General features: G+C 60.8%; 55 protein-coding genes and 1 tRNA gene (1 of these 56 cut by a window edge). 33 read left to right on the top strand and 23 right to left on the bottom strand.

Annotation, left to right across the window (positions count from 1 at the left end; translation table 11 throughout):
• The 4 genes in view from RA25_RS07385 to RA25_RS07400 are tightly spaced (each overlapping or abutting the next) and all read left to right on the top strand, a layout consistent with a single transcriptional unit that may run on beyond the window.
• A protein-coding gene (locus tag RA25_RS07385; RefSeq protein WP_039171091.1) for a SufB/SufD family protein crosses the window boundary here: on the top strand, positions 1–931 show its 3' portion. Its footprint begins 350 nt before the window's first position; 931 of the gene's 1,281 nt are visible here — the last part of the coding sequence; its start codon lies off the left edge, out of view; the stop codon is at positions 929–931.
• Entirely contained in the window at positions 931–1,416 is a 486-nt protein-coding gene (locus RA25_RS07390) for a YIP1 family protein (protein ID WP_039171093.1), read from the top strand. Before RA25_RS07385 ends, RA25_RS07390 begins: the two co-directional genes overlap by 1 nt.
• The gene (locus RA25_RS07395; RefSeq protein WP_039171095.1) at positions 1,413–1,997 is read left to right on the top strand and encodes a YIP1 family protein; all 585 of its coding nucleotides are present in this window, start codon (positions 1,413–1,415) and stop codon (positions 1,995–1,997) included. The genes RA25_RS07390 and RA25_RS07395 overlap by 4 nt, the downstream gene beginning before the upstream one ends.
• A complete protein-coding gene (locus RA25_RS07400) occupies positions 1,990–3,210 on the top strand; it encodes a cysteine desulfurase (protein ID WP_039171097.1) in 1,221 nt (406 codons plus the stop codon). Before RA25_RS07395 ends, RA25_RS07400 begins: the two co-directional genes overlap by 8 nt.
• Positions 3,211–3,272: 62 nt before the next feature.
• Here RA25_RS07400 and RA25_RS07405 read toward each other — a convergent pair whose 3' ends face one another.
• The 3 genes from RA25_RS07405 to tmpA are packed head-to-tail and all read right to left on the bottom strand — an operon-like array spanning position 3,273 to position 5,679.
• A complete protein-coding gene (locus RA25_RS07405; RefSeq protein ID WP_039171099.1) occupies positions 3,273–3,938 on the bottom strand; it encodes an ureidoglycolate lyase in 666 nt (221 codons plus the stop codon).
• Complete coding sequence (gene tmpB, locus RA25_RS07410) at positions 3,935–4,540, bottom strand: (R)-1-hydroxy-2-trimethylaminoethylphosphonate oxygenase (protein WP_019296290.1); 606 nt, start codon at positions 4,538–4,540, stop codon at positions 3,935–3,937. The genes RA25_RS07405 and tmpB overlap by 4 nt, the downstream gene beginning before the upstream one ends.
• Positions 4,541–4,545: 5 nt before the next feature.
• Entirely contained in the window at positions 4,546–5,679 is a 1,134-nt protein-coding gene (gene tmpA, locus RA25_RS07415; RefSeq protein ID WP_039171102.1) for a 2-trimethylaminoethylphosphonate dioxygenase, read from the bottom strand.
• A 99-nt stretch (positions 5,680–5,778) separates the two neighbouring features.
• Between tmpA and RA25_RS07420 the strand changes: the two genes are divergently transcribed.
• Positions 5,779–6,657: a LysR family transcriptional regulator gene (locus RA25_RS07420; RefSeq protein WP_039171105.1), complete on the top strand. Its 879-nt coding sequence runs from the start codon at positions 5,779–5,781 to the stop codon at positions 6,655–6,657.
• A 14-nt stretch (positions 6,658–6,671) separates the two neighbouring features.
• On the opposite strand, the gene RA25_RS07425 is transcribed toward RA25_RS07420, so the two are convergent.
• From RA25_RS07425 to RA25_RS07435, 3 genes are all read right to left on the bottom strand, one after another.
• Complete coding sequence (locus RA25_RS07425) at positions 6,672–7,004, bottom strand: PilZ domain-containing protein (protein ID WP_082020377.1); 333 nt, start codon at positions 7,002–7,004, stop codon at positions 6,672–6,674.
• A gap of 102 nt (positions 7,005–7,106) precedes the next feature.
• Positions 7,107–7,183: transfer RNA gene (locus tag RA25_RS07430), tRNA-Arg, on the bottom strand.
• Positions 7,184–7,350: 167 nt separating this feature from the next.
• The gene (locus RA25_RS07435; RefSeq protein ID WP_029204823.1) at positions 7,351–7,920 is read right to left on the bottom strand and encodes a YcbK family protein; all 570 of its coding nucleotides are present in this window, start codon (positions 7,918–7,920) and stop codon (positions 7,351–7,353) included.
• A 348-nt stretch (positions 7,921–8,268) separates the two neighbouring features.
• Between RA25_RS07435 and RA25_RS07440 the strand changes: the two genes are divergently transcribed.
• Genes RA25_RS07440 through RA25_RS07455 form a run of 4 tightly spaced genes read left to right on the top strand, consistent with a single transcriptional unit; the run spans position 8,269 to position 12,531 of the window.
• Positions 8,269–9,897: a L,D-transpeptidase family protein gene (locus RA25_RS07440; protein ID WP_019296295.1), complete on the top strand. Its 1,629-nt coding sequence runs from the start codon at positions 8,269–8,271 to the stop codon at positions 9,895–9,897.
• Between the two features lie 39 nt (positions 9,898–9,936).
• Complete coding sequence (gene lpxD, locus RA25_RS07445) at positions 9,937–11,010, top strand: UDP-3-O-(3-hydroxymyristoyl)glucosamine N-acyltransferase (protein WP_039171111.1); 1,074 nt, start codon at positions 9,937–9,939, stop codon at positions 11,008–11,010.
• A gap of 48 nt (positions 11,011–11,058) precedes the next feature.
• Positions 11,059–11,316, top strand: coding sequence for an acyl carrier protein (locus RA25_RS07450; protein WP_019296297.1), 258 nt, complete (start codon positions 11,059–11,061; stop codon positions 11,314–11,316).
• A 6-nt stretch (positions 11,317–11,322) separates the two neighbouring features.
• Positions 11,323–12,531 (top strand): beta-ketoacyl-[acyl-carrier-protein] synthase family protein, encoded by a 1,209-nt coding sequence (locus RA25_RS07455; protein ID WP_039171114.1) that lies wholly within the window; start codon positions 11,323–11,325, stop codon positions 12,529–12,531.
• Between the two features lie 68 nt (positions 12,532–12,599).
• On the opposite strand, the gene RA25_RS07460 is transcribed toward RA25_RS07455, so the two are convergent.
• Positions 12,600–13,256 (bottom strand): invasion associated locus B family protein, encoded by a 657-nt coding sequence (locus RA25_RS07460; RefSeq protein WP_019296299.1) that lies wholly within the window; start codon positions 13,254–13,256, stop codon positions 12,600–12,602.
• A 498-nt stretch (positions 13,257–13,754) separates the two neighbouring features.
• Here RA25_RS07460 and RA25_RS07465 point away from each other — a divergent pair, with 498 nt between their 5' ends.
• Complete coding sequence (locus tag RA25_RS07465; RefSeq protein ID WP_039171117.1) at positions 13,755–15,299, top strand: helicase HerA-like domain-containing protein; 1,545 nt, start codon at positions 13,755–13,757, stop codon at positions 15,297–15,299.
• A 31-nt stretch (positions 15,300–15,330) separates the two neighbouring features.
• On the opposite strand, the gene RA25_RS07470 is transcribed toward RA25_RS07465, so the two are convergent.
• The 6 genes from RA25_RS07470 to RA25_RS07495 all read right to left on the bottom strand — a co-directional run bounded on the left by RA25_RS07470 (position 15,331) and on the right by RA25_RS07495 (position 20,998).
• Entirely contained in the window at positions 15,331–15,579 is a 249-nt protein-coding gene (locus RA25_RS07470) for a hypothetical protein (protein ID WP_019296301.1), read from the bottom strand.
• A gap of 180 nt (positions 15,580–15,759) precedes the next feature.
• The gene (locus RA25_RS07475) at positions 15,760–17,082 is read right to left on the bottom strand and encodes a branched-chain amino acid ABC transporter permease (protein WP_019296302.1); all 1,323 of its coding nucleotides are present in this window, start codon (positions 17,080–17,082) and stop codon (positions 15,760–15,762) included.
• The gene (locus RA25_RS07480; protein WP_039171120.1) at positions 17,079–18,089 is read right to left on the bottom strand and encodes a branched-chain amino acid ABC transporter permease; all 1,011 of its coding nucleotides are present in this window, start codon (positions 18,087–18,089) and stop codon (positions 17,079–17,081) included. The genes RA25_RS07475 and RA25_RS07480 overlap by 4 nt, the downstream gene beginning before the upstream one ends.
• Positions 18,090–18,091: 2 nt before the next feature.
• Positions 18,092–18,922, bottom strand: coding sequence for an ABC transporter ATP-binding protein (locus tag RA25_RS07485; protein WP_019296304.1), 831 nt, complete (start codon positions 18,920–18,922; stop codon positions 18,092–18,094).
• Positions 18,919–19,707 (bottom strand): ABC transporter ATP-binding protein, encoded by a 789-nt coding sequence (locus RA25_RS07490; protein ID WP_027237606.1) that lies wholly within the window; start codon positions 19,705–19,707, stop codon positions 18,919–18,921. The genes RA25_RS07485 and RA25_RS07490 overlap by 4 nt, the downstream gene beginning before the upstream one ends.
• A gap of 97 nt (positions 19,708–19,804) precedes the next feature.
• Complete coding sequence (locus RA25_RS07495) at positions 19,805–20,998, bottom strand: ABC transporter substrate-binding protein (RefSeq protein WP_019296306.1); 1,194 nt, start codon at positions 20,996–20,998, stop codon at positions 19,805–19,807.
• A gap of 186 nt (positions 20,999–21,184) precedes the next feature.
• Here RA25_RS07495 and RA25_RS07500 point away from each other — a divergent pair, with 186 nt between their 5' ends.
• On the top strand, positions 21,185–22,288 hold the full coding sequence (locus tag RA25_RS07500) for a PQQ-dependent sugar dehydrogenase (RefSeq protein ID WP_039171124.1): 1,104 nt from the start codon (positions 21,185–21,187) through the stop codon (positions 22,286–22,288).
• A gap of 57 nt (positions 22,289–22,345) precedes the next feature.
• On the top strand, positions 22,346–22,762 hold the full coding sequence (locus RA25_RS07505) for a hypothetical protein (RefSeq protein ID WP_019296308.1): 417 nt from the start codon (positions 22,346–22,348) through the stop codon (positions 22,760–22,762).
• Between the two features lie 29 nt (positions 22,763–22,791).
• Here the strand turns inward: RA25_RS07505 and RA25_RS07510 are convergent, their stop codons facing one another.
• A complete protein-coding gene (locus RA25_RS07510; RefSeq protein ID WP_039171127.1) occupies positions 22,792–23,796 on the bottom strand; it encodes a GlxA family transcriptional regulator in 1,005 nt (334 codons plus the stop codon).
• Between the two features lie 181 nt (positions 23,797–23,977).
• Here RA25_RS07510 and RA25_RS07515 point away from each other — a divergent pair, with 181 nt between their 5' ends.
• Entirely contained in the window at positions 23,978–25,348 is a 1,371-nt protein-coding gene (locus RA25_RS07515) for a class II 3-deoxy-7-phosphoheptulonate synthase (protein WP_019296310.1), read from the top strand.
• A 124-nt stretch (positions 25,349–25,472) separates the two neighbouring features.
• Here RA25_RS07515 and RA25_RS07520 read toward each other — a convergent pair whose 3' ends face one another.
• Positions 25,473–26,288: a PAS domain-containing protein gene (locus RA25_RS07520; protein ID WP_029204826.1), complete on the bottom strand. Its 816-nt coding sequence runs from the start codon at positions 26,286–26,288 to the stop codon at positions 25,473–25,475.
• Between the two features lie 239 nt (positions 26,289–26,527).
• Between RA25_RS07520 and RA25_RS07525 the strand changes: the two genes are divergently transcribed.
• The 10 genes from RA25_RS07525 (at position 26,528) to phoB (ending at position 36,183) form a co-directional block, all read left to right on the top strand.
• Positions 26,528–27,424 carry a YicC/YloC family endoribonuclease gene (locus RA25_RS07525; RefSeq protein WP_019296312.1) on the top strand — a complete coding sequence of 299 codons (897 nt, stop codon included), beginning with the start codon at positions 26,528–26,530 and terminating at the stop codon, positions 27,422–27,424.
• A 16-nt stretch (positions 27,425–27,440) separates the two neighbouring features.
• Positions 27,441–28,082, top strand: a complete 642-nt coding sequence (gmk, locus tag RA25_RS07530) for a guanylate kinase (protein ID WP_019296313.1) — start codon at positions 27,441–27,443, stop codon at positions 28,080–28,082.
• A complete protein-coding gene (locus RA25_RS07535) occupies positions 28,079–28,600 on the top strand; it encodes a gamma carbonic anhydrase family protein (RefSeq protein ID WP_019296314.1) in 522 nt (173 codons plus the stop codon). The genes gmk and RA25_RS07535 overlap by 4 nt, the downstream gene beginning before the upstream one ends.
• A gap of 102 nt (positions 28,601–28,702) precedes the next feature.
• Entirely contained in the window at positions 28,703–29,743 is a 1,041-nt protein-coding gene (locus tag RA25_RS07540) for a sensor histidine kinase (protein WP_039171129.1), read from the top strand.
• 206 nt (positions 29,744–29,949) lie between these two features.
• The gene (locus RA25_RS07545; RefSeq protein ID WP_019296316.1) at positions 29,950–31,005 is read left to right on the top strand and encodes a substrate-binding domain-containing protein; all 1,056 of its coding nucleotides are present in this window, start codon (positions 29,950–29,952) and stop codon (positions 31,003–31,005) included.
• Positions 31,006–31,119: 114 nt separating this feature from the next.
• Entirely contained in the window at positions 31,120–32,592 is a 1,473-nt protein-coding gene (pstC, locus tag RA25_RS07550) for a phosphate ABC transporter permease subunit PstC (protein ID WP_039171132.1), read from the top strand.
• Positions 32,592–33,950, top strand: a complete 1,359-nt coding sequence (gene pstA / locus RA25_RS07555; RefSeq protein WP_039171134.1) for a phosphate ABC transporter permease PstA — start codon at positions 32,592–32,594, stop codon at positions 33,948–33,950. The genes pstC and pstA overlap by 1 nt, the downstream gene beginning before the upstream one ends.
• A gap of 15 nt (positions 33,951–33,965) precedes the next feature.
• Positions 33,966–34,763 carry a phosphate ABC transporter ATP-binding protein PstB gene (pstB, locus tag RA25_RS07560; RefSeq protein ID WP_039171136.1) on the top strand — a complete coding sequence of 266 codons (798 nt, stop codon included), beginning with the start codon at positions 33,966–33,968 and terminating at the stop codon, positions 34,761–34,763.
• A gap of 16 nt (positions 34,764–34,779) precedes the next feature.
• The gene (gene phoU / locus RA25_RS07565; protein ID WP_039171139.1) at positions 34,780–35,490 is read left to right on the top strand and encodes a phosphate signaling complex protein PhoU; all 711 of its coding nucleotides are present in this window, start codon (positions 34,780–34,782) and stop codon (positions 35,488–35,490) included.
• 3 nt (positions 35,491–35,493) lie between these two features.
• The gene (gene phoB / locus RA25_RS07570; RefSeq protein WP_019296321.1) at positions 35,494–36,183 is read left to right on the top strand and encodes a phosphate regulon transcriptional regulator PhoB; all 690 of its coding nucleotides are present in this window, start codon (positions 35,494–35,496) and stop codon (positions 36,181–36,183) included.
• A 72-nt stretch (positions 36,184–36,255) separates the two neighbouring features.
• On the opposite strand, the gene RA25_RS07575 is transcribed toward phoB, so the two are convergent.
• The gene (locus RA25_RS07575) at positions 36,256–37,167 is read right to left on the bottom strand and encodes a LysR family transcriptional regulator (protein WP_039171142.1); all 912 of its coding nucleotides are present in this window, start codon (positions 37,165–37,167) and stop codon (positions 36,256–36,258) included.
• A 99-nt stretch (positions 37,168–37,266) separates the two neighbouring features.
• Here RA25_RS07575 and RA25_RS07580 point away from each other — a divergent pair, with 99 nt between their 5' ends.
• Together RA25_RS07580 and RA25_RS22630 are read left to right on the top strand one after the other, a co-directional pair.
• The gene (locus RA25_RS07580; RefSeq protein ID WP_039145942.1) at positions 37,267–38,487 is read left to right on the top strand and encodes an acyl-CoA dehydrogenase; all 1,221 of its coding nucleotides are present in this window, start codon (positions 37,267–37,269) and stop codon (positions 38,485–38,487) included.
• A gap of 221 nt (positions 38,488–38,708) precedes the next feature.
• Complete coding sequence (locus RA25_RS22630; RefSeq protein ID WP_152612171.1) at positions 38,709–38,966, top strand: hypothetical protein; 258 nt, start codon at positions 38,709–38,711, stop codon at positions 38,964–38,966.
• Between the two features lie 146 nt (positions 38,967–39,112).
• Here RA25_RS22630 and RA25_RS07585 read toward each other — a convergent pair whose 3' ends face one another.
• A complete protein-coding gene (locus tag RA25_RS07585) occupies positions 39,113–40,663 on the bottom strand; it encodes a trimethylamine methyltransferase family protein (RefSeq protein WP_039145944.1) in 1,551 nt (516 codons plus the stop codon).
• A 436-nt stretch (positions 40,664–41,099) separates the two neighbouring features.
• On the opposite strand from RA25_RS07585, the gene RA25_RS07590 reads away from it, so the two are divergent.
• From RA25_RS07590 to RA25_RS07610, 5 genes are all read left to right on the top strand, one after another.
• Positions 41,100–41,609, top strand: a complete 510-nt coding sequence (locus RA25_RS07590) for a hypothetical protein (protein WP_241477379.1) — start codon at positions 41,100–41,102, stop codon at positions 41,607–41,609.
• Between the two features lie 238 nt (positions 41,610–41,847).
• Positions 41,848–42,426, top strand: coding sequence for an outer membrane protein (locus tag RA25_RS07595; protein ID WP_039145947.1), 579 nt, complete (start codon positions 41,848–41,850; stop codon positions 42,424–42,426).
• 302 nt (positions 42,427–42,728) lie between these two features.
• Positions 42,729–44,111, top strand: a complete 1,383-nt coding sequence (gene cysS / locus RA25_RS07600; RefSeq protein WP_039171144.1) for a cysteine--tRNA ligase — start codon at positions 42,729–42,731, stop codon at positions 44,109–44,111.
• Complete coding sequence (gene cimA / locus RA25_RS07605; RefSeq protein ID WP_039171147.1) at positions 44,111–45,745, top strand: citramalate synthase; 1,635 nt, start codon at positions 44,111–44,113, stop codon at positions 45,743–45,745. Before cysS ends, cimA begins: the two co-directional genes overlap by 1 nt.
• The gene (locus RA25_RS07610) at positions 45,735–46,511 is read left to right on the top strand and encodes a squalene/phytoene synthase family protein (RefSeq protein ID WP_039171150.1); all 777 of its coding nucleotides are present in this window, start codon (positions 45,735–45,737) and stop codon (positions 46,509–46,511) included. Before cimA ends, RA25_RS07610 begins: the two co-directional genes overlap by 11 nt.
• A 70-nt stretch (positions 46,512–46,581) precedes the next feature.
• Here the strand turns inward: RA25_RS07610 and RA25_RS07615 are convergent, their stop codons facing one another.
• Positions 46,582–47,799, bottom strand: coding sequence for an MFS transporter (locus tag RA25_RS07615; protein WP_039171153.1), 1,218 nt, complete (start codon positions 47,797–47,799; stop codon positions 46,582–46,584).
• Here RA25_RS07615 and RA25_RS07620 point away from each other — a divergent pair, their 5' ends adjacent.
• Together RA25_RS07620 and RA25_RS07625 are read left to right on the top strand one after the other, a co-directional pair.
• Complete coding sequence (locus RA25_RS07620; protein ID WP_241477380.1) at positions 47,800–48,546, top strand: DNA-3-methyladenine glycosylase family protein; 747 nt, start codon at positions 47,800–47,802, stop codon at positions 48,544–48,546.
• Positions 48,543–49,208 (top strand): alpha/beta hydrolase, encoded by a 666-nt coding sequence (locus RA25_RS07625; RefSeq protein ID WP_039171155.1) that lies wholly within the window; start codon positions 48,543–48,545, stop codon positions 49,206–49,208. The genes RA25_RS07620 and RA25_RS07625 overlap by 4 nt, the downstream gene beginning before the upstream one ends.
• Positions 49,209–49,246: 38 nt before the next feature.
• Here the strand turns inward: RA25_RS07625 and RA25_RS07630 are convergent, their stop codons facing one another.
• A complete protein-coding gene (locus RA25_RS07630) occupies positions 49,247–49,669 on the bottom strand; it encodes a VOC family protein (RefSeq protein WP_019297840.1) in 423 nt (140 codons plus the stop codon).
• 12 nt (positions 49,670–49,681) lie between these two features.
• Positions 49,682–50,335 carry a pseudouridine synthase gene (locus tag RA25_RS07635; RefSeq protein WP_039145955.1) on the bottom strand — a complete coding sequence of 218 codons (654 nt, stop codon included), beginning with the start codon at positions 50,333–50,335 and terminating at the stop codon, positions 49,682–49,684.
• A 230-nt stretch (positions 50,336–50,565) separates the two neighbouring features.
• Between RA25_RS07635 and RA25_RS07640 the strand changes: the two genes are divergently transcribed.
• Entirely contained in the window at positions 50,566–51,150 is a 585-nt protein-coding gene (locus RA25_RS07640; RefSeq protein WP_019297838.1) for an HNH endonuclease, read from the top strand.
• Positions 51,151–51,341: 191 nt separating this feature from the next.
• Here the strand turns inward: RA25_RS07640 and RA25_RS07645 are convergent, their stop codons facing one another.
• From RA25_RS07645 to rocF, 3 genes are read right to left on the bottom strand one after another with little or no spacing between them, the layout of a single operon-like run.
• Complete coding sequence (locus RA25_RS07645) at positions 51,342–52,388, bottom strand: ornithine cyclodeaminase (protein WP_039171158.1); 1,047 nt, start codon at positions 52,386–52,388, stop codon at positions 51,342–51,344.
• A complete protein-coding gene (gene ctlX, locus RA25_RS07650; protein WP_019297836.1) occupies positions 52,385–53,314 on the bottom strand; it encodes a citrulline utilization hydrolase CtlX in 930 nt (309 codons plus the stop codon). The genes RA25_RS07645 and ctlX overlap by 4 nt, the downstream gene beginning before the upstream one ends.
• Positions 53,311–54,237, bottom strand: coding sequence for an arginase (rocF, locus tag RA25_RS07655; protein WP_019297835.1), 927 nt, complete (start codon positions 54,235–54,237; stop codon positions 53,311–53,313). The genes ctlX and rocF overlap by 4 nt, the downstream gene beginning before the upstream one ends.
• Positions 54,238–54,280 lie beyond the last annotated feature (43 nt).

A 54,280-nucleotide genomic window follows, 5' to 3' on the forward strand; every position in this document is an offset into this window, starting at 1 on the left:
TATCCATTGGGCCAAGGACCTGTACGGCGTTCTTGAGGCGCGCGGCCAGACCCCGGTGGAACGTCCGCTGGCGGCTTTGAACACCGCCTTTGCCAGTGATGGCGTGGCGATCCGGGTGACCGGCAAGGTCTCCAAGCCCTTGAACTTCACCTATGTGCATTCGGACGAAAACTCTGACGCGATCCTGCACCATGTGATCCGCGTGGAAAGCGGTGCCGAGGTGACTGTTCTGGAGAACGGCCCGGCTGCGTCGCGCTTCAACAAATGCATGGAGATCGACATCGCTGACGGCGGCACGATGCATCTGGTGCGGGCCCAGGGCCGAGACCACGAGCGCCGTGCGGCGACCCATCTGTTTGCGCGTCTCGGCACGGAGTCGGTTTTCAAGTCCTTCACCCTGACCGTGAACGGCGTGCTGACCCGCAACGAGGCGGTGATTGAGCTGACCGGCGACGACGCTGTGGCCCATATCGCAGGCGCCTGCGTGGGCGACGGCGACTTCCACCACGACGACACCGTCTTTATCACCCATGACGCGGTGAACTGCGAAAGCCGCCAGGTGTTCAAGAAAGTGCTTCGCAACGGTGCCACCGGTGTGTTCCAGGGCAAGATCCTGGTGAAGGAAGGCGCGCAAAAGACCGACGGGTATCAGATTTCCCAGTCGCTGCTGCTGGATGAAGACAGCCAGTTCCTGGCAAAGCCCGAGCTGGAGATCTATGCCGACGACGTGGCTTGCTCGCACGGGTCCACCTCTGGTGCGATTGATGAGGAAGGCCTGTTCTACCTGCGCTCCCGCGGTGTCCCGCATGCGGAGGCAACCGACCTGATGACACTGGCCTTCCTGGCTGAAGCGGTGGATGAGATCGAGGACGCGGAGATCGCCGCCGATATCGTCTCCCGCCTCGAAGGCTGGCTGGCCCGGCGCCGCTGATGTCCGTCACAACGGATATCCCGGCAACCTACAAGGGGCCGCGCAAGGTATTTGCGCGGCTTCTGAGCATGGGGGCCCGCGAGGATCGCCTGCTGGTGTTCCTGCTTGCGGGATGCGTGCTGACCTTTGTCGCGCAGATGCCGAAACTGGCGCGCGAGGCGCATCTGACCGGCCAGGAGCTGAACATGCTGCTGGGCGGATCGCTGCTGGCGCTGGTCTTTATCGCGCCGCTGCTGCTGTATGTTCTGGCGCTGGTAGCCCATTGGATCGCCCGCGCCATGGGCGGGCAGGGCGATGCCTACCGTGCGCGGCTGGCGTTGTTCTGGGCCTTTCTGGCGGCCAGTCCGCTGATGCTGTTGAACGGGCTGGTGGCCGGATTCATCGGCCCGGGTCCGGCCCTGACCCTGGTGGGCATCCTGTGGTGCGCCGTGTTCTTTTGGTTCTGGTTGTCCGGCATGATCCAGGGCTATTGGGCCAAACCATGAATGCGCTGGCCTCCTTTGCCCTCTTGACGCTCAAGTCACCGCGCGATGCTGCGCATCAGATCCTGGCGCGGGATTGGCCGCGGGAGGCACTGTGGACCGCCTTCCTGCTGTCGGTGGTGCTGAACACCTGCGTCTACACGGTTCAGAAAATCCTGTTCCCGCTGCCGCCGGAGGTTCTGCTGCCGCGTTTCACGCCAGGTGTTTACTTCGCCATGGTGCTGATCCTGCAGCTCTGCTTTATCGCCATGCTGTCCTCGACCGGCCGCTGGCTGGGCGGGCAGGGCAATCTACCCGCGCTGCTGGCCCTAGTTACCTGGCTGCAGTTGCTGCAGGCGGGGCTGAACGGTGCCATCGTGGTTGTGTTTCTGGTGATGCCTTCCCTGGCCGCACTGCTGAATATTGCGGCCAACATTGTTGTGTTCTTCATCCTCCTGCATTTCGTAAACGCGGCGCACCGTTTTGGTTCCGTGTGGCGCTCGCTGGGGGTGGTTTTGATGGCCAGCATGATCCTGGTCTTTGCTCTTCTCTTTATCGTGGGTCTGATCGGCCCAGCCAATCTGGGACTTCCCGAAAATGTATGACCTGGAAAAAATCCGTGCCGACTTTCCGATCCTGTCGCGGGAGGTGAACGGCAAACCGCTGACTTATCTCGACAACGGTGCTTCGGCCCAGAAACCACAGGTGGTGATCGACGCTGTCACCAAAGCCTATGCGGAGGAATATTCCAACGTTCACCGCGGCTTGCACTTTCTTTCCAACCTCGCAACTGAGAAATACGAAGCTGTCCGCGGTATCATAGCGCGGTTCCTGAATGCCGGCGACGAGAACACCATTGTACTGAACTCCGGTACCACCGAGGGCATCAATCTGGTTGCCTACGGCTGGGCGATGCCACGATTTGAAGCAGGCGACGAGATCGTCCTGTCGGTGATGGAACACCACGCGAATATCGTGCCCTGGCACTTCCTGCGCGAACGTCAGGGCGTGGTGCTGAAATGGGTGGACACCGCTGCGGATGGCAGTCTCGACCCGCAGAAGGTCGTTGATGCGATTGGCCCCAAGACCAAGCTGGTGGCCGTCACCCAGTGCTCCAACGTGCTGGGCACCGTTGTGGATGTAAAGGCGATCACCCAGGGCGCCCATGCCAAGGGGGTGCCGGTTCTTGTCGATGGCTCGCAGGGCGCTGTGCATATGCCGGTCGATGTGCAGGATATCGGCTGCGATTTCTACGCGATCACCGGGCACAAGCTCTATGGCCCCTCCGGGTCCGGTGCGATCTATATCAAGCCGGAGCGCATGGCGGAGATGCGCCCCTTCATCGGCGGCGGCGATATGATCAAGGAAGTCTCCAAGGAGCAGATCATCTACAACGATCCGCCGATGAAGTTCGAGGCCGGCACGCCGGGCATCGTGCAGACCATCGGCCTGGGTGTGGCGCTGGAGTACATGATGGATCTTGGCATGGAAAATATTGCCAAGCATGAGGGCGGCCTGCGCGACTATGCGATGCAGCGGTTGACCGGCTTGAACTGGATCAACGTGCAGGGGCAAGCATCTGGCAAGGCTGCAATTTTCAGCTTCACAATGGAAGGTGCGGCACACGCCCACGATATCTCCACCATCCTCGACAAGAAGGGGGTCGCAGTGCGCGCCGGCCATCACTGTGCCGGGCCGCTGATGGACCATCTTGGGGTATCTGCCACCTGCCGTGCGTCCTTTGGCCTCTATAACACCAAGGAGGAGGTCGACACACTGGTCGACGCGCTGGAACTGGCGCACGAGCTGTTTGCTTAAGCTTTTCACCTGACAATCAAAAAACGGCACCCGTGGAGGTGCCGTTTTTTTTCTTTCAGGCTTTAGCCCTGGATCTTGTCTTCTCGCAGCGGGCAGGACAGGTAAACGCCGAACTCCTTGCCCACATCGCAGCTGACCCGGGCGTGCACCTTGCCTTGCCGGTCGAGGAACCGTTGGCTGTCTTGCACCGGAAAGATCCCCTCGTGCCAGATATTGGGGTGGATATAGAGCCCCTTGGACCCGTCACACCAGAACGCCACGACTTTCTCCGGTTTCAGATCATCCCCGGGCAGCGCCGCGGGAATGATGAAGGGTTTGTTGTCCAGCGGATAAAACAACTGGCCGCCGTCGGGGTGATAGTTCATGTGCCATAGCAGAACCTGATCCCGTGCTGCGGTCTGAGCTTCAACCTGTGCCGTCTGCGGGTCGGTGGACCAGCCTAGCACATAGTTGCCGTTGACCGCTTCGTTCTCGCCATAGAGCACGTCGCCGCGCCAATCACCGCGGAAAGTGCCCTCGACCCAGCCGGCCTCGTCGCCCGTGCCTTCGTCAATCGGCCGCCAGCCTTGCGCGGGCCACTGCACGATTTCGATCTCAAAACTTTCCGGATCGTCCACCAGGCAGCCATACCCCTTGACGCTTTCCTCGGTGGCCCGGATCAGCGGAACCTCATGCCAGGGCAGCGAAGGTTTGGTGCTGGCCTCGAAGATATACTCGGGCGCGCTCATTTTGCGGAACCTCCCGTTCCCATGTGCTTGTCCACCATCCGCTGGACCATCGGCGCAAAGTGCCAGTAATCCGGAGTGTCCATGTCGTCCCGCTTTCCAGCCTCGTCCAGATAGCGCACCGCGATGATCTGCTTCAGGTTCGGGTTCTTCTCAAACTCGGCAACTTCCTCTGCATTCATCGGTCCGCCCTGCAGGTTCAGGGAATGGATCGAAGCCTCTGATAAACGGTTGAAATATTCCGGCTTGGTGGCGCAGAGATAGCGCTTGGCAGCCACGTGATAACGGACGCAGTCGGTGATCACAGAGGGGAAGAACTGCTCCAGCACCTCGGCGCCGGCTTCCTCATGGTAGCGGTCCTCGGTGTCATCCATGGAGAATGTTCCGAACTCGCTGGTGAAATGGCCGATATCGTGGAGGAGCGCCCCCACGATGATTTCTTCCGGCTGGCCGTTCTGCTCAGCGATGGTGGCGCCTTGCAGCATGTGCTCGGCCATGGTGACCGGTTCGCCCAGGTATTCTTCATCACCGCGGCGGTCAAAGATGCCGCCGATGAAGTCCACGATATTGTCCCGGTTCAGCTGGCTGACGTCTGGCTTGCTCATCTCTCTCAGCCCTCCAATTGCGCGTTCAGCACGTTGAGGGTCGACAGCAGCCCGTCCTTGTCCGCGTAGCAGCCCTGCAGCCAGCGCGATCCGGAGCCGGAGTAGCCGAGGCGAGCGTGCATCACCCGGGTGTTGTCGACGATGAAGCTTTCGCCCGGCTCCAGCTTGAAGGAGACGCCCATGTCCGGATCGTCGATGAATTCACCCAGGCGCCGGTAGGCGGCGTAGTAGGCCTCCATCTTGTCAAAGGGAATGTCGACAAACGGGGCAGAGGATCGGTTGTTGAAGCGCATCCCGATCATCTCGCCATCAGGTGACAGCTCGATCATCGGTCGGCGGGAGCGCAGATGCACACCGTCGGACCCCTTGTATTCAAACCGGGCCGGGTAGCCTGCCAGCAGGGCAAAGCCTTCGGGGTTTTCCGCCTTCAGCCGTTCGGCGGCGCGGAAACCGTCCACCACAATGCTGTCACCGCCTTCTGCAGAGTTCTCCAGGCAATAGAGGATCTGCAGGCTGGGTACCGGGTCGCGATAGGGGTTGTCGGTATGTGCCTGCAGGCCCAGGCCGGTGAAGGCCAGATTGGTCGGGTTCACCTCTGTGCGGACTTCGAAGTACTTGCCGTAGTTGGTTTCGCGCACAAAACCGAACATTTCAGCGTTCTCGATGAGGGCGCCTTCTTCGACCGGACCGTTCACCAGCTTGGCGAAACCCAGACGGGCGATCGCGTTCAGCCAATCGCGTTTGACGCTTGGGTCGGACTGCACTTTGTTCCAATCGAACGTGGGGGCCGGCAGGCCACTGTTCCAGGTCTCGATGCCCGGTGCCATGCGGCCAAATTCACTTGCCTGATCAACATCATAGGCGTGTGCCTTCAACCAGGCGCCCGGGAAGGCCACGGTCTTGCCTTCCGGTGCGAAGGTCACAGTCAGTGCGCCGTCTTCTACCAGTGCGGTGCTGATCTTGGTGTCTGCGGGAATGTCACCAATGGTGATCAGCCGCTGGCCGTTGCCAGGGGCGCGTGTTTCCGGGTCAAGCGCGTTGTCGCGCAGCCAGATCGCATGAAAGCGGCTTTCGAGGCCGTCTTCGAATGTCAGGGTCAGAAAGCTGCCGGATGCGTCAGCAGTTACGGAACGGGGCATGAGAGTGTCTCCGGTTGGCCTGGTTCTTACTTGCCTTGCTACCGCTGGTGAGCCATCAAGAGAACTACGGAAATTGGGGTTTGAGAGTTAGGTTTTCTAATGCCCAAGAAAGTTACCAAACAAGGCTTGCCGCCGCTGGACTGGCTCAAAGTGTTCGAGGCTGCAGGCCGTCATGGCAGTTTCACCGCCGCTGCGGAGGAGTTTGGGGCAACTCAGGCCGCCGTGAGCCAGCGGATCCGCAACCTGGAAGCTTGGCTGGGGCGGCAATTGTTCATCCGTTCAGCACGTGGTGTGACTTTGACGGTGGATGGCGAAAGCTACCTGCCGCTGGTACATGATTCCCTTCGCGCGCTGGAGCAGGGCACTGAAAACCTGTTTGGCCATAGTGTTCGGGAACTGCGTATCGCTGCCCAGCCATCACATCTGGAAATGATTTTGTTGCCGGGGCTTACGGCGTTTTCTGAAAGTCATCCTGAACTGCAGATTGTGACGGAAACCGTGCCGAAGCGGTTGGACTTTGAAGCGGCGGATGGTGCGCTGCATATCCGCTACGGGCGCGGCAGCTGGCAGGGCCGAGCAGGTGTCCTGCTTGCCAATGAGGTTCTTCAACCGATGGCGGCCCCGGACCATACTAAGGACTGGCGTCAATTGCCGGCCATTGAGCTGCGCGGAGAACGGCCGGGCTGGAGCGAGTGGGCGCGGGTGACCGGAGAGCCGGCGCCGGAGGCCGGGCCGGTTTCGGTGGATTCCATGGCCCATGCCCTGCGAGCGGCCCGGCTTGGAATGGGGGTGGTCCTGGGATCCAGGGCGCTGGCGGCCAATTTGCTGCTGACCGGGCAATTGATCAGTCTGCCAGCCGCCGAATTGGCCACGATTGATGGCTATTGGCTGACTTGGCCGCCGGAACTAGGGAAAACAAAGCGGCAAAGTGACGTCCTGAAGGCGCTCACCAAGGCGCTAAGCGCTGATCTGGCGTAAGAGGGGGCTGCTTTTCAGGTCGGGAACTCGCCGATCTTGGCAAAATAAGCATCCAATATTGGCCGTGCACCGCGCTTACTGAGGAACGCGAAGCCAATTCTCGTGTCCTTCCGCCAGCGGGTTCGAACCTCAAACTCTGCGATATCTTCGATGGAGACAGATTTCAGCTCTGCCAGGCTAAAATTGTTTTGCCCCTCTGGCAGGCGGACGGCAAACCCACTGTAGCTGATGTTGTAAACAATGGCTTCCCGCACAGATCCGGACAAATTGACAGTGCAGGGCAAATTCAGACGAAGCCGGGGTTCTGTTGGTTTCGCTGTCCGGAAAATGGAGTTGGTCTGTACCATTCTGCCTCTATCGTCGCATTAGGAAGTATAGGCAGAGTAGCTAGCGGCGGACTCTTTAGATAGCTTTAAGAGCTAATAATGTTTTGAATTTTAAGGTGTATATGGCGCACCTGAGAGGATTCGAACCTCTGGCCTCTGCCTTCGGAGGGCAGCGCTCTATCCAGCTGAGCTACAGGTGCGTTGTTATGCCGGGGTATACCCGCGGTTGGTTGCCTCTGCAACGGGAAAAACTGCCTGTTTCCAATTTCCTGAGGCGGTCAGGAAATTGCGGCCGCGGCCGGATGCTCAGAAAAGAAAAAAGCCTGCACCATCGGGCAGGCTTGCATTCTTGCAATGGAGGGCAGGGTTAGCCGCGCCAGGAGCGAACAACGCCGCAATCCATATGCACAAAATTTGAACGGTGGTATTTACCAACACCGCCGGCGTGGCACGCTTCAGCCGCTTGCGCCATTTGCGAGACCGAGCGGGACGCCAGGCGAAGGTCGGCAGCCTGGCCGCGCATGTGCAGCGAGTTTTTTGCAACCCCGCGCGAGCGGCTGCGCAGCATGGCGTTGGTCTTGGGGCTGCGGTAGCCGGACAGCAGCATGTAGGGCTCATTCACATCCAGAAGATTGTGGGACGCCGCCATGATGTCGATGGTGCGCAGATCCATATTCTTGACTTCATCGGTGCGCCAATCCCGCATGAAGTGGTTGATTTCCTTAACAGCGTCTTTGATGTAGTCGCCGTCGATCCAGTATACCATATCCAGGCGTTCGCCGGTGCGGCCTGAATACATGCGGATGCGCCGGATGTCTCCGCCGCCGCGAAGGAAACCTGCTGCATTGGAGAATGTTGGGGCTGCTGCCACTGCGGTTGCAGCAAATACACCCAAGAGAGAACGCCGGGAGATCCCCGTGCCCGTGGTTTTTGCCATTGTCACTGCGCCGTCCCGTACGCTTTTAGTCCTGCCTAGTCGCCCGATGTTACGGGCTCGCTAACAATTGAAGTTAACGTGCGGCATGTATGGCACACAGAGAATCCTGATCCAACATTTCTTTGCCGCGCTGTAACGGATATCCCGGTTTTCGGCGATTTCTTGCGCATAAGGGGAGGCGCATGGAACTTTTCCCCGCGACTGTTGCAGCCGGGTTTCATAGACGCGGCTTTGCTGCATCAAAGCTGACTTTTCGCAATTGTGAATGGACAACAGCGGCTGGCATTTACCAGAATTTCAGGTAGGCACTGCCAGAATTGACAAAAATCGGCGCAAGGACCGGAAATTATGACGCGTGCTTTTGCAGGAAACTTCTTGCCGGGATTCAAGGCCGGGCTGTTCGCCTTGGCACTGGGCGGACTGGCAGCCGGGGCGGTTTCCGGTTCGGCACAGGCTGAGGTTTCGGCGGCTTTCCGCCAGGCGGTCGCTGAAGCCGCTTATGGCAGCGAGGCTGTTGCGCAGTTCTATCGCGAAAACGGTTACCAGGCGATTTGGACCGGTCAGGATGAGGCCTCGCGCCAGCGCCGCAATGCATTGCTTGCGGCCCTGAACGAGACCCAGGCCCATGGGCTGCCGGACCGTTCAGCCGAAGTTGCTGCACTGATGCAGCAAATGCGCGACGTGCAGACGACCCGCGACATCGGCAATGTCGAGGCGGCGCTGAGCCAGGCACTGGTGGACTACGCCACTGACCTGCAGACCGGCCTGCTGGTTCCGTCGCGGATTGATGACGGCATGGTGCGTAAAAAGCATACGGTCGACGGGGCAAGCTTCCTGGCTGGAATCCGTGATACCCAGCCCTATGCCTATATGCGCAGCCTGGTTCCGGCATCGCCTCAGTACCGCGGTTTGATGCGGGAGAAGCTGCGGCTGGAGCAGATCATGGCAGCTGGCGGCTGGGGTCCGGCCGTGAATGCCAAGAAACTGGAGACGGGTGATCAGGGCCCGGCCGTTATTGCGCTGCGCAACCGGCTGATGCTGATGGGCTACCTGCCGCGCAGCGCCACCCGAACCTATGACGCGGCACTTGAGAAGGCGGTGCAGAGCTTCCAATCCGATCACGGCCTGGAAACTGATGGCGTGGCTGGTCCCGGCACAATTGATGAGATCAACAAGCCGGTGAGCGCGCGTCTGAAGTCCATTATTATCGCGATGGAGCGGGAGCGCTGGCTGACCCCGGATCGCGGTGAGCGGCATATTCTGGTCAACCAGACCGATTTCACCGCCAAGATCGTCGACAACGGCGACGTGACCTTTGAGACCCGTTCGGTTATCGGCAAGAACACCCACGACCGCCGCAGCCCGGAATTCTCGGACGAGATGGAGCATATGGTGATTAATCCGAGCTGGTATGTGCCGCGCTCGATCATCACCAAGGAATATCTGCCCAAGCTGCAGAGCAATCCCAATGCTGTCGGCCATATCCAGATCACTGACCGGCGCGGCCGGGTGGTGAACCGCGGTTCCGCTGATTTTTCGCAGTACACGGCACGCAACTTCCCGTTCTCCATGCGCCAGCCGCCCAGCAGCCGCAATGCGCTGGGGCTGGTCAAGTTCATGTTCCCGAACAAGTACAACATCTACCTGCATGACACCCCGCAGAAGAGCCTGTTTGCCCGCGAAGTGCGCGCCTTCTCGCATGGCTGCATCCGCTTGGCCCAGCCGTTCGAGTTTGCCTACGCGCTGCTGGCTAAGCAGACCGAAAACCCCAAGGAGTTCTTCCACCGCATTTTGAATTCGGGCAGGGAAACCAAGGTTGAACTGGAGCAGAAAGTGCCGGTGCATATCATTTACCGCACCGCTGTTGTGTCCGGTAAAGGCCGCGCAGAATTCCGCCGCGATGTCTACGGCCGCGACGCCAAGGTCTGGGCCGCTCTGGAACGGGCAGGGGTGGTGCTGCCCAGCGTTCAGGGGTAAATGTCAGGCCCATACAGGATTATTCTGAAAGGGCCTGCCATGTTCACAATCCGCCAGATCGCCGAGTCCTTGGGCGCCGAGGCCCAGGGTGAGCTGGATCTGCAAGTTGCAGGTGCTGCTGAACCGCAGGATGCCGGGGCTGATCAGCTCGCCATGGCGATGGCGCCGAAATATGCCGACGGACTGAAGGCAGGCAAGGCACTTGCTGCGATTTTGTGGGAAGGGGCTGACTGGCAATCCTTTGGCCTTAAGGCTGCAATTTTTGCTCCACGCCCGCGGATGACCATGTCCGGCGTCACCGCAATGCTGGACCGCGGCCAGGGGTTTGCTGAAGGCATCCACCCGTCTGCCGTCATAGATCCTTCCGCCGAACTGGGAGAAGGCGTTTCGGTTGGTCCGCTGACCGTGGTTGCGGCCGGTGCCAGGATCGGTGCCCGCTCGGTGATTGGCCCGCATTGCTATGTCGGTTCTGACGCTGTGATCGGCGAAGACGCTTACCTGCGCGAGATGGTCTCGATCAGCGCCCGTGCCACCATTGGCGACCGGTTCCGCGCTCAGCCTGGTGCACGGGTTGGCGGCGATGGTTTCTCCTATGTAACCCCTGAAGTGTCCGGGGCTGAGAACGCGCGCAAGACCTTGGGTGATCAGGGCGAGGCCAAAGCACAATCCTGGGTCCGCATCCACTCATTGGGCGCTGTTACCATAGGCAATGATGTCGAAATCGGCTCCAATTGCACCATCGACAACGGCACCATCCGTGACACAGTGATCGGCGATGGCAGCAAGCTCGATAACCTCGTGCATGTCGGCCACAACACCCGCGTCGGCAACGACTGCTTGCTCTGCGGGCAGACCGGTGTGTCCGGATCAGTCGATATCGGCAACAACGTTGTGCTGGGCGGCCAGTGCGGCGTGGTCGACAATATCTTCATCGGTGACGGGGTGATTGCCGGCGGCGGCACCAAGATCCTGTCCAACGTGCCTGCCGGCCGCGTGATCATGGGCTACCCTGGTGTGAAAATGGAAACCCACACCGAGATGTATAAAGCACAGCGCCGCCTGCCGCGTTTGATGCGTGACATCGAATTGTTAAAAAAGGCTGTTTTCAAGTAACCACCGAATACCTACATCAGCCTCAGGCAGAAAATCGGGGATCCATACATGAGCACGCAGGACAAGGTCATTGCAATCATTGCAGAACAAGCGGTTCTGGAGCCTTCAGACGTGACCTTGGATAGCACGCTGGAGGATCTTGGCATCGACAGCCTGGGACTGGTCGAAAGCATATTTGCGATCGAGGAAGAGTTCGACATTTCGATTCCTTTTAATGCCAATGAGCCGGAAAAGAGTGATTTTGACATTTCCAATGTCGCGGCAATCGTCGCCGGGATCGACAAGCTGATCCTGGAAAAAGCGTAAAGCTCCATGAAACGCGTTGTCATCACCGGGGCGGGAACCATCAACGCCCTGGGTCATTCGGTGCCCGAAACTCTGGCCGCTATGCGCACGGGCCAGTGCGGGATTGGCGAACTGGATTTCCGCGATGTGGAGCGGCTGGCGATCAAGATCGGCGGCCAAGTCCGCGGCTTTGAGGCTGAGGGCCGCTTCAACCGTCAGCAGATGAGCCTGTATGACCGCTTCACGCAATTCACCCTGACTGCGGCCAGGGAGGCGATTGAGCAGTCGGGCCTGGAATTTCACGGTGAGCTGTCGGCCAAGGCTGGCGTCGTCCTAGGCAATTCCGGCGGCGGAATGCAGACGCTGGATGAGAATTACCGCAGCGTCTACGAGGACGGCAAAAACCGGGTGCATCCGTTTGTGGTGCCCAAACTGATGAACAATGCCGCAGCCGGCCATGTGTCGATGCAGTTCAACCTCAAAGGCCCAAGCTTTACCGTCTCCACAGCCTGCGCGTCGTCAAATCACGCGATGGCACAGGCGTTCCAGATGGTACGCTCCGGGATGAGCCCGGTAATGGTCACCGGCGGCTCCGAATCCATGCTGTGCTTTGGCGGGGTCAAGGCCTGGGAAGGGCTGCGGGTTATGTCCAAGGACGCCTGCCGCCCGTTCAGTGCCAACCGCAACGGCATGGTTCAGGGGGAGGGCGCAGGTATCTTCGTGTTCGAGGAATTCGAGCACGCCAAGGCCCGCAATGCAGAAATTCTGTGCGAAGTCATTGGCTTTGCCATGTCCTCGGACGCGGCGGACATTGTGATGCCCAGCAAGCAGGGGGCTGCACGGGCCATTGCCGGCGCGCTACAGGATGCCCGCCTAGATGCCTCCGAGGTCGGTTACATCAATGCCCATGGCACTGGCACTGCAGCCAATGACAAGACCGAATGCGCCGCTGTGGCGGATGTGTTCGGCCCGCATGCTGATAGTCTGATGATTTCTTCCACCAAATCCATGCACGGTCACCTGATCGGCGGCACCGGTGCGGTGGAGCTACTGGCATGTATCATGGCATTGCGCGACGGGGTGATTGCGCCGACCATCGGATATGAGGAACCGGACCCGGAATGCGCGCTGGATGTGGTCCCGAATGAGGCGCGCGAAGCCAGGGTCGATGTTGCCCTGTCAAACGCCTTCGCTTTTGGCGGGTTGAATGCGGTGCTTGCTCTGCGCAGGGTCTGACCGCACTTAAAGAAAAAACGCCGCGGCCCTTGGGGCGCGCGGCGTTTTCTTTCAGCTGATTGCAGAGCTTACTGCTTGACGACATCCACGACGTCATAGCCCGCGGTAAAGCCGCTCAGCGACAGCTTCATCGAAACAACCTGATCCGGTGCCGGCGCCGGACGCAGCGACAGTACTGCTTCCTTGCCCTTCTTGAAGGCGTCGATGTCGCCCTGGGTCAGGCCGATCTGCGCAACGCAGCCCAGCTGATTGCAGAAGGAATAGTTGTAGCGCTTGGCTGGCGCGCCATCGATGGAGATGGTCAGCGCGGCGGGCAGCAGGGTTTCCAGCGGCACGATCACGGTCGCGCCTGCAACAGCCTGGCCGCCTTGCTGGTCGATACGGAACATCGATACTTCTGCCATCGGGTTGCCTTGCGGGCCGTTCAGAACCTGCAGCAGCGAGCAAGGGTCGTTTTCGGCCTCGGTCCTGATGCAGGCCAAATCCCAGTCGCCATGCTTTTCTTTGGAGTAGCGTTCACCCAGCTTGGGGCCGTCATTGACCGGTTCCCCCAGGTCCAGCAGCTGGTCTGCGGTCGATTCCGCCTGGTCTGCCTGCTCTGTGGTTTCCGCCCCGGCGGCCTGTTCGGTGGTGCCGGTTTCTTCGGCGGCGGTTTCCTGCGCCGCCAGCGGCGCGGTCATCGCCAGCACCGCGGCAAGCGTGATCGGGGTCAGGGACTTCAACATGAATGCCTCATTTTTTTAAAGACGCTGCCAACGCGTTTAGCACGCTGTCCTGGCAGTGTCAGGCCAATAACAAAGGAATAGCGGGGAAATCCGCGCACAGTGCTTCAGTCTTGGAAGATGCTGATAAAATACAAAAAAGGGAACCCGATGGTTCCCTTTTTCGTATTTGTTTCTCCCCGTCGGACTGGCCGACTTAGTTATTGCGTAGGACGTTACGAAAGGGCTGGCCATCGGTCAACATGCAAGTTCAAAAAAAATAAGGACGGCCTGCAATTCATGAAAATTGCATGCTGTGGGATGAGTTTACGGCTGAGGATGCCCGTTTTACAGGCAGTATTTGCCCAAAAAGAAGGCCGTGCGCGAGGCACGGCCCAGTCTGACAGGGAGGAAATGTCCGCCACGGCAACCGCATAGTGCTGGGGCGGGCAAGATTGACTATCGCATTCAAAAGTTAACTTTGTATTGTTATCCACAGGAAAAAGAACGGGCAGGGCGGAGATGGCAGATAGCTTATTCATTGGCGGCGGCGGCGAAGAATATGGCGAGCCGCAGGGGCTGAGCCTGAAATATGCCAACCGCCATGGGCTGATTGCGGGTGCTACCGGCACCGGCAAGACCGTCACCCTGCAGATCCTGGCAGAGGGGTTTTCCAACGCGGGCGTGCCGGTGATCCTTGCGGATGTGAAGGGGGATTTGTCAGGGCTGGCAAAGGCGGGCACGGAAAGCCACAAGCTGCACGAGGCCTTCACCTCCCGCGCGGGTAAAATCGGTTTTGCCGGTTACACTTACCATGCCTGCCCGGTGACCTTCTGGGATCTCTATGGCAAGCAGGGCCATCCGGTGCGCACCACCGTAGCCGAGATGGGGCCGCTGCTGCTGGCACGGCTGCTGGAGCTGAGCGAGGCGCAGGAGGGTATTCTGAACATCGCCTTCCGGCTCGCTGACGAGGAAGGGCTGCCGCTTTTGGATCTGAAAGACCTGCAGGCGTTGCTGGTCTGGATCGGCGAAAACCGCAGCCAGCTGTCGCTGCGCTACGGCAATGTGTCGACGGCCTCGATCGGTGCCATCCAGCGGCGTCTCCTGGTGCTGGAGAACCAGGGCGGCGCCGGGCTGTTCGGCGAACCGGCCCTGGCGCTCAGCGACCTGATGCGCTGCGATGCGTCCGGAAAGGGCATGGTCAATATTCTCGCCGCGGACAAGCTGATGGCAGCGCCGGGGCTTTATTCGACCTTCCTGCTATGGCTGCTCAGCGAACTGTTTGAGGAACTGCCCGAAGTTGGAGACCCCGACAAACCGCGGCTGGTCTTCTTCTTTGATGAAGCGCATCTGTTGTTTGAAGACGCGCCGAAGGCGCTGACCGACAAGGTGGAACAAGTCGCCCGGCTGATCCGCTCCAAGGGGGTTGGGATCTATTTCATCACCCAGAACCCGGCCGATGTGCCGGAGGACATTCTGGGCCAGCTCGGCAACCGCATTCAGCACGCGCTGCGCGCCTTTACTGCCAAGGACCGCAAGAACCTGCGGCTGGCGGCTGAAACCTACCGCGAGAATCCCCGGTTTTCGACCGAAGACGCCATCCGCGAGGTTGGCGTCGGCGAAGCGGTAACCTCCATGCTGCAGAAAAAAGGCGTGCCCGGCGTGGTGGAGCGCACACTGATCCGGCCGCCCAGCACGCAGTTGGGACCGATTACAGACGGCGAGCGCAAGGAGATGCTCAAAGCCTCTGACATGGCCGGGAAGTACGACAATCCGGTGGACCGGCGCTCTGCCTATGAGATCCTCGCGCAGCGGACAGCGGCTGCGGCTCAGGAAGCCGAAGCCTCAGAAGCGGCAGCAGAGGATGCCCAGGAACCAGCGGCACGCGAGTTCAACGCCGGCCGCCGTTACTCAGGCTCACGGGTCAGCCGCTCTTCTTCCCGCTCGTACCGGCAAAAGGATACGTTCACTTCTGCGATGTCAGAAGCCGTGATCAAGGAGCTGAAAGGCACCACCGGGCGGCGTATTGTCCGCGGAATTCTCGGCAGCCTGTTCAAGGGGCGTTAGGGCGCAGCCGGTGTCAGAAACGGCAGCGGCGTCAGCCGCCGTCTTTCTGCCGCTGGCCTTCCTGCTTGCAGATTGCATCAGCCTCTTGCACGGACATGGTAGCGGGCCTGTCGATGGAACGGTCCCACAATACCCGCTCCTTGGTGTAGAGCTGGCAGGTGACAATGCCCTTGCTGGTTTGCAGCTGCACTGGGGTTGTTTCGTAATTCTCCGGGCTGACACAGCCGCTCAAGGCTGCCGCAACGGCCGTAAGTTTTATTAACTTGGACTTGGTTTTCATAACTGGCTCACCTCGGTCGGTTTCCCTCCGAATATCGCGAGAGGGGAAATAAATCATTAAAACCCGCGGGTTCCACGGCAGAGCACCGAGCGCATAGGCAGGCAAGAAAACTGCCGCCCAGGGCGTCCTGAGCGGCAGTCAATTTTTCACGCAATATGCTGTTTTCCAGCAAAGCGGCGGTTATTTCTCCGGAATCAGGCCGCGCGGGCTGAACCTGAGCACCAGTAGCAAAATCAGCCCCATGGTAAACAGCCGCATGTGCGAGGCGCTTTCCAAGAGATGCGCCTTCAGCGCGCTGCCTTCTGCCATGCCGGAGGTGACGAGTTCCATCAGCAGGATGCCCATCGGCTCCACCTTGATCCAGAAGAACCAGATCAGCATGCCGCCCAGCACCGCGCCGAAGTTGTTGCCGGACCCGCCAACAATCACCATCACCCAGATCAGGAAGGTGAAGCGAAGCGGGTTGTAGGTGCCCGGTGTCATCTGGCTGTCGAGCGTGGTCATCATCGCCCCGGCAATGCCGCAGATGGCGGATCCCAGCACAAAGATCTGCAGGTGGCGGCGGGTCACGTCCTTGCCCATTGCCTCTGCCGCAACCTCATTATCGCGGATCGCGCGCATCATCCGGCCCCAGGGGCTTTTCAGCGCCATCTGCGCCATCCACAGAAGCGCCAGCAGCACCACGGTGAACATCAGCGCATAGCCGGCTTTGACGTAGACGGTGGAGGCGGTGACCGGGTCCATGCCCCAGCTGGCCGCGCGCTCCACAAAGGACGGATCGCTTTGCAGATCCACCTCATAGGGCAGCGGGCGGGGCAGGCCGACCACGTTCTTTACGCCGCGCGACAGCCAGTCCTCGTTCTTCAGGACCGCAATGATGATCTCGGCAATGCCCAGCGTGGCAATCGCCAGGTAATCCGAGCGCAGGCCCAGGGCGGTCTTGCCAATCAGCCAGGCAGCACCGGCAGCCAGCAGGCCGCCTGCGGGCCAGGCCAGCAGCACCGGCAGGCCAAGGCCGCCGATATTGCCCTGCAGCGCCGGGTTGATTGCCTCGACCGAACCGACAGCGGGATCAAAGATTGCACGGTAGACAAAGAAGCCCACGATGAGCACAGCGAGCAGAACAACGGTGCGCAGTTTGCCACCTGGCATGAACTTGGTGATCATCACCGCCGACACAACTGTCAGCGCGCCCATCACCAATGCCATCACGATGCTGACACCTCCGGACGACCAGGCCGCCGGGATCACTGGGGTCGACACCAGCACCACGGCCAGCCCGCCAAGCGCGGTGAAGCCCATGATGCCGACGTTGAACAGACCGGCAAAGCCCCACTGGATGTTGACCCCGATGGCCATGATGGCCGAAATCAACCCCATGTTCAGGATCACCAGCGCCGAGTTCCAGGAGCCAGAGAAGAACAGGAAGTCGGTCATGCCTTCTGCGAGGATCATCACGCCGACAAAGACGAAAAGAAGGGTATGTTTCATGGTCTCGGTCATACCGCTTTCCCTTTGAAAAGGCCGGTAGGCTTGAACAGGAGGACGACAATCAGGATCGCGAAGGAGACCGCGAACTTGTAGTCTGTGCTGAGGAGCTGAACGAGCCCGTCAGGCGCCAGGCTGTCCGGCAGGCCGTAGGTCAGCACCTTTTTCCAGGCATAAGTGATTGTCACCTCGGAGAAGGCGATGATGAACCCGCCGGCAATGGCCCCGATCGGATTGCCAAGGCCGCCCACGATGGCGGAGGCAAAGATCGGCAGCAGAAGCTGGAAATAGGTGAAGGGTTTGAATGACTTGTCGAGACCGTAAAGCACACCCGCAATGGTCGCCAGCGCCGCGACGATCATCCAAGTGTACATCACCACGCGCTCCGGGTTGATGCCCGACAGCAGCGCCAGATCCTCGTTGTCCGAATAGGCCCGCATGGATTTGCCGGTGCGGGTCTTGTTCAGGAACCAGAACAGCACCGCCACCACGATGATCGCGGTGATCACGGTGATGCCTTGCGTGGTCTTGATTGCCAGGCCTTCGTCAAGCCCGGTCATCTGCTTGAAGGTGCGTGCTTTGATGATGAACCGCTCGCCATCGGCAAACCGCTGATCGCCGGGGCCGATGATGAAACGCACGATGCCGTTCATCATGAACATCACACCGAGCGAGACCATCACGAAGATCACAGGCTTGGCCTTCTGCTGGCGGTAGAACCGGTAAACGGTCTGGTCGGTCAGCAGCGCCAGGCCAATGGTGCCCAAAATGCCAAAGGGCAGCGCAAGCAGCGCAGTCGGCAGCGGTCCTGCGCTGATCCCCATCGACTGAAACGCCCAGGTGATCAGGATCGTGACCATCGCGCCAAACGCCATGGTGTCGCCATGGGCAAAGTTCGAGAACCGCAGGATCCCGTAGATCAGCGTCACCCCCAGCGCGCCAAGCGCCAGCTGGCTGCCATAGGCCAGCCCGGGGACAACAACAAAATTGGTAAGCGCCACGAGGGCGTTGAGAAGATCCATGCTTAGCCCCCCAGGAAAGATTTGCGCACTTCGGGATCGGCCAGCAGCTCCTTGCCGGTGCCGGTATAGGCATTGCGCCCCTGCACCAGAACATAGCCTTTGTCCGCGATCTCAAGCGCTTGCTTGGCGTTCTGCTCCACCATCAGGATCGGCAGCCCGGTGCGGGCGACCTCGATGATGCGGTCGAACAGCTCATCCATCACGATAGGGGAGACGCCTGCTGTCGGCTCGTCCAGCATCAGCACCTTGGGCTTGGTCATCAGCGCGCGGCCCACAGCCACCTGCTGGCGCTGGCCGCCGGACAGCTCGCCGGCGGGCTGGTTGCGCTTGTCGCGCAGGATCGGGAACAGATCATAGACCTGCTCCATCGTGTCCCGGAAATCATCGGTGCGGATAAACGCGCCCATCTCCAGGTTCTCCTCCACTGTCATCGAGGTGAAGATGTTGCTGGTCTGCGGCACAAAGCCCATGCCCTTGACCACCCGGTCCTGCGGGGTGAGCTGCGTGATGTCCTCGCCGTCCAGACGCACGGCGCCGGAGCGCACGTTCAGCATCCCGAACACCGCCTTCATCGCGGTCGACTTGCCGGCGCCGTTGGGGCCGACGATCACCGCGATCTCGCCCTTGTCGACGGCGATGGTGCAGTCATGCAGGATGTCCGGACCCTTGCCGTAACCGCCGGTCATGGTGTCGCCGATCAGGAACGGGCCGCCCTCGACCTTGTGGGTGGGGCCGCTTTTCAGATGGGCGGGCTGCATCGTGCCGATGCCTTTCGTGTTGGTGATCGAGGCATCCTTGTTGCCATGATCGTCCTGGTAGGGGTTGTCGCTCATGCATCCGCCTCCAGTTTGTCTTTATTTTTCAGACCGGTGCCCAAATAGGCTTCGATCACATGTTCGTTTGCCTTGATCTCGTCCAGGGTGCCCTCGGCCAGCTTTTTGCCCTCGGCCATGCAGATCACCGGGTCGCACAGGCGGCCGATGAATTCCATGTCGTGCTCGATCACGACAAAAGTGTATCCGCGCTCCTCGTTGAGGCGCTTGATGGCGTCAGCAATGGTATATAGCAGGGTGCGGTTCACACCGGCGCCGACCTCGTCGAGGAAGACGATCTTGGCGTCCACCATCATGGTGCGGCCAAGCTCCAGCAGCTTCTTCTGGCCGCCCGATACCTGGCCTGCCTTCAGATCCGCGATATGGCTGATCGTCAGGAACTCCAGCACCTCGTCGGCCTTGGCCCGAAGCGCGCGTTCCTCGTCCGCGATCCGCTTGCGGCCAAACCAGGTGTTCCAAAGAGTCTCGCCCGATTGCGCGCCGGGCACCATCATCAGGTTTTCCCGGCACGTCATCGAAGAGAACTCATGCGCGATCTGGAAGGTGCGCAGCAGCCCCTTGTGGAACAGCTCATGCGGCGGCAGGCCGGTGATATCCTCACCATCCATGGTGACCCGGCCCGAAGTTGGCTCCAGAACGCCAGCGATAACGTTGAAAAGTGTGGTTTTTCCGGCCCCGTTCGGGCCGATCAAACCGGTTATGGACCCCTTGGCGATTTCCAGCGAGGCGCCGTCAACCGCGTGGAACCCGCCGAAGTGCTTGTGCAAGTCCTCGACGACGATCATGTCATTTCATCCCCTGCCGCGTTTTCGCGGCGTTTTTAATTTAGAACAGCCCGGGAAAACCCGGGCTGGCCTATCTTGGTTGCTTTTCAGATGCTTATCAGCGGAAGCGAAGGGTTTCGTTCTTGCCGTCCTTCACTTCGATCTCGCGGTAGGAGCCTGCGCTCTCACCCGGGCCGATCAGCTCAACGCCGGTTGCGCCCTGATAGTCGATGTCGCCGCCAGCGGCGAGGATTTCCAGCGCCTTGCCCAGCTCACCCGGGTTGATCGGCTCGCCCGGGGCGTTTGCCACGTCCAGGATTTTGCCGACGTAATCCGCCGGGTTGGTGGAGTTGGCGGCCTGCATTGCCAGCAGGAACAGCGCCGCTGCGTCATAGGACTCGGACGCGTAGGCCGAGGTGCCGTCAAAGCCGCGTTCTTTTGCCATTTCGGCAAAGATTTCCGCGCCCTTGCTGTCGGAACCCGCGATCTGGCCGAACGAGCCGTCGAGGTCCGCGCCAACGTTTGCAGGCAGGCTGTCGCCGATCATGCCGCCAGGCAGGCCAAAGGTGTCAAACGCACCGGAATCCAGCGATCCCTGGATGATGCCCAGGCCGCCCTGGTCCAGGTAACCTGCAACCACCAGGATATCGCCGCCAGCGGAGGCCAGCGCGCCGACTTCCGCGGAGTAGTCGCCTTTGCCGTCTTCATGCGCAGTCACGATGGTGACTTCGCCGCCAACTTCCTCGAACGAGGACTGGATCGCGTCCGCCAGGCCCTTGCCGTAGTCGTTGTTGGTGTAGGTCAGGGCGATTGAGTTGATGCCGCGCTCTTTCAGGATCTCGGCCATCACCTGGCCTTCGCGTGCGTCCGACGGCGAGGTGCGGAAGAACAGTCCGTTGTCTTCCATGGTCGACAGGCCGGGCGAGGTTGCGGAGGGCGAGATCATCACCATGCCGTTCGGGATCGCCACGTTCTGCAGGATCGCGCCGGTCACACCGGAGCAGTCGCCGCCGATGATGCCGTTCACGCCTTCGGCTACCAGTTTCTCGCCGTTTGCCACGGCCAGGCCGTTGTCGATGCAGCCGGTGTCAGCGCGCACGGAAGTCACGGTGGCGCTGTCCAGCAGCTTGCCGGATTTGGTGACTTCTTCCATGGCCAGCTCGGCGCCGTCGCCCATGGCCGGTGCCAGCGATTCAATCGGACCGGTGAAGCCGAACAGAACGCCCAGTTTCACTTCCTTGGCATGGCCGCCGGCATATGCGGTGCCAGCCGTCAGCGCAGCGGCCGCGGTGGCCATCAGCAGTTTCTTCATTTGAGAACTCCCATTGTTGGAACAAAAATGTTCACATCGGACCCTAGGCAAGCCGTTTGGAAAAGAAAAGTCCCGTTGAGGCGTGAGATAGCAAAGAGTCCGTCCCGTTGTTCTCCGCTATTATCAGGTCATGTGGTGCGGAGCTGAGTTTAATTTAAGCTTAAAGTAACAGAAGGGGAAGCGGAAATGTTGCATTGGTTACGCATATTGACGGCTGTGCTTCTGCTGCTGCCGTTTTCTCCGACAGTTCAAGCGGATACGATGAACAGCAGACTGGGTCAGCTTCGCGTGACGAAGATGGCAGGCGGCTTCGATGTGCCCTGGGCCTTTGCGTTTCTGCCGGACGGCGCGGTTCTGGTGACGGAACGGGATGGCGCGCTTTTCCATGTGCGGGACGGAAAAAAGAATCGCATAGGCGGCACGCCTGCCGTTGTTGCCGAGGGGCAGGGCGGCCTGTTGGACGTGATGGTGCCGCGCGATTTTGCAACCAGCCGGGAGATATTCCTGACCTTCGCCAAACGGCAGGGGCGCGGCGCGGGCACTGCCCTGGCCGCAGGCCGGCTCAGCGCGGACAACAGGTCTCTGACGGACCTGCGCATCCTGTTTGAGGCAGCGCCCGGCGCCACCGGCGGCCGCCACTTCGGTTCCCGCGTGGTAGAGGCGCGGGATGGCACGTTGTTCATTTCTTTGGGCGAGCGCGGCGACCGTCCCAGCGCCCAGAACCTGCGGCTGCATCAGGGGTCAGTGGTGCGGATCAACAGGAAGGGCACCGTGCCAGGCAGCAATCCTTTCGTCCGCCGCACGGATGCCCAGCCAGAGATCTGGTCCTACGGCCACCGCAACCCGCAGGGAATGGCGCTTGATTTGCAGGGCAGTCTTTGGGTGGCGGAACATGGCGCCAAGGGCGGCGATGAGGTGAACCGGGTCCGCAAAGGCGCCAACTACGGCTGGCCGGTGATCTCCTACGGCCGGCATTACTCAGGCGCAAAAATCGGCGAGGGCACGTTGAAACAAGGCATGGAGCAGCCCGCGTGGTACTGGGATCCGTCCATCGCACCGTCGGGCATGATGATCTATTCCGGGCGGATGTGGCCTGAGTGGCGGGGCGATATTTTCGTCGGCTCTCTCAAGTTCGACTACATTTCCCGCCTATCCGGATCCCCCCTTAAAGAGGTGGAGCAGATACGCAGCAGCGAAACCGGGCGCATCCGCGATGTTCAGGAAGCGCCCGATGGCAGCATCTGGTTCGCATCAGAGAGCGAAGGGGCGGTGTTTCGCATCTCCAATTAACCGCGCCACCCGAAAACTGAGACACGCGTTTAAAATAGCTAAAACAGGAAGATTGATATGAGGAAATTTCTCGCCGCGGCGCTGATTGCGCTGCTTCCAGCTACCGCTCTGGCGCAGGACAGCGTATTCAGTTCGTATGAAGCATATGAACGCTTTGTGGATACAGTCATCAAGCAACGTGACTTCAAACAGCTGATTACCCGGCTGGGCGGCCGTGACGAATACACCCCCGAGCAATTGCAAAGCGCGCAGCAGCAATTGGCGGCAATTTACCCGCACGGCTTTACCGGCGGCAGCGTAGCGGCACGCAAGGAATTGATGAACGGCTTCAAGAAGGAGGTTCGGATCTATTGGAATGAGGACGTGCTGAACTACTGCTACTATTATGCCTTTATTCACGACCGCGGCGATAGCATCGTGGTGCTGAAATTTGACCTCAACACAAACTCAGATGTTGTTTTCGGGAAGCTTTGAAAGCTTCCCGAACCAGTTCCTTAGGCTCCCTAGGCCTTATAAGCCGCCGCCTTGCTGCCGCGCTCGCGGTAGGGGGTGGTGTCGTAATGCGCCCGGTAGCATTTAGAGAAATGCGAGGGCGAGGCAAAGCCGCAGGCCAGCGCCACGTTGATCACGCTCATATCCGTCTGCATCAAGAGGTTGCGCGCCTTCTGCAGCCTCAGCTCCATGTAATAGCGCTTGGGGGAGCGGTTAAGGTAGCGTCGGAACAGGCGCTCCAGCTGGCGGGTGGACATGCCCACATCCTGGGCCAGGATCGACGGGCTGATCGGCTCCTCGATATTGGCTTCCATCATCTGGATAACCATCGACAGCTTGGGATGGCGGACCCCGATGCGGGTCGGGATCGACAGCCGCTGGGTATCCTGGTCGGTCCGGATCGAGGAATAGATCAGCTGATCTGCCACCGAATTGGCCAGCTCCTCGCCATGGTCATTGGCAATCAGCTTGAGCATCAGGTCGATGGAGGAGGTGCCGCCTGCGGTCGACAACCGGTTGCCGTCGATGACGAACACAGACTTGGCCAGTTCAACCTCGTCGAATTCCTCGCTGAAGCTGTCGGCATTTTCCCAGTGGATGGTGGCCCGTTTGCCGTCCAGCAGGCCGGCCTTTGCCAGCGTGTAGGACGCGGTGCACAATCCGCCGACCATCAGGCCCTTGCGCGCTTCGCGGCGCAGCCAGGACAGCACTTTCTTGGTGGAGGCGTCCTGCACATCAATACCGCCGCACAGCATGATGGTATCGTCGCGCTGCAGCTCATCCAAGTCCGAATCAAGCTGAAAGACCGTGCCCGCTGAGCAGGTTACCGTCTCGCCGCCTTCGCCCACCACGGACCAGCTGTACAGCTCCTTGCCAGCCATCCGGTTTGCGATCCTGAGCGACTCCATCGCGGCCGAAAAGCAAAGCAGGGTGAATTTGTCGAGGAGTACAAAGACAAACCTCTTGGGCTGGCCGGTGGCTACTCCTGAAACAGCAGGCTTGCGTGGCGTCTGCATGGCGGGCGTCCTTCAAGAAACAAGTCGGGCCGCGGGAGCACGCTCCGCGGCAAGTCGGAAAACCGTGCTCACAGCTTGGACGCGGGGTCAAGTCTCCGCAATTCTAAACTGGTCTCCCCCCGGCGGATTTTGTATAGAGCACACAACATATTCTAAAGACCTCTGATGCGGAGATAAAGTCATGAGCGAATGGCAAAAATCGGACTGGCGCAACAAGCCGCGGGTGCAGATGCCGGACTACACCGATGCCGCAGCGCTGAACGCTGTCGAGGCTCAGCTGTCCAAGTATCCGCCGCTGGTCTTTGCCGGCGAAGCGCGCCGCCTGAAACAGCACCTGGGCGCGGCTGGCCGCGGCGAGGCATTCCTGCTGCAGGGCGGCGACTGTGCCGAGAGCTTTGACCAGTTCAGCGCCGACGGCATCCGCGACACTTTCAAGGTGATGCTTCAGATGGCCATGGTGCTCACCTATGGTGCCAAGGTGCCGGTGGTGAAGGTTGGCCGCATGGCAGGTCAGTTCGCCAAGCCGCGCAGCGCGCCGACCGAAACCATTGATGGCGTGGAACTGCCCAGCTATCGCGGCGACATCATCAATGAACTGGCGTTCACACCGGATGCCCGCATCCCGAACCCGCAGAAGATGCTGCAGGCCTACACCCAGGCGGCTGCAACCCTGAACCTGCTGCGCGCTTTCTCTACCGGCGGTTTCGCCGACATGAGCCGGGTGCACTCCTGGACCCTCGGCTTCACCGATGAGCAGGAAGTCCAGAAGTACAGCGAGATCGCAACCCGCATTCAGGACACCATCGACTTCATGAGCGCCGCCGGCATTACCGCCGACACCACTCATGAATTCTCCACCGTGGAGTTCTACACCAGCCACGAAGGCCTGCTGCTGGAATACGAGGAGGCGCTGACCCGCCTCGATTCGACCTCCGGCAAATGGCTGGCCGGCTCCGGCCACATGATCTGGATCGGCGACCGCACACGCCAGCCCGACGGCGCTCATGTGGAATTCTGCCGCGGCGTGCTGAACCCGATTGGCCTCAAGTGCGGCCCGACCACCAGCGCCGAGGATCTGAAGGTGCTGATGTCACGCCTCAACCCGGACAACGAGGCCGGCAAGTTGACCCTGATTGCCCGTTTTGGCGCCGGTAAGGCAGGGGAGCATCTGCCGCGGCTGGTCAAGGCCGTGAAGGAAGAGGGTGCCAATGTCACCTGGGTCTGCGACCCGATGCATGGCAACACCATCAAGTCCTCCACCGGCTACAAGACCCGGCCCTTCGACAGCGTGCTGCGCGAAGTGCGCGACTTCTTCGGTGTTCACAAGGCTGAGGGCACCATCCCCGGCGGCGTGCATTTCGAAATGACCGGCCAGGACGTGACCGAATGCACCGGCGGCGTCCGCGCGGTGACCGAGGAAGACCTGAGCGACCGCTACCACACCGCCTGCGATCCGCGCCTGAATGCCAGCCAGTCGCTGGAGCTGGCCTTCCTGGTGGCAGAGGAATTGTCCGCCCTGCGCGCAGAGCAGTCTGCGCGCCAAGCGGGCTAAGGCCGCCTGCGACAGCTGCCGGCAAACAAAAAGGCGCCCCGGAGGTTCTCCTCCGGGGCGCAGTCAATTCAAGCAGCTATGACCTTGTACTTGAATTCAGAAATCTTCCAGTGCCGGCACCGGATCAGTCGCGGCTGACCACCAGCCGCAGATGCGGTGCGCCCTTGTGCTTGGCAGCGGCAGGGTCCGCCGGTTCGGCCGCTTTGCCGGCCCGGCTGCGGTCCAGCAGCGCCTTGGCCTCTTCCAGCAGCGACCGCTCCGGCTTGAAACGGGCCTGAACCTCGGCAAAGCCGGGATTGGGCTGGTTCACATCTGCATGGTCTTCCTTCGCGTCTTCCCGCGGCTTAGCCTTGAACTCCGCGGCGCCCGAAGGCTTGCCAACGGCACGCATTTCGATCGAGGTGATCGAGAACCGCTGCGATGTGACCGAAGCGGCTTCGTCTGCCACCAGAACCCCCAGCACCCGGCTGATATCGCCCAGATCACTGCGCAGCGGCAGCAGCAGCATGCGGGCCTCGCGCGGTTTGCTCAGGCGCGGCGCCTCAATCTGCAGCTCCAGTTCCACAACCGCGGGCGTGTCGAACATATGCTCCATCGCATTGCTCAGCTGCTTGCGTGCATCTGTGGTGAAAAACGCCGTGACCGGCATCCCGCGCACTTCCATGCCCGCCATTTCATTGACCAGCGAACCGGCCAGACGGAAACGGGCGATGCCCGGCGCAATCCGTTCCAGAATGAAGGTGTTGCTCAGGATGTTTTCCAGACCGCGCGGATCAATCTGCGACCGGCTGGGCACATCGTCTCCACGGCGCAGCGCGGTCCAATAGGCTTCCGCCTGACGCAGCGGCGACAGTGCGCCGCCCTTGCGGAAACGGTTCATGGATACAACGTTTCCCTGTCCGTCAGACAGGCCATCTCCACTGCGGCTGCCAAAAATCATCTCATTATCCCCTGCAACACCGGACATCCCGTGGTCCCCGCGCAGCTCCTTGCTGCCTTAAGACTTAGGGCCGGTATGGTTACCCTGAAGTTAAGATGACACAATCTAATTCAAATTTGGACTAAATCTTAAAGCAATGGTTAACGCCTTCGCTTGCGCCCGTTTTTGCAATTGCGCTTGCACCCTGTAGTTTCAAGACAGTAGAGCAGTTTAATCACCAGCGAACAGGGGGCTTTCTTATGACCATCCGCAGCATGACCGCCTTTGCCTCGGCACAGGGCAGCTCCGATCAGCACAGCTGGAGCTGGGAGCTCAGGTCGGTCAATGCCAAGGGGCTGGATATCCGGCTTAGGGTTCCGGATTGGCTGGAAGGCCTTGAAAACCTGACCCGTTCCGCCCTGTCCAAAGCGCTGGCGCGGGGCAATGTCTCGCTGACACTCCGGATCACTAGGACTGAGGACGGCGCCGGGCAGGTGCAAGTCAACGCCGCGGTTTTGAAATCCGTGGTCAAGGCACTGGGAGAGGCGCAGTCGCTCGCCAAGCAGAACCGGGTGGAGGTGCGTCCGGCCTCGGCAGCGGAGCTTCTGTCCTTCAAGGGCGTGCTGGAACAGTCCGCGGGTGATGATGATCCGGCGCCTCTGGTGGCTGCGCTTGCAAAGGAACTGGAAACCCTTGTGGCGGAATTCGTGCAGATGCGCGAGGCCGAGGGCGCGGCGCTTGCCGTAATTCTTAACACCCAGCTGGAGCAGGTCGCCGCGCTGACCGCACAAGCGGCAGAGCGCGCCGAAGAGCGCAAGGCCAAGATGGCCGAAACGCTCCGGGCCAATCTGGCGCGTGTCATGGATAACGCCGATGGCGCCGACCCTGACCGGGTGGCGCAGGAACTGGCGCTGATTGCGGTCAAAGCCGACGTGACCGAGGAACTGGACCGCCTTGGCGCCCATGTGGCTGCTGCCCGTGATCTGCTGCTGAAGGGCGGCGCTGTGGGCCGCAAACTCGATTTCCTGATGCAGGAGTTCAACCGCGAGGCCAACACTCTCTGCTCTAAGGCGCAGCATGCCGGCTTGACGGCAGTTGGGCTTGAGATGAAAACCGTGATCGACCAGATGCGCGAGCAGGTGCAGAACATAGAATAAGAAAAGGAGTGCTTTGATGGCGGACCGCCGCGGCCTTTTGATCATCCTCTCATCGCCTTCGGGCGCAGGCAAATCCACCTTGGCCCGCCGCCTGATGGCCTGGGACCCGGGCCTTGCCTTCTCGGTCTCCGCCACCACCCGCGCCCCGCGCCCGGGTGAGGAGCACGGCCGCGAATACTACTTCATGTCCGAAGACGAGTTTAAGCAGAAGGTGGCTGAGGGCGGCATGCTGGAGCACGCCCACGTCTTCGGCAACTTCTACGGCTCGCCCGCTGGCCCGGTGAAGGACACCATCGAGGCCGGTCAGGACGTGCTGTTCGACGTCGACTGGCAGGGTGAGATCCAGATCCGCAACTCCGATCTGGGCAAGCACGCGCTGTCAATCTTCATCCTGCCGCCCTCGATCACCGAACTGCGCCGCCGTCTGGAAACCCGGGCGCAGGACAGCGACGAGGTGATCTCCAAGCGGATGATGAAAAGCTGGGATGAGATCAGCCACTGGGGTTATTATGACTATGTGCTGGTCAACGACGACTTGGACGAGACAGAGGCCAAGCTGAAAACCATCGTCGAGGCCGAGCGCATGCGCCGCATCCAACAGCCGAAGCTGCAGGATCACGTCCGCGCCCTGCAAACCCAGTTCGAGGAACAGTCATGACCCTTTTTGCTCTTGGCGCTCACCGGCCGCAAATCGATGAGGACACCTGGGTCGCCCCCGATGCCAACCTGATCGGCAAGGTGGTGATGGAGGCAGGGTCCTCAGTCTGGTTCGGAGTCACCATCCGCGCCGACCACGAGGAAATCCGCATCTGCGAGGGCACCAACGTGCAGGAAAACGTGGTGATGCACATTGATGCAGGCTACCCGCTGACCATTGGCAAGAACTGCACCATTGGCCACAAGGCAATGCTGCATGGCTGCACCATTGGCGAGAACTCCCTTGTCGGCATGGGCGCCACCATCCTGAACGGTGCCAAGATCGGCAAGAACTGCCTGATCGGGGCAGGGGCCTTGATCACCGAGAACAAGGAAATTCCCGACAACTCCCTGGTGATGGGCAGCCCCGGCAAGGTAGTGCGGGAGGTGGACGCGGCGCTGGCTGAAAAGCTGACGCAAAGCGCGCTCCTTTATCAGGACAACATGCGCCGCTTCCGGGCGGAGCTGAAACCGCTGTAACCGGCGAAAACCGGGCGGTTTTGCGCTGCTTGAACGGTTGCTGCCACAACAGGTTCACACTGGGGCAGTAGGCAGGCCGGACTGGTCAACAGCGGGGAACATATGACGACTGATCTGATAGAAGGATTTCTGGCGGCCATTCCGCTGCCGGCGGTGATGGTGGACCAGACCGAACGCTTCATCGCCATTAACAGCGGCGCCGAAGCTTTGCTGGGGCAGGGCGTCCAGGGGCGCCATTTCGCCACCATCCTGCGCCAGCCTAGCGTTGCCACCGCGATTGAGGCCTGCCTGCACGACAAGCAACCCCGCACCGCACGGCACCTGTCCAACGACGGCGCGCAGGACACCACTTACACGGTGACACTTCGCTATGTGCCCGGCATCGGCGCGGTGGGCGGCGGCGCGGTACTGGCCTGTTTCGACGACATCACCGAACGCGAGCAGGCCAGCCAGATGCGCCGCGATTTCGTCGGCAACGTCAGCCATGAACTGCGCACGCCGCTGACGGCGCTGATCGGTTTCATCGAAACCCTGCGCGGCCCGGCCAGGGATGACGCCGCTGCGCGCGACCGGTTTCTCACGATCATGGAGGGCGAAGCCAGCCGGATGAACCGCCTGGTCGGGGACCTTCTGTCGCTCAACCGCGTGGAAAGCGAAGAACGGGTCCGCCCAAAGGAACAGGTGGATCTGACCGCGCATCTGGCCTCCACCCTCAAAACGCTGGCGCCAGTGGCAGAGGCCCGCGGCGCTGCGATGACACTTGGGGCACCGGAGGACCCGGTCTGTGTCACCGGCGACCCGGATCAGCTGCAGCAGGTGTTCACCAACCTGGTTGAAAACGCGGTGAAATACGGCGGCGATCAGGTGCGGGTTGTGCTGACCCATACTGAGCGCGATCCCTCGGTGCGCGCGCCTGCCGCGCGGGTCCAGGTGATCGACAACGGCCCGGGAATCGATCCCGTTCACCTGCCGCGGCTGACGGAGCGCTTCTACCGCGCGGACAGCCACCGGTCCCGCGAACTGGGCGGCACCGGACTTGGCCTGGCGATCGTAAAACACATCATCAACCGCCACCGCGGAAGGCTGCGTGTTGAAAGCGACCTGGGGCAAGGGTCTGTTTTTACCGTCATTCTTCCTGAGTAGGCAGCTGTGCCGTCGACCAGGCCGTCAAAGAACGCTGCCGGTCCCACGACCGGCAGTTTTTCATTTGTGACGGAATTTTTTCGCCAAAAACCGGCTTTGTCATACGGCTGTTACACACCTGTCACAAAAGCCTCATCACCACCCCATAGGAGAGGCGGCAAGATCATCGAGGGGGTGATCGACCTATGAAACTCTTGGAGACACAAATGTCCTTTGTGAAACTGACCGCATCCACCCTGGCAATCGCCGCCGTTTCCGCAACCGCTGCTGCTGCGCGCGACCAGGTGCAGGTTGCCGGTTCGTCCACCGTTCTGCCCTACGCCTCCATCGTGGCAGAAGCCTTTGGCGAAAACTTCGACTTCCCGACCCCGGTTGTGGAATCCGGCGGCTCCTCCGCTGGCCTCAAGCGTTTCTGCGAAGGCGTGGGTGAAAACACCATCGATGTCGCGAACGCCTCGCGCAAAATCAAGGACAAGGAAATCGCCGCTTGTGCCGAAAACGGCGTGACCGACATCATCGAAGTGCGCATCGGTTATGACGGCATCGTGTTTGCTTCCGACAGCAGCGCCAACTCTTTTGAGTTCACCCCGACCGACTGGTTCCTGGCCCTGTCCGACAAGGTTCTGGTTGACGGCGAACTGGTCGACAACCCGAACACCACCTGGGCCGACGTGAACGCCGACTTCCCGGCCGTTGACATCCAGGCCTTCGTTCCGGGCACCAAGCACGGTACCCGCGAAGTGTTCGAAGACAAGGTCATCCTGGCCGGCTGCGAAGCCACCGGTGCGTTTGAGCACCTGCTGGCCCACGCCGAAGGCGACAGCGACAAAGCCAAGAAGAAAGCGGCTGAGAAAGCCTGTATCGCCCTGCGCACCGACGGCAAATCGGTCGACATCGACGGCGACTATACTGAGACCCTGGCCCGCATCGAAAGCAACAAGGACGGCATTGGCGTCTTTGGCCTGGCGTTCTACGAGAACAACACCGACAAGCTGCAGGTTGCGACCATGTCCGGTATCGTTCCCTCGACCGAGAGCATCGCAACCGGCGAATACCCGGTCTCCCGCCCGCTGTTCTTCTACGTGAAGAAAGCCCACATCGGCGTGATCCCGGGCCTGAAGGAATATGCTGAATTCTTCGTCGCAGACGAAGTTGCCGGCGAAGACGGCCCGCTGGCCGAATACGGCCTGGTTGCCGACCCGGAACTGGCGGACACCCAGGAAGCGGTTGCCAACGAAGCCGTGATGGGCGGCAACTCCTAAGCTGTCCTGCCTGTGATCTGATCCTTGCCGGGGCGGAGCCTACCTCCGCCCCGGCGCTTCTTCCGCGGCAGGGCTGCCGCAATATAAAAGACACCGCCAAAACCGGAGCTTTTCATGCCCACTTTCTGGCTTGTTGCCCTCCTGATCGCGCTCTCTGCCGCGGGCTTCTACGGCGGCCGCCGCCGTGCGATCGCCACCGCTGCGGGCAATGTCAAAGACCTTCATTCGCTGCCATCTTATTATGGCTACCACGTGGCTCTTGCTGCCTTTGTTCCGGCCATCGGCGCCCTTGCGATCTGGCTGCTGGCCCAGCCGATGTTTATCGAGACCCGCGTCTCCGGAATGATCCCGGCAGAGGCGATCCCGGAAAGCTCCTCCATCGGATTGGTGATGAGCGACGTGCGCCGCGTGGCCGAAGGCCTGGACCTGGCAGTGGAGCAGGGGCTGCTGACCGCCCGTGAAGCCCGCAATGTTGCTGACAGCGGTCAGGACGTCCGCGCCCTGATGGGTGAGGTGGGCGTGGCCCTGGGCGACGACGTGCGCTCGGAAGTGCTGAATGCCGCACAGGCTTACCGCAACCTGTCGAACACCGGCCGCACCGCGATGACCGTTGTTGTCGCGCTGCTGGCGCTTGGCGGTTTTGCCTTCGCTTACAGCCGCACCCACAAGGATTTCCGCGCCCGCAACGTTGTGGAACGCGTGGTGCTGGCGCTCTTGATCCTAGCTGCCTCGCTGGCGATCCTGACCACCGTGGGCATCGTTCTGTCGATGCTGTTTGAAACCAAAAACTTCTTTGGCCTGCACAGCTGGACCGACTTCTTCTTCGGCTCCACCTGGGCGCCGAACTTCCGCGGCGGCAGTGAGCTGTCGATCCTGCCGCTCCTGTGGGGCACGCTCTATATCTCCTTCATTGCCCTGCTGGTGGCGGTTCCGGTTGGCCTGTTTGCCGCCATCTACCTGTCGGAATACGCCAGCGGCGCCGTGCGTGCCTTTGCCAAGCCGCTGCTGGAAATCCTCGCGGGCATCCCCACCATCGTCTACGGCCTGTTTGCGCTGCTGACTGTTGGCCCCGCGCTGGCGGACCTCTTTGGCAAGGGCGGCCTTTTGGGCGTCGAATGGATGGCTGGCGCCACCTCTGTTCTGACCGCGGGCCTCGTGATGGGCATCATGCTGATCCCCTTCGTGTCCTCGCTGTCCGATGACATCATCAACGCGGTGCCGCAGGCGATGCGCGACGGCTCGCTGGGCCTTGGCGCCACCAAGTCCGAGACCGTGCGCCAGGTTGTGATGCCTGCCGCCCTGCCGGGCATCGTCGGTGCGGTGCTGCTGGCCGCCTCCCGCGCGATTGGCGAGACCATGATTGTGGTGATGGGGGCGGGCGCAATTGCCAAGTTCTCTGCCAACCCGCTGGAATCGATGACCACCATCACCACCCGTATCGTCAGCCAGCTGACCGGCGACACCGACTTTGCCAGCCCGGAAACGCTGGTTGCCTTTGCCCTGGGCCTGACCCTGTTTGTCCTGACCCTCGGCCTGAACGTCCTGGCGCTTTACATCGTGCGCAAATACCGGGAGCAGTACGACTAATGACTGACCTCAGCCAAAATCCCGCAGGCGCTGCGCCCCGTAAACACGGCGGCTCGCTGCTGGAGAAATCCGCACAAACCCGCAAACGCAACGCTGCTGAAACCCGGTTCAAGGCCTATGGCATCGCCGCGATCACTGCGGGCCTGATCATGCTGCTGGTACTGGTGACCACCATCGTCAGCAAGGGCACCGGTGCCTTCCAGCAGACCTTTGTCACGCTGAATGTGGAATTGCTCGAAGCCAAGCTCGACAAGAAGGGCGAGCGCAACATCGAGGACATCAAGAAGGTCACCACCTTCGGCTATGCCCCGATCATAAAGGGCGCGATGGAAGCCGCGATTGAGGAGCTGGGCATCGAGACCGGCCTCAAGTCCAAGGAACTGGCGGGCATCCTGTCCAAAGACGTCGCGGCCCAACTGCGCGACTATGTGATCGCCAACCCGGACCAGATCGGCCAGACGGTGGAGTTCCGCTTCCTCGCATCCAGCCGTGTCGATGGCTACCTGAAGGGCCGCGTCACCCGGGAAAGCATCGTCAACGACAAGAACATCTCTGCGGAACAGCTTGATCTTGTCGACGCCTTGGCCGCTGCCGGGGTGCTGGAGAAGACCTTCAACCTCGACTTCATCTTTGGCGCGGATGCCTCCGACGCCCGCCCGGAGGCAGCTGGTATCGGCGTCTCCATGCTGGGCTCGCTGTTCATGATGTTTGTGGTGCTGGCGCTGGCGCTGCCGATCGGCGTCGCCGCCTCGATCTATCTCGAGGAGTTCGCGCCGCAGAACTGGCTGACGGACCTGATTGAGGTGAACATCTCCAACCTCGCAGCCGTTCCCTCCATCGTCTTCGGCATCCTGGGCCTCGCGGTGTTCATCAACTACATGCACCTGCCGACCTCGGCGCCGCTGGTGGGCGGCCTGGTGCTGACGCTGATGACGCTCCCGACCATCATCATCTCCACCCGCGCCTCGCTGAAATCGGTGCCGCCGTCGATCCGCGACGCGGCCTTGGGCGTCGGTGCCTCGAAAATGCAGGCGGTGTTCCACCATGTGCTGCCGCTGGCCGCCCCCGGCATCCTGACCGGCACAATCATCGGCCTAGCACAGGCGCTAGGGGAAACCGCGCCGCTGCTGCTGATCGGCATGGTCGGCTTCATCGCCTCCAACGCGCCGGAAACTCTGGCTGACGGGCTGCTGGCGCCGAACTCTGCCATGCCTGCCCAGATCTACGAATGGGCCAAACGCGCCGACCCTGCATTCTACGAACGCGCCTGGGGCGGCATCATCATCCTTCTTCTCTTCCTGGTGACCATGAACACGCTTGCCGTGATCCTGCGCCGCCGCTTTGAACGCCGCTGGTAAAAGGGGCATAGTGCAATGAACGACATGACCGTGATGGATAAGACCGTGGAAACCCAGAACATCAAAATCGCCGCCAAGGACGTGAACGTCTATTACGGCGACAGCCACGCGATCAAAGACGTGAACGTCGAGATCGAGGACAACACCGTCACCGCCTTTATCGGTCCTTCGGGATGCGGCAAGTCGACCTTCCTGCGCTGCCTGAACCGGATGAACGACACCATCGACATCTGCCGCGTCAAGGGCGACATCCTGCTGGACGGGGAGGATATCTATGACAAGCGTGTCGACCCGGTGCAGCTGCGCGCCAAGGTCGGCATGGTGTTCCAAAAACCCAACCCGTTCCCCAAGTCGATTTACGACAACGTGGCCTATGGCCCGCGCATCCATGGCCTGGCCAAGAACAAGGCGGAACTGGATGAAATCGTGGAGAAATCCCTGCGCCGCGGTGCCATCTGGGATGAGGTGAAAGACCGCCTTGATGCGCCCGGCACCGGCCTCTCCGGCGGCCAGCAGCAGCGCCTGTGCATCGCCCGCGCTGTTGCGACCGAACCCGAGGTGCTGCTGATGGACGAACCCTGTTCGGCGCTCGACCCGATCGCCACCGCGCAAGTGGAGGAGCTGATCGACGAGTTGCGCAGCCAGTATTCGGTGGTGATCGTCACCCACTCGATGCAGCAGGCCGCCCGCGTCAGCCAGAAAACCGCCTTTTTCCACCTTGGCAACCTGGTGGAATTCGGACCGACCGGCCAGATCTTCACCAATCCCGAAGACAAGCGCACCGAAAGCTACATCACCGGCCGGATCGGCTGATTTCAAGGAAAATCAAATGACTGCACAGCATATTGCATCTGCTTTCGACCGCGATCTGGAGGCAATTCAAGCCCGGATCATGAAGATGGGCGGCCTGGTCGAGGACGCGATCCGCGAAGCCGCGCGGGCGCTGGAAACCCGCGACGAGGAACTGGCCCTGACCGTGCGCCAGGGCGACAAGGCCATCGACGGGCTGGAAGAACTGATCAACGAGGAAACCGCCCGCCTGATCGCCCTGCGCGCGCCTGCCGCTTCCGACCTGCGGCTGGTTCTGTCGGTGATGAAGATTGCCGGCAACCTGGAGCGCATTGGCGACTATGCGAAAAACATGGCCAAGCGCACCGGTGTTCTGGCCCAGGGTCCGAACATCAGCGAGGGTACCTCTGCCCTGCGCCGCATGGCGCGCGAGGTGGAGCGGATGCTGAAGGACGCGCTTGATTCCTATATTCAGCGCGATGTGGAACTGGCCCGCGATGTGATCGAGCGCGACCGTGACGTGGATCAGATGTACAACGCCCTGTTCCGCGAATTCCTGACCCACATGATGGAGGACCCGCGCAACATTTCCGCCTGTATGCACTTGCATTTCATAGCAAAAAACACCGAACGCATGGGTGACCATGTGACTGCGATCGCCGAGCAGGTGATCTATCTGGTCACCGGCGAGAAGCCGGAAGAAGACCGCAAGAAAGCCGACACCACCTCGACCACACCGCAGGAGATCTGACCGATGGCTGCCGACCAGCCCACCGTTCTGGTTGTAGAAGACGAAATGGCGCAGCGGGAAGTGCTGGCTTACAATCTCGAAGCTGACGGCTTCCGCGTGCTCAAGGCCAAGGACGGCGAGGAAGCGCTGCTGGTGGTCGAGGAGGACATGCCGGACATCATCATCCTCGACTGGATGATGCCCAACCTCAGCGGCATCGAGGTCTGCCGCCGCCTCAAGACCCGCGCTGAAACCCGCAATATCCCGGTGATCATGCTGTCCGCCCGGTCCGAGGAAGTGGACAAGGTGCGTGGCCTTGAAACCGGCGCCGATGATTACGTGGTGAAACCCTATTCGGTGGTGGAACTGATGGCCCGCGTGCGCAGCCAGCTGCGCCGGGTCCGGCCCTCCACAGTCGGGGTGCGGCTGGAATACGACGACATCGTTCTGGACGCCGAGACCCACAAGGTCAGCCGGGGCGGCAACCAGCTCAAGCTAGGGCCGACCGAATTCCGGCTGCTCTCCACCTTCATTGAGAAACCGGGCCGGGTCTGGAGCCGGGAACAGCTCTTGGACCGGGTCTGGGGCCGCGACATCTATGTCGACACCCGCACCGTCGACGTTCATATCGGACGTTTGCGCAAAGCTCTGACCCAGCATGGCGGCGACGATCCCGTCCGCACTGTGCGCGGCGCCGGCTACGCCTTGGGCTGAAGCCTGGCTGAAACTGCACCGGGGGGTGCACAAGGGGTGTACAGGGGGTGCACGCATGTCACCCCCTGATTTTTACCGCGGCAGAGGGTCCTCTGGCTGCGCCTTGCCAGCTAGCCAGGTGCGGAATTTCATCAGCGCCGGTGCGTCTGATTTTCGCTCCGGCCAGATCAGGTAATAGGCGCCTGCAGTCTCAACCGGCTCTGGATGCAGCGCCACCAGCCGGCCTGTCGCCAAGTCCTGCTCCACCAGGTAATCCGGCATCAGCGCAACGCCCAGCCCATGCAGGGCCGCCTGGGTGATGGTTGCGAATTGATCATAGATTGTACCACTTAATCCCGCGGCAGCCTCAATGCCTTGCTGCTCAAACCAGTCTTTCCAAGCGGTTGTCCGCGTCTGGATATGCAGCAGAGGCAGCTTCAGAATGTCCTTCGGCTCGTCTACTCTACGCCCCTCCAGAAGCTGCGGTGCGCAGACGGGCAGCAGCTGCTCGTGCTTCAGAAGCAGAGATTGCGTGCCCGACCACTCGGCGTTTCCGAAATGTATCGCGGCATCAAAGGGTTCTGTAGCAAAATTGAATGGTTCCAGACGGGTGGCCATGTTGATGGTCACATCCGGATGAAGCCGGGCAAACTCCGGCAGCCGCGGCATCAGCCAGCGCATCCCGAAGGCTGGCAGGATCGCCAGGTTGAGCGTCCCGGCCAGCGGTGCGGCCTGCAAACGCAAGGTGGATTGCACGATCTGGTTCAAGGCCTGCCGGATCTCCGCAGCGTAATCCTGCGCCTCCGTTGTCAGCGCCAGCCTCTTTTGGTCGCGCTGCACCAGCTCCATCCCCAATTGCCGCTCCAGCGTCTGCAGCTGGCGGCTGACGGCGCCCTGCGTCAGCGCCAGCTCATCCGCTGCGGCGGAGGCGCTGCCAAGCCGGTCCAGCGCCTCCAAGGCTCGCAGGGAGGAAATCGAGGGCAGGAACTTGCGTGGCACTATCATGTATGAGTGTTTGTCATGCTTTGTTGCCAAAGTCTCGCTGTTTTTTCCGTTCACCTCCCGTTAGGGTCTGGCCAAATCGCGAACCACTGAGGTGACAAGATGACCGACAAACCCGCCCTGCGCGCCAAGGATGCCCCGGATCTGGGCCGTTTTAACTGGGAAGACGCCCTGCGTCTGGAGGACCAGCTGACCGAGGATGAGCGGATGATCTCCGCCTCGGCCCGTGCCTATGCTCAGGAAAAACTTCAGCCGCGTGTGCTAAGTGCCTATGAAAACGAGGAAACCGACCCGGAGATTTTCCGCGAAATGGGCGAGATGGGCCTCCTTGGCACCACCATTCCAGAGGAATACGGCGGGCTTGGCGGTGGTTATGTGTCCTATGGCCTGGTGGCCCGCGAGGTGGAGCGCGTGGACAGCGGCTACCGCTCGATGATGTCGGTGCAAAGCTCGCTGGTGATGTATCCCATCTACGCATACGGCAGCGAGGAGCAGCGCCAGAAGTACCTGCCGAAACTGGCCTCTGGTGAGTGGATCGGCTGCTTTGGCCTGACGGAACCGGATGCCGGCTCCGACCCTGCAAGCATGAAAACCCGCGCCGAAAAAATTGATGGCGGGTATAGGCTTAAGGGGTCCAAGATGTGGATCTCCAATGCACCGATTGCCGATGTGTTTGTGGTCTGGGCCAAGTCCGAAGCCCATGGCGGCAAGATCCGCGGCTTTGTGCTGGACAAGGGCCTGAAGGGCCTCAGCGCGCCGAAAATCGAAAACAAAGCTTCTTTGCGGGCGTCGATCACCGGTGAGATCGTGATGGACGGCGTTGAGGTTGGTGAGGACGCGCTGCTGCCCCATGTTGAAGGGCTGAAAGGGCCGTTCGGCTGTCTGAACCGTGCGCGTTACGGCATCAGCTGGGGTGCTATGGGCGCGGCGGAGGCCTGCTGGCACGCTGCCCGTCAATACGGGTTGGACCGCATTCAATTCGGCCGGCCGCTGGCGAACACACAGCTGTTCCAGCTGAAACTGGCAAACATGCAGACCGAAATCACCCTGGGTCTGCAGGCGTCCTTGCGTGTTGGCCGGTTGATGGATGAGGCGAATGCCGCTCCGGAGATGATCTCGATCATCAAGCGAAACAATTGCGGCAAAGCGCTGGAAATTGCCAGGATGGCGCGCGACATGCACGGCGGCAACGGCATCAGCCTGGAGTTCAACGTGATCCGCCACATGGTGAACTTGGAGACCGTGAACACTTATGAGGGCACCCATGACGTCCACGCGCTGATCCTGGGCCGGGCTCAGACGGGATTGCAGGCCTTTTTCTGAATGCCAAGCAGCAGCGCGGAGTCCGCTTCGCGCTGCGTTTATGCAAGATTGCTTTGCAATATTGCCCTCAGGAGCCGGACCGGGAACTCTGCAAAGAAAAAGGCGCTGCTGCTTTCGGCTGAATGCCGATGAAGCGCCAGAAGCCTGGTTAACGTAAAAACCGCTTGAAGCTTCGAATAGTCAAACTGGCTGCGCTGCGATGCCGGGTGGACAGTTAACGCATGTCTTTTGCTTTGCAGGTATCGGCGACTGCGCGCACCATTTCTGATTTTCGCCATGCAAAAACGCAAATCATCACTAAGGCGGCCAACCACACCCGTCGCACTGCATTATTGCAAAGCGCGCCCTGGATGGTTCTGCAAAAGTTGGCGAGCTTTGCGGGATTGCATTCCAGTATTGCGCCTTTACAGGTGTGTTTTTGCAGCCCAGATTGCCTGAGTACTCGCAGGTCTTTGCATTTATTTGCCTATTTACAATAGGTTAACTTGACAGGCTGAAACCTTCAAGGTGGAAGTTAAGAAAATTTTCAGAAACATGGGGGGCGGATTTTCCGGAACCGGCAGCCGGTTTCCAAAAGAAAACGGGCCGGAGTATCCGGCCCGCTGCAAGTTCGATCTGTGCCGCCTCAGGCGGGCAAGTGAATGTTGAATTTCTGGCGGATTGCCATATCCGTTTCCGCATCGAACCGGGCGGCGGACCGCTGCGACAGGATTTCTTCCTTCTTCGCGGTTGCCTTGGCAATCAGATCGGGTTTGTCGCGCTCCACCCATTCCTTTGGGGAGGTGCGGTCGCCGAGGGCTGGGTAGACATAGTCCACCTGCATCCGGCTGAGGGTCTGATCGGTGCCCAAGTAGTGGCCGGGTCCGCCCAGACAGGTAGCGCGCATCTGGTCCAGTGCCAGGGTTTCGTCGTTCACCTCGATGCCGCGGACGCAGCGTTGCGCCTGGCCCAGCAAATCATTGTCGAGGATCAGAGATTCCAGGCAGAAGCCGAGCAGCGAGGCATGCATTCCTGCGGCTTCATAGACCATGTTGAGGCCGGACAGGCCCGCCATAACTGCAGAGCACATCTGTTCCCAGCCGGCCTGCATGTCCGGCAATTTGGAATCCGAGGCGCCAGCAGCGGCGCCACCAGGCAGATTGTAAAACTTGTGCATCTGCGCGCAGCCAGCGGACAGCAAGGCCTGTTCGCCGGAACCAACAGTCATCGCGCCGGTGCGCAGATCCAAGCCGAAAGGCCAAGTGCCGAAAATCGCTGGCGCACCAGGCTTTACGGCGTTTACATAAACCAGTCCGGCGAGGCATTCAGCAACCGCCTGGGTGATCGCGCCGGCAATGCTCGACGGCGCCGTAGCACCCGCCATGCCTGCCGAAAGCAGCAGCACCGGCATGCCGCCTTTGATGCATTCCTCCATCACTTCGCAGGATTCGGTTGCGAATTTCATCGGCGGAACGACGAAGCAGTTGGAGTTCGACACAAACGGCCGTTCGCGCCATTTGTCCTCGCCTCCGGCAATCATGTGCAAAAGCTCCAGGCCGGGCTTCACGAAATCAGGTTCAGTGAAGGAAACGCCGACATGTTTGGTGGTCCCGGCACAGGTAGCGTAGATGGAGTTCAGGTCCATTTCGCGGTTGTCGGGAATGTCGCGGCAGACCATCGGGCGCTGCACGAAGTGGATGTTGTCCAGCTGATCGCAGATACGGGCGGCATCGTGGAGGTCCTGGACAGTGGAGTCGCGGTATTCGCGGCCATTCACGTCCACCATGCTGACTGCAGCGCCAGCGGTGCCATAGTGCACGCGGCCTCCGGACAGTTGCAAGTCCGTCTTGCCATCCCGGCTGAAGAGCGTGACAGAGCGGTTCGCCTTGGCGATGGTATCCTCAACCAGTGCGCGGGGGAACCGGATCCGGCCGTCATCCCCCAGAATGCAGCCTGCCGCGGTCAAATAGTCGACGCCGCTTGGCGGGGCGTCGGCCAGACCGATTTCTTCGAGAGCGGTGAGCGCGGCCTCATGGATTTTTTCCATGTCTGCCTGGCTGAGCAGTTTCAGCGCGGATGATTCCATGCCGGGACGGACTGGACGGAGATGCTCGGGCAGGGCTGAGGCACGGGCGGCACGGCGTGCGTTGCGGCCGCCGCTGCGGGCTGCGCGGGTGGAGGAGGCTTGGTCGTTCATTCAGGGAGCCTTTCAGGAAGTGTGAGTTGAAACGTGTGAAAATTCAACTCAGTGCGGCCGGCCCCTGGCTGCACGCCCGCGCGCCGCACCGATGGTGCGGTATATGAGGCTGACAAGGCTGCGTTCTTCCTGCATGCGGTCTCCTGTGACTTTCCGGCAGTTTGGCATGCGTTTGCGAAGTTTCTAGCACGATAACGACCTGAGTGAAATTTGCGACACTTTTTTCACGGGCGTTCTTGCCGCTGATATCCGCCGTTGGAGTTTACTAAATTTCACTATTTTTAATGATGCAGAGTGCATTTTTTACGGTTTCCGCACAGCCTAGTTGTTGGCAGTCTGGGTCAGGGAACGAAATATTAAGCATTAATGCAGATACTGGGGCCATGGGGGATGGCACGCTGAATGGTGCATTGCAGGAAGGCACAGCCATATGCCGATGGTTCAGAAGACCAAACTCTGCCAAACGCTCGCCGTAGTGCTCGCCAGTACTGCTGTCCAAGGCCATTCTGCCTTTGCTGAAGAATATGGCCGCCTTCAATCCAATACCTCTTTACTTGCGGAGCACGGAACATCAGGGGGAGAAGCTCGCACCATTGAGTTCGGCTACGGACAAGGGGCGGATGGCCTGATTTTCGGCGGCAGCCTGTCAACAGGGCAGACCGGTCCGCTGACACGCGCCCTGCAGGCTGAGGAAACACACCAGCTGCGCCTTCAGGCAGGTTACGACTTTGGTCCGGCTACCGGCTTTGTAACCGTAGGCGGGCTTCAGGCCGAGGCATCCAGCGGCCGGCGCCACGGATCGCTGTTTGGCTTTGGGATGCGGGTGTCTCTGAACCGTGCGCTGCAATTGACCGGTGAGCTGTTGCATCATGAGGCCGGGCCGAAAGACGGCAGCGCCAGCCCGCGCGGCGAAACCCTGGCTGTGAGCGCTGCTTTCCGTTTCTAATAGTTCTTTGAGGCTGGATGCTTAATCGCCGCTAGTCAAAGCGGGCGGGATTTCAATAGGTTGGCAGATTTCCGCCTGCGGTTTCCGGCAAAAAGGCGCGGGCTGGAACGGGATTTAGGCCAGTCACCGCCAATTCAGGGGCTGTGAGCTGAGCAGCACTGGAAACTGCCAGCCAAAGACCTTTTGTAAGCGTCAACGGCGCACAGCTTGCGCCGGGACTGCAAAAGGAGAAGTCTGAATGACTCGTTTCGTAGCTATGACAGCCATCGCAACCGTAATGGGCAGTGCGGCCTTTGCCGGCAACCTGGTTGAGCCGGTGGTCGAACCCGCGCCGGCTCCGGCGCCGGTTGTGGTCAATGAGGGCGGCGATTGGACCGGTTTCTACCTGGGTGGCCAGGTAGGCCAGCTGGACGCGGATGCCAGCAACGGTGCCTCGGGTGATGATGCCGCATACGGTATCCACGGCGGCTACAATTATGATTTCGGCCGTTTCGTGCTGGGCGGCGAACTGGACTATGACGCAACCGACCTGGATCTGGGCGGCGGCGCAACCGTCGACTCGGTTGCCCGCGCCAAGCTGAAGGCCGGCTATGACTTTGGCCGGGTGCTGGCCTATGTGACCGGTGGTGTGGCCGAGGCCGACAGCTCACTGGGCAGCGAAACCGGCGACTTCTACGGCGTTGGCGTAGCCTACCAGGTGACCGACCAGTGGCAGGTCGGCGGTGAAGTGCTGGAGCATAATTTCGATCAGTTCGGAACCTCGGGTGTTGGTTCTGATGCGACATCCGTGTCGCTGCGTGCGTCCTTCAAATTCTAAGCTGATACAAACACCGGCGCGGCACGCTTGTTCCGCCGCGCCGCTGGCCGCCCGGACTGTACCCAAGGCAGGCGGGCGGCCTTTGCTGTTTCCGGCATCCAAAAAGCTTGGCGGCGCTTCTGGCGCGTGCTAAGCAGCCTGCATGAACCAGAATTGCACCACCATTATTTGCTGCATTACCTGCTGACATATCAGCGGGCTGGTTTCTGTCGTTTTCATTTCCCTGACAAGTTGCTAAGCCCGCGCTGCGCGCATTGGGTAGTGCCTGCCGCTAATGGCTGGGCATGCGAAAGGAACCGGGCATGGGAACCATGGACAGAGTGATCAAGCTGCAGAACACGAAGACCCGCAAGAAAGAGGTCTTTGAGCCGATCGACGCCGAAAACGTGCGGATGTATGTCTGCGGCCCCACGGTTTACGACCGGGCGCATCTGGGCAATGCCCGTCCGGTGGTGGTGTTTGATGTTCTCTACCGCCTCCTGCGCGAGGTTTATGGCGCAGATAAAGTGACTTACGCCCGGAACTTTACCGACGTTGACGACAAGATAAACGCCCGCGCGGCGGAGAGCGGACGGCCGATTGGCGACATCACAGCCGAGACGACGCAATGGTTCCTGGACGACATGGGCGAGCTCGGCGCGCTGGAGCCGAACCATATGCCGCGTGCAACCCAGTACATCCCTCAGATGGTGGCGATGATCGAGGATCTGATCGCCAAAGGGCATGCCTATGCTGCTGAGGGCCATGTGCTGTTTGCCGTCGATAGCTGGAAAGAGCTTTATGGCAAACTGTCGGGCCGGTCGGTGGACGACATGATCGCCGGTGCCCGGGTTGAGGTGGCGCCTTACAAGAAGAATCCGATGGACTTTGTGCTGTGGAAGCCCTCCAGCGATGATCTGCCGGGCTGGGACAGCCCCTGGGGCCGCGGGCGGCCGGGCTGGCATATCGAATGCTCGGCGATGTCCTATGAGCTGCTGGGCGAAACCTTCGACATCCACGGCGGCGGCAACGACCTGATGTTCCCGCACCACGAAAACGAAATTGCGCAAAGCTGCTGCGCAAATGGTGATGACAGCTTTGCACGCTACTGGCTGCACAACGAGATGCTGCAGGTCGAAGGCAAGAAGATGTCCAAGTCGCTGGGCAACTTCTTTACCGTCCGCGACCTGCTCGACCAGGGGTATCCGGGTGAGGTGATCCGGCTGGTGTTCCTGCAGACCCACTACCGCAAGCCTATGGACTGGACCGACAAGAAAGCCAAGGAAGCCGAGGCAACGCTGCGCAAGTGGCGGGCGCTGACCGCGGGCATCGAACCCGCGTCCAGCGCTGCTGCCGCGGTCCTGGACGCGCTGGCGGATGACCTCAATTCCGCAGGCGCTATTGCTGAGCTGCACAAGCTGGCCGCAGCGGGTGATGCTGCCGGGCTTCTGGCGTCGGCGCAGATGCTGGGTTTGCTGACGGAAGAGATGGGCGCCTGGGCGTCTGCCCCATCGGTTGACTTGTCTGCCTACGAAGAGCAGCTGTTTGATGCGCGGCAGAAGGCTATGGAAAGCAAGGATTTCTCGGAAGTTGATCAGCTGAAAGCGGCCTTTGTCGCGGCTGGCCTGGAAGTGCGCATGAGCAAGGCCGGTGTCGAACTTGTGCCGGGTGCCGGTTTTGACCCCGCCAAGCTGGAGGCGCTTTGATGGCCAAAGAACGCCTCTATCTTTACGACACAACCCTTCGGGACGGGCAGCAGACCCAGGGGGTGCAGTTTTCCACTGCAGAAAAGAAGCAAATAGCCACAGCGCTGGACACCTTGGGTATCGACTACATCGAGGGCGGCTGGCCGGGCGCCAACCCCACCGACAGTGCGTTCTTTGAGGAGGCGCCGCAAACCGGCGCCACCATGACAGCCTTTGGCATGACCAAGCGGATAGGGCGGTCGGCGGAAAACGACGATGTTCTAGCGGCGGTGATGAACGCAGGCACCAAGGCGGTTTGTCTGGTCGGCAAGAGCCACGATTACCACGTCACCCATGCGCTGGGGATCACGCTTGAGGAGAACCTTGAGAACATCCGCGCCTCGGTGGCCCATATTGTGGCACAGGGGCGCGAGGCGCTGTTTGACGCAGAGCATTTCTTTGATGGCTACAAGGACAACCCGGACTACGCACTGGCGGCTTGCCGTGCAGCGCTGGAGGCCGGTGCACGCTGGGTTGTGCTCTGCGACACCAATGGCGGCGCGCTTCCGGCGGAGGTTCATCGGATCGTCGGTGCAGTTGTGGCGGCCGGAGTTCCGGGTGAGAAACTGGGCATACATACCCATAACGACACAGAAAATGCCGTAGCGTGCTCCCTCGCGGCGGTTGATGCCGGGGCGCGGCAGATCCAGGGCACGCTGAATGGTTTGGGGGAGCGCTGCGGCAACGCCAATCTGACCGCGCTGATCCCGACGCTGCTGCTGAAAGAACCCTACGCCAGCACCTTCGCTACCGGTGTGAGCTCGGATGCCCTGGCAGGGCTGACCCGGATCAGCCGGATGCTGGACGATATCCTTAACCGGGTTCCGGTGCGTCAGGCGGCCTATGTGGGCGCTTCAGCCTTTGCCCATAAGGCGGGTCTGCACGCCAGCGCGATCCTCAAGGATCCCACCACATATGAACACATCGAGCCGGGCAAGGTTGGCAATGCGCGGGTGATCCCGATGTCGAACCAGGCCGGGCAGTCGAACCTGCGCAAACGGCTGACCGATGCGGGGCTGAGCGTTGAGAACGGCAACCCGGCGCTGGCGCGGATCCTGGAACGGATCAAGGAGCGCGAGGCTGAAGGCTATTCCTATGATACCGCGCAGGCCTCATTTGAGCTGTTGGCGCGCAAGGAACTGGGGCAGCTGCCGGATTTCTTTGAGGTGAAGCGCTACAAGGTCACCGTCGAACGGCGCAAGAACAAGTATAACCGCATGGTCAGCCTGTCAGAGGCGGTGGTTGTGGTGAAGGTCGATGGCGAGAAACGCCTGTCGGTCAGCGAGTCGCTGGATGAGACCGGCAGCGACCGTGGCCCGGTGAACGCGCTGGCACGGGCGTTGAGCAAGGACCTGGGGCGCTATTCTGCGCAGCTGGAGGACATGCGGCTGGTGGACTTCAAGGTGCGGATCACCCAGGGCGGCACCGAGGCTGTTACCCGGGTCATCATCGACAGCGAGGACAGCCAGGGCCATCGCTGGTCCACCGTCGGGGTCAGCGCAAACATAATAGATGCCTCGTTCGAGGCGCTGCTGGACGCCATCCGCTGGAAGCTGATCCATGACAGCGGGGCCGGGCAGGCGGATGCAGTTTGACGCCGACCTGACGGCCTGCGCAGAGCTGGTTCAGAAGAGCGACCCGGACCGGTTTCTGTCGACCATGGCGGCGCCGGTCCAGGCGCGGCCGCTGCTGTTTGCGCTGTATGCCTTCAATATTGAGCTGGCGCGGGCGCCCTGGGCCAGCCAGGAAAGCATGATTGCCGAGATGCGGGTGCAATGGTGGCGCGATGTGGGGGCGGAGATCGCAGAGGGCAAGCCGGTCCGCCGCCACTATGTTGCGACGCCGCTCTCCAAGCTGCTGAAGCCGGAACTGGCGGCCTGTATCGACGGTATGGCCGAGGCGCGGCGTTGGGACATCTACAAGGATCCCTTTGAGGATCAGGCTGAGTTCGACTGCTATATCGACCGGACCAGCGGATCGCTGATGTGGATGGCTGCGGCTTCACTGGGGCAGGCGGATGAGGCTGTGGTCAGGGATTTCGGCTATGGTGCAGGTGTCGCAAATTGGCTGCGGGCAATCCCTGAGCTGGAAGCGCAGAAACGGATTCCGTTGCTGGACGGAACCTTGGAAGGCGTGCAAGCTTTGGCACGCAAGGGGCTGGAAAAGCTGAGTAAAGCGCGAGAGCGAAGAGCTGATGTTTCAAAAGCTGCCGGAGCTGCTCTGCTGGCGGGATGGCAGGCTGAGGCGGTTCTGAAGCAGACCGTCCGTGAACCAGAGAGGGTTGCGCAGGGCGCCCTTGGCCAAAGCGAGTTCCGGCGCCGGTCGGGGCTGATGCTCCGGGCAGTCACCGGGCGCTGGTAAAGAACTCAGGTGAAATAATAAAGGCGCCCGTCTGGGCGCCTTTATTACTCTGGCTTTCAAGCGGAAACGGTCAGACTTCCTTGGGCCGCATCACCAGCCACATCAGTGCTCCACCTGCCAGCACCAGGAAGGGTGCCATGGCCATGTTGACCGCGTTCCAGCCGTCCACTGGATTGCCACCAGAGCAGTTCATCAACCCGCCCGAGGCCAGCGACGCCATGGTAACACCGCCAAAGACAAGCAGGTCATTCAATCCCTGCATCCGGCCTTTCTCATGGCTGTCATGGGCGCCGGCCAGCATGGTGGTTGCGCCAATGAACCCGAAGTTCCAGCCGAGACCAAGCAGCACAAGCGCGATGAAGAAGTTTTCCAGTTCAACACCTTGCAGTGCAACTGCGCCAGCACCGGCGAGAATAATCAGGCCCGCGGCAACGATCTTTTCCACGCCGAAACGGGCAATCAGATGGCCGGTAAAGAAGGACGGCACATACATCGCCAGAACGTGGAACATCACCACATCGGAGGCATTACCCTGAGTGAAGCCGCATCCTACCACGGCCAGCGGGGTCGATGTCATGACAAGGTTCATCAATGCGTAGGAAACCATTGCGCAGATGACCGAGACGGCGATAACCGGCGTCTTCAGCAGTTCAAGACGGCTGCGACCCTTGGGGCTGTCTTGGCTGGGGGCAGGTGGTTTGGGAATATCCAGAAGCAGGAACAGCGCGGCGCCGAACACGTTGACGGCAATCACCGTCAGGTAGGTGCCAAGAAACGGAATAACAAAGGCTTGGCTGGTCAGCTTGACCAGTTGCGGGCCGATCAGGGCAGCTGCAAGGCCTCCAGCCATCACGTAGGAAATAGCCTTGGGGCGGAACGCTTCTGAAGCGGTGTCAGCCGCCGCGAACCGGTAGAAGCCATGCGCGCTCATGTAGACGCCGGTCATCAGGCTGCCGAGCAGGAAGACCGGAAAGGAGCCGAGATACAGACCGTAAGCGCCAACCAGGCCGCCCAGCGCGCCAAAAGCAGCGCCGGTGAAGAAACCGGCGCGGCGGCCCCAGCGCTGCATGATCGCTGAGATCGGCGTGGCCGCCAGCATCGAGCCGCCCACGATCAGCGAGATCGGCAGCGTCGCAAAGCAGGGGTTGGACGCCAGCGATTGGCCCGCAAGGCCGCCAATGATAAAGATCATCGGCATCTGCGCGCCGAGGATCGCCTGGGCCAGAACCAGGATGGCAACGTTTTTCTTGGCGACCGCGTCGCTGGGGGTGGTCATGGTCATGCTCATATGGGATGCGTAGCGGTGAACCGGGTGCGGGGCAAGGCGCTTGCCACGCTGGAAGGCGGCCCATTTGCCGCGGCCAAAGGGGGTGACGTGGCGTCAGATCTGCCAAAGTTTCTGCCGGGCGCGGGCCGGATCATTCAATGCGGCGATTGCGTTACTGAGGGTGCTGAATGGCTGGCAGCGCGTGACAGCCGGTTCGCCCGTGCACTGGAACTGACAGGTCCGCTGCCGTTGCGGCGCAAGCCCGAAGGGTTCGCCGAGTTGCTGAGTGCAATTGTCAGCCAGCAGGTGAGCGTGGCCTCTGCGAATGCGATCTGGAAACGGATGAAGGAAGCAAGGCTGACAGGACCGCGCAAGATACTATGGGCAACGGACGATGATCTGCGCGCAGCTGGCCTCAGCCGCCAAAAGATGCGCTATGCCCGGGCGCTGGCTGAGGCGCGTATTGATTTCAAGGCGTTGCGCAATGCGCCTGATGCGGAGGTAATTGCCACGCTGGTTCAGGTGCCGGGCATCGGTGTGTGGACCGCGGAGATTTACGCGATGTTTTCGCTGGGCCGTGCGGATGTGTTTGCCCATGGCGATCTGGCCCTGCAAGAGGCCGCGCGGATGTTGTTTGAGTTGCCTGCACGCCCCAAGGAGCGGGAGATGCGGCAAATCGCCGAGGCCTGGTCGCCGTGGCGGTCGGTTGCGGCGCGCATTCTGTGGGCCTATTACCGGGTGGCGAAGGACAGGGAAGGAATCCGATGACTCGTGTATTGAATGCCGGCCGCAAGGAGCCGCTCTCCGGTGAAACCCGCTCCGTTGTGGTGTTCTTGCATGGCTATGGCGCCAATGGCGCGGACCTGCTGGGGCTGGCCGATCCGCTGGGCGAACATCTGCCGGATACGCTGTTTGTCGCACCCGACGCGCCTGAGGCCTGCGCCGGTGCGCCGTTTGGTTTTCAATGGTTCCCGATTCCGTGGATTGACGGTTCGTCCGAAGAAGAAAGCATGCGCGGAATGCAGGCTGCGGTCGAGGATCTGAACGCCTTTTTGGATGCGCTGATGGTCGACGAGGACGTGCTGCCAGAGCAGGTGGTTCTGTTTGGCTTCAGCCAAGGGACGATGATGAGCCTGCATGTGGCGCCGCGGCGCGAAGATGCGGTTGCCGGAATCGTGGCCTTCTCCGGCCGTCTGCTGGCGCCTGAATTGCTGAAGGATGAGGCGGTGTCCAAGATGCCGGTCCTGCTGGTGCATGGCGATCAGGACGACGTGGTGCCGGTGCAGTCACTGCCGGAGGCCGCCGAAGCGCTGCAGGAAGCCGGTTTCCAGGATGTGTTTGCACATATCCAAAAGGGCACTGCCCACGGCATCGCGCCGGACGGGTTGAGTGTCGCCTTGGCCTTCATGCGGGACAAGTTGAGCCTGTAACAGGTTGCAGCTGAATGGATTTTCGGTCTGGCCGCGGTTTAATACGACCACAAATGCGGCTCGGAAATCTCGACTGAATTTCCAGCTGGATCCCGGAAGTAAATGGACCGGGGCCCATGCGGCCAATCAAACTCCGCCTCAATGTCGACACCGGCTGCGTGCAGCCGGTCGCGCATCTCCAGCAGCTCGCTGCGGGATTGGGCGAAACAAACGTGCCCCGGACCCTGTGCACCGTGCGGAGGGACCGGCAAGCGCGGATTGCCTGGAGGCTTCGCTGTTTCCGCCGCAATGAACAGCAGCAGGACGGAACTCCCGCATCGGAAGAAAACATGGCGGCCTGCCGCTTTCTGAATGCGCTGCAAGCCTAGAATGCGCCCATAGAAATCCTCTGCAGCGTCCAGGTCATCCACGTAGAGCGCGGCTTCGAGAATGGCTTGCGGGGCAGGGGCTTGGGGCAGCATGCCCGCAGGCTATCAGCGGCGGCGGGGCCTGTCACCATTTGCCGGGCGCGGTGATGCGGCTTTTGGCCTGCGCGGCGGCTTCTGGGAAGGTTTGGGCGGTCCGGGCACGCGGGGCGGCTCAAGATCCTCCCAGGCGCCCGGTGCCAGCCCGTCCAGCGTCCAGGCGCCGATGCTGTAGCGGATCAGCCGAAGGGTCGGGTGCCCGGCTGCCGCCGTCATCCGCCGCACCTGGCGGTTGCGGCCTTCGCGGATGGTCAGCGCGATCCAGCTGTCGGGAACCGTCTTGCGCACCCGGACAGGCGGCGTGCGGGCCCAGAGGCCGGGCGGCTCCTGGATCACCTGCACCTTGGCAGGCCGGGTTTTTCCGTCCTTCAGTTCAACTCCATTTGCTAGCAGTTCAAGCGCCTCGGCGCTGGGAATTCCCTCCACCTGCACCCAATAGGTCTTGTCCATCTTGTGCTTGGGATCGGTGATCCAGGATTGCAGGCGGCCATTGTCCGTCAGCAGCATCAGCCCTTCGCTGTCGCGGTCTAGACGGCCGGCGGCATAGACGCCGGGGCAATCGATATACTGGCTAAGGGTCGCTCGCGGGCTGTCCAAACTGCCGCGGTCGGTGAACTGCGGCAGCACGTCAAAGGGTTTGTTGAAACGGATCAGACGGGTCATGACTGGGCAATAGGCGTCCAGCGGCTGCAGGGCAAGAGGCTGTCCCGGTTCCAGCCTGTGGATAACTGTCACGCGCTCGTCATGGAATCAGCGCAGCTTGCTCGCGACATATTGTGGGTCATTGGGGCTTGTCAGGTGCCAACCACGATATATAGTCAAAGTCAGGCTGGGGCGGGTTCCCCGCTCTGGTTCCGGGAAACGGAAGATCAGGGCGAGGAAGACGTTCAAAAATGGATGGCGATTTCAGGGCAGAGTTTGTCAGATCTCCAGGGGCGCTGAAGCAGCACCCCGCGCTGGTGTTGAATGCGGATTACCGGCCGCTTTCATATTACCCTTTATCTCTTTGGTCTTGGCAGGATGCGGTGAAAGCAGCCTGGCTGGACCGGGTGGCCATTGTGGCCGAGTATGACGAGGTGGTGCACAGTCCGAGCACCGAGATCCGAATACCGTCTGTGGTGGTGTTGAAAGATTATGTAAAACCTCAAAAGCGCGTGGCCTTCACGCGCTTTAATTTGTTTTTACGTGACGAATTCTGCTGCCAGTACTGCGGCAGCAAGGGCGAGCTGACGTTTGACCATGTGGTGCCGCGTGCGGCAGGCGGTGTGACCAGCTGGGAAAACGTGGTTGCGGCCTGCAGTCCCTGCAACCTTAAAAAAGGATCGAAGTCGCTGCACCGGGCGGGCATGTCGCTGCGCAAGCCGCCGCGGCGGCCGGGGGCAGAAGAGTTGCGGAATACGGGCCGGAAATTCCCGCCAAACCATCTGCACGAAAGCTGGATGGACTTCCTGTACTGGGATACCGAGCTGGACGCCTGAGAACGTTGGAATTGCGCCTTTCGGGAGAGTTTCGGCCTTTCCACCTGCAAAGGGCGTCCCGCTGAGGGAGAGCAGCGGTTCCGATCCCCAGGAATGCTGCGTGCAAGCCCAGTTGATAGGGGCAGGTGAAAAGGCCGAAGGTGCTGGCGGCCTCATTTTGGCGGGCCGCCTTGCATTCTGTTTGTCTGGTTTCAGTTTTTGGCGCGCTGAAGCATACCGAACAGATCGCGCGGGTCATCCGGATCCGCCAGCATGTCCAGGTCGATGAAGTAATCGGTGCCCTTGATACGGTCGCGAATGTAGCGCAGCGCCGAGAAATCCTCGATCGCGAAACCAACGCTGTCAAACAGGGTGATCTGGCGGTCGCCGGTACGGCCCTGTTTCTTGCCCGAAATCACTTCCCACAATTCGGTGACGGGGAAATCCTCCGGCATCTGCTGGATCTCGCCTTCGATCCTGGTTTGCGGCGGGTATTCGACAAAGACGTCGGAGCGGGACAGAATGCCCGCGGCCAGTTCAGTCTTGCCGGGGCAGTCGCCGCCGATGGCGTTGATATGCACACCGCTGCCAACCATGTTGTCGGTCAGGATAGTGGCATACTGTTTGTCGGCAGTGCAGGTGGTGAGAATCTGTGCGCCTTCAATGGCTTCTTCCGGTGTCTTGCAGCTGACGACCTCAATCCCGAGGCCCTGCAGGTTGCGGGCGCATTTCTCGGTCGCCGCGGCGTCCTTGTCATAAAGCCGCACGGACTTGAGTCCGATGATCGCCTTCATCGCCAGTGTCTGGAATTCAGACTGCGCACCATTGCCGATCATCGCCATGGTGGTTGCGCCCTTGGGGGCCAGATACTTGGCAGCCATTGCTGATGTTGCAGCAGTGCGCAGGGCGGTCAGCATGGTCATCTCGGTCAGCAGCACCGGGTAGCCGGTGTAGACATCCGCCAGCAGGCCGAAGGCGGTGACGGTCTGCAGCCCTTCGGAAGTGTTCTTGGGGTGGCCGTTCACATATTTGAAGCCGTAGGCCTCACCATCCGAGGTTGGCATCAGCTCGATCACACCAACGTCGGAATGGCTGGCGACGCGGGGGGTCTTGTCGAACAGTTCCCAGCGCTTGAAGTCATCTTCCACATAGTCAGCAAGATCGCGCAGCATCTGTTCGATGCCAACGTGATGAACGAGGCGCATCATGTTGTCGACGCTGACAAAAGGCACCAGGGCCTTATCCGAAGGCTGTGTCATGCGGTTTTCCTTTCACGGGGGCTGAGGTGGATGCCTGCCAGCATGCAGCGCACCGACCCGCCGGCGGTTTCGATTGTGGGAATGGTGAGTGGAAGCAGTTCAGCGCTCTGCTCAATGATGGCGATCTGATCAGGGCGCAGCGCTTGCAATGCAGTAGCTGACAGGGCCAAAAGGCGCTTGCGGCCTGTCAGCTCCAAAGCGTTGCCTGCAAAACTGGAGATCTGCGCTGGCGTCAGGTCAATGACCCGGCGCCCGGTTTCCTCCAGCCGAGCGGCAAGCTCGGCGCGGCGGGCCGGATCGGTGATCATGTCCAGGCAGATCAGCGCGTATTCGGTGCCGATGCCCATCAGGACATTGGTGTGATAGACGTCGCGGCCTGCGTCATCTTTGGCTTCGAACACCATGGGTTCAAAGTTGAAATGGGTGCAGAACCGTTCCAGCAGCACCGGATCGGCGCGGTTGGATTTCACTGTGTAGGCAATCCGCCCGATGTGGTCGAGCACCATGGCGCCGGTGCCCTCCAGCGACAGCCCGTCCTGTTCCAGGCCGGAATAGTCGATCACGTCCTGCACGCGGTAGTCGCGCTTCAGAAGTTCGATCACGTCCCATCGGCGTTCCTTGCGGCGGTTTTCGGCGTACATCGGGTAAACCGCAACGTGGCCGCCGGCATGGGTGGAGAACCAGTTGTTCGGAAACACGCTGTCTGGCGTTTCGGTGGTGGTGTCGTCGAACACATGCACCGTGACGCCAGCACCGCGCAGGGTTTTCACGGCGCCGTCAAACTCAGTCAGCGCCTGGGCAGAGGTTGCTTCAGCCGAGGTGTTTGCCAGCGTTTGAAAGGCGTTATCGCCCTTGGTTTCCGGATTCGAGCAGAAGTGGTGGGGCCGGATCATCACCACAGCAGAGGGGGCTTGCAGGCTGCTCACTGGTAGCTCCGTGTCGGGCGGTCAAAGACGCGGCGGCCGAGTGCTGAGGCGCAGAGGTCCACCATCAGATGCGCGGTACGGCCGCGCTCGTCCAGGAAGGGGTTCAGTTCCACGAGGTCCAGCGAAGTCATCAGGCCGGAATCATGCAGGATTTCGCAGACCAGATGCGCCTCGCGCACGGTGGCACCGCCGGGTACGGTGGTGCCGACCGCAGGGGCCACCGAGGGGTCCAGGAAATCAACGTCCAGCGAGACATGCAGCATACCATTGGCCTCTGCCACCCGCTCCAGGAAACGGTTCAGCGGCCCGGCAATACCGTTTTCGTCAATATGGCGCATGTCATGGGTGAGGATGCTGCTGCCTTCCAGCGCCAGCCGCTCCTGCGTGTCGACAGAGCGCAGGCCGATCATGCAGACGTTTTCCTGCGGCACCGGGTTGGTCACTTCAGGAAAGCCATCGAAGCCATTGCGGCCAGTGAAGTATCCAACTGGAGTGCCGTGCAGGTTGCCGCTGTCTGTTGTCTGCGGGGTGTGAAAATCGGTGTGGGCGTCAAGCCACAGGACAAACAGCGGCCGGCCTGCCTTGGCGGCATGGTTTGCGGCCCCGGCAACCGATCCAAGCGACAGCGAGTGGTCGCCGCCGAGGAAGACCGGCATGCCGCACTCTAAGGCGTCTTCGGCGGCCTGCGCCAGGCGGGAGGTCCAGCCAATGGTTTCGTTGCGGGCATAGACCACCCCATCGTTCGTGTCCTTGGCGTGAGTGTCCGGAGACAGGTTGCCAAGGTCTTCGACGGTGTGGCCCAGGCTTTGCAGGGCTTCGGTGATGCCCGCGGTGCGGTAGGCGTCGGGGCCCATCAGGCAGCCGGCTCTGCGTTTTCCGCTGTCCACCGGCGCGCCAATCAGGATGCAATGTTGCGAGGTCACTGTTTTGATCTCCCAAAAATTCAGATTTAATACTAGAAACTTC

Origin of the sequence: Leisingera sp. ANG-S5 (genome assembly GCF_000813925.1) — a bacterium.
Classification (GTDB): Bacteria; Pseudomonadota; Alphaproteobacteria; order Rhodobacterales; family Rhodobacteraceae; genus Leisingera.

Excerpts from the sequence above, each read along its gene's own strand:
- RA25_RS07390 (WP_039171093.1), top strand. The coding sequence starts at position 931 with ATGTCCGTCACAACGGATATCCCGGCAACCTACAAGGGGCCGCGCAAG.
- RA25_RS07395 (WP_039171095.1), top strand. The coding sequence starts at position 1,413 with ATGAATGCGCTGGCCTCCTTTGCCCTCTTGACGCTCAAGTCACCGCGC.
- RA25_RS07400 (WP_039171097.1), top strand. The coding sequence starts at position 1,990 with ATGTATGACCTGGAAAAAATCCGTGCCGACTTTCCGATCCTGTCGCGG.
- RA25_RS07405 (WP_039171099.1), bottom strand. The coding sequence starts at position 3,938 with ATGAGCGCGCCCGAGTATATCTTCGAGGCCAGCACCAAACCTTCGCTG.
- tmpB (WP_019296290.1), bottom strand. The coding sequence starts at position 4,540 with ATGAGCAAGCCAGACGTCAGCCAGCTGAACCGGGACAATATCGTGGAC.
- tmpA (WP_039171102.1), bottom strand. The coding sequence starts at position 5,679 with ATGCCCCGTTCCGTAACTGCTGACGCATCCGGCAGCTTTCTGACCCTG.
- RA25_RS07420 (WP_039171105.1), top strand. The coding sequence starts at position 5,779 with ATGCCCAAGAAAGTTACCAAACAAGGCTTGCCGCCGCTGGACTGGCTC.
- RA25_RS07425 (WP_082020377.1), bottom strand. The coding sequence starts at position 7,004 with ATGGTACAGACCAACTCCATTTTCCGGACAGCGAAACCAACAGAACCC.
- RA25_RS07435 (WP_029204823.1), bottom strand. The coding sequence starts at position 7,920 with ATGGCAAAAACCACGGGCACGGGGATCTCCCGGCGTTCTCTCTTGGGT.
- RA25_RS07440 (WP_019296295.1), top strand. The coding sequence starts at position 8,269 with ATGACGCGTGCTTTTGCAGGAAACTTCTTGCCGGGATTCAAGGCCGGG.
- lpxD (WP_039171111.1), top strand. The coding sequence starts at position 9,937 with ATGTTCACAATCCGCCAGATCGCCGAGTCCTTGGGCGCCGAGGCCCAG.
- RA25_RS07450 (WP_019296297.1), top strand. The coding sequence starts at position 11,059 with ATGAGCACGCAGGACAAGGTCATTGCAATCATTGCAGAACAAGCGGTT.
- RA25_RS07455 (WP_039171114.1), top strand. The coding sequence starts at position 11,323 with ATGAAACGCGTTGTCATCACCGGGGCGGGAACCATCAACGCCCTGGGT.
- RA25_RS07460 (WP_019296299.1), bottom strand. The coding sequence starts at position 13,256 with ATGTTGAAGTCCCTGACCCCGATCACGCTTGCCGCGGTGCTGGCGATG.
- RA25_RS07465 (WP_039171117.1), top strand. The coding sequence starts at position 13,755 with ATGGCAGATAGCTTATTCATTGGCGGCGGCGGCGAAGAATATGGCGAG.
- RA25_RS07470 (WP_019296301.1), bottom strand. The coding sequence starts at position 15,579 with ATGAAAACCAAGTCCAAGTTAATAAAACTTACGGCCGTTGCGGCAGCC.
- RA25_RS07475 (WP_019296302.1), bottom strand. The coding sequence starts at position 17,082 with ATGACCGAGACCATGAAACATACCCTTCTTTTCGTCTTTGTCGGCGTG.
- RA25_RS07480 (WP_039171120.1), bottom strand. The coding sequence starts at position 18,089 with ATGGATCTTCTCAACGCCCTCGTGGCGCTTACCAATTTTGTTGTTGTC.
- RA25_RS07485 (WP_019296304.1), bottom strand. The coding sequence starts at position 18,922 with ATGAGCGACAACCCCTACCAGGACGATCATGGCAACAAGGATGCCTCG.
- RA25_RS07490 (WP_027237606.1), bottom strand. The coding sequence starts at position 19,707 with ATGATCGTCGTCGAGGACTTGCACAAGCACTTCGGCGGGTTCCACGCG.
- RA25_RS07495 (WP_019296306.1), bottom strand. The coding sequence starts at position 20,998 with ATGAAGAAACTGCTGATGGCCACCGCGGCCGCTGCGCTGACGGCTGGC.
- RA25_RS07500 (WP_039171124.1), top strand. The coding sequence starts at position 21,185 with ATGTTGCATTGGTTACGCATATTGACGGCTGTGCTTCTGCTGCTGCCG.
- RA25_RS07505 (WP_019296308.1), top strand. The coding sequence starts at position 22,346 with ATGAGGAAATTTCTCGCCGCGGCGCTGATTGCGCTGCTTCCAGCTACC.
- RA25_RS07510 (WP_039171127.1), bottom strand. The coding sequence starts at position 23,796 with ATGCAGACGCCACGCAAGCCTGCTGTTTCAGGAGTAGCCACCGGCCAG.
- RA25_RS07515 (WP_019296310.1), top strand. The coding sequence starts at position 23,978 with ATGAGCGAATGGCAAAAATCGGACTGGCGCAACAAGCCGCGGGTGCAG.
- RA25_RS07520 (WP_029204826.1), bottom strand. The coding sequence starts at position 26,288 with ATGATTTTTGGCAGCCGCAGTGGAGATGGCCTGTCTGACGGACAGGGA.
- RA25_RS07525 (WP_019296312.1), top strand. The coding sequence starts at position 26,528 with ATGACCATCCGCAGCATGACCGCCTTTGCCTCGGCACAGGGCAGCTCC.
- gmk (WP_019296313.1), top strand. The coding sequence starts at position 27,441 with ATGGCGGACCGCCGCGGCCTTTTGATCATCCTCTCATCGCCTTCGGGC.
- RA25_RS07535 (WP_019296314.1), top strand. The coding sequence starts at position 28,079 with ATGACCCTTTTTGCTCTTGGCGCTCACCGGCCGCAAATCGATGAGGAC.
- RA25_RS07540 (WP_039171129.1), top strand. The coding sequence starts at position 28,703 with ATGACGACTGATCTGATAGAAGGATTTCTGGCGGCCATTCCGCTGCCG.
- RA25_RS07545 (WP_019296316.1), top strand. The coding sequence starts at position 29,950 with ATGTCCTTTGTGAAACTGACCGCATCCACCCTGGCAATCGCCGCCGTT.
- pstC (WP_039171132.1), top strand. The coding sequence starts at position 31,120 with ATGCCCACTTTCTGGCTTGTTGCCCTCCTGATCGCGCTCTCTGCCGCG.
- pstA (WP_039171134.1), top strand. The coding sequence starts at position 32,592 with ATGACTGACCTCAGCCAAAATCCCGCAGGCGCTGCGCCCCGTAAACAC.
- pstB (WP_039171136.1), top strand. The coding sequence starts at position 33,966 with ATGAACGACATGACCGTGATGGATAAGACCGTGGAAACCCAGAACATC.
- phoU (WP_039171139.1), top strand. The coding sequence starts at position 34,780 with ATGACTGCACAGCATATTGCATCTGCTTTCGACCGCGATCTGGAGGCA.
- phoB (WP_019296321.1), top strand. The coding sequence starts at position 35,494 with ATGGCTGCCGACCAGCCCACCGTTCTGGTTGTAGAAGACGAAATGGCG.
- RA25_RS07575 (WP_039171142.1), bottom strand. The coding sequence starts at position 37,167 with ATGATAGTGCCACGCAAGTTCCTGCCCTCGATTTCCTCCCTGCGAGCC.
- RA25_RS07580 (WP_039145942.1), top strand. The coding sequence starts at position 37,267 with ATGACCGACAAACCCGCCCTGCGCGCCAAGGATGCCCCGGATCTGGGC.
- RA25_RS22630 (WP_152612171.1), top strand. The coding sequence starts at position 38,709 with ATGTCTTTTGCTTTGCAGGTATCGGCGACTGCGCGCACCATTTCTGAT.
- RA25_RS07585 (WP_039145944.1), bottom strand. The coding sequence starts at position 40,663 with ATGAACGACCAAGCCTCCTCCACCCGCGCAGCCCGCAGCGGCGGCCGC.
- RA25_RS07590 (WP_241477379.1), top strand. The coding sequence starts at position 41,100 with ATGGTTCAGAAGACCAAACTCTGCCAAACGCTCGCCGTAGTGCTCGCC.
- RA25_RS07595 (WP_039145947.1), top strand. The coding sequence starts at position 41,848 with ATGACTCGTTTCGTAGCTATGACAGCCATCGCAACCGTAATGGGCAGT.
- cysS (WP_039171144.1), top strand. The coding sequence starts at position 42,729 with ATGGGAACCATGGACAGAGTGATCAAGCTGCAGAACACGAAGACCCGC.
- cimA (WP_039171147.1), top strand. The coding sequence starts at position 44,111 with ATGGCCAAAGAACGCCTCTATCTTTACGACACAACCCTTCGGGACGGG.
- RA25_RS07610 (WP_039171150.1), top strand. The coding sequence starts at position 45,735 with ATGCAGTTTGACGCCGACCTGACGGCCTGCGCAGAGCTGGTTCAGAAG.
- RA25_RS07615 (WP_039171153.1), bottom strand. The coding sequence starts at position 47,799 with ATGAGCATGACCATGACCACCCCCAGCGACGCGGTCGCCAAGAAAAAC.
- RA25_RS07620 (WP_241477380.1), top strand. The coding sequence starts at position 47,800 with ATGGGATGCGTAGCGGTGAACCGGGTGCGGGGCAAGGCGCTTGCCACG.
- RA25_RS07625 (WP_039171155.1), top strand. The coding sequence starts at position 48,543 with ATGACTCGTGTATTGAATGCCGGCCGCAAGGAGCCGCTCTCCGGTGAA.
- RA25_RS07630 (WP_019297840.1), bottom strand. The coding sequence starts at position 49,669 with ATGCTGCCCCAAGCCCCTGCCCCGCAAGCCATTCTCGAAGCCGCGCTC.
- RA25_RS07635 (WP_039145955.1), bottom strand. The coding sequence starts at position 50,335 with ATGACCCGTCTGATCCGTTTCAACAAACCCTTTGACGTGCTGCCGCAG.
- RA25_RS07640 (WP_019297838.1), top strand. The coding sequence starts at position 50,566 with ATGGATGGCGATTTCAGGGCAGAGTTTGTCAGATCTCCAGGGGCGCTG.
- RA25_RS07645 (WP_039171158.1), bottom strand. The coding sequence starts at position 52,388 with ATGACACAGCCTTCGGATAAGGCCCTGGTGCCTTTTGTCAGCGTCGAC.